The organism is Bacillus sp. FAU20 (assembly GCF_056033865.1).
Window position 1 is genome coordinate 185001 of the sequence record NZ_JBVYHY010000024.1, and the last position, 57671, is coordinate 242671.

Sequence of the window (57671 nt, forward strand, 5' to 3'; positions counted from 1 at the left end):
ATCTGGGAGGACCATCTCCCAAGGCTAAATACTCCCTAGTGATCGATAGTGAACCAGTACCGTGAGGGAAAGGTGAAAAGCACCCCGGAAGGGGAGTGAAAGAGATCCTGAAACCGTGTGCCTACAAATAGTCAGAGCCCGTTAACGGGTGATGGCGTGCCTTTTGTAGAATGAACCGGCGAGTTACGATCCCGTGCGAGGTTAAGCTGAAGAGGCGGAGCCGCAGCGAAAGCGAGTCTGAATAGGGCGTTTAGTACGTGGTCGTAGACCCGAAACCAGGTGATCTACCCATGTCCAGGGTGAAGTTCAGGTAACACTGAATGGAGGCCCGAACCCACGCACGTTGAAAAGTGCGGGGATGAGGTGTGGGTAGCGGAGAAATTCCAATCGAACCTGGAGATAGCTGGTTCTCCCCGAAATAGCTTTAGGGCTAGCCTTAAGTGTAAGAGTCTTGGAGGTAGAGCACTGATTGGACTAGGGGTCCTCATCGGATTACCGAATTCAGTCAAACTCCGAATGCCAATGACTTATCCTTAGGAGTCAGACTGCGAGTGATAAGATCCGTAGTCAAAAGGGAAACAGCCCAGACCGCCAGCTAAGGTCCCAAAGTGTGTATTAAGTGGAAAAGGATGTGGAGTTGCTTAGACAACTAGGATGTTGGCTTAGAAGCAGCCACCATTTAAAGAGTGCGTAATAGCTCACTAGTCGAGTGACTCTGCGCCGAAAATGTACCGGGGCTAAATACACCACCGAAGCTGCGGATTGATACCGAATGGTATCAGTGGTAGGGGAGCGTTCTAAGGACAGTGAAGTCAGACCGGAAGGACTGGTGGAGTGCTTAGAAGTGAGAATGCCGGTATGAGTAGCGAAAGACGGGTGAGAATCCCGTCCACCGAATGCCTAAGGTTTCCTGAGGAAGGCTCGTCCGCTCAGGGTTAGTCAGGACCTAAGCCGAGGCCGACAGGCGTAGGCGATGGACAACAGGTTGATATTCCTGTACCACCTCTTTATCGTTTGAGCAATGGAGGGACGCAGAAGGATAGAAGAAGCGTGCGATTGGTTGTGCACGTCCAAGCAGTTAGGCTGATAAGTAGGCAAATCCGCTTATCGTGAAGGCTGAGCTGTGATGGGAAAGCTCCTTATGGAGCGAAGTCTTTGATTCCCCGCTGCCAAGAAAAGCTTCTAGCGAGATAAAAGGTGCCTGTACCGCAAACCGACACAGGTAGGCGAGGAGAGAATCCTAAGGTGTGCGAGAGAACTCTGGTTAAGGAACTCGGCAAAATGACCCCGTAACTTCGGGAGAAGGGGTGCTTTCTTAACGGAAAGCCGCAGTGAATAGGCCCAAGCGACTGTTTAGCAAAAACACAGCTCTCTGCGAAGCCGTAAGGCGAAGTATAGGGGGTGACACCTGCCCGGTGCTGGAAGGTTAAGGAGAGGGGTTAGCGTAAGCGAAGCTCTGAACTGAAGCCCCAGTAAACGGCGGCCGTAACTATAACGGTCCTAAGGTAGCGAAATTCCTTGTCGGGTAAGTTCCGACCCGCACGAAAGGTGTAACGATTTGGGCACTGTCTCAACCAGAGACTCGGTGAAATTATAGTACCTGTGAAGATGCAGGTTACCCGCGACAGGACGGAAAGACCCCGTGGAGCTTTACTGTAGCCTGATATTGAATTTTGGTACAGTTTGTACAGGATAGGCGGGAGCCATTGAAACCGGAGCGCTAGCTTCGGTGGAGGCGCTGGTGGGATACCGCCCTGACTGTATTGAAATTCTAACCTACGGGTCTTATCGACCCGGGAGACAGTGTCAGGTGGGCAGTTTGACTGGGGCGGTCGCCTCCTAAAGTGTAACGGAGGCGCCCAAAGGTTCCCTCAGAATGGTTGGAAATCATTCGTAGAGTGCAAAGGCATAAGGGAGCTTGACTGCGAGACCTACAAGTCGAGCAGGGACGAAAGTCGGGCTTAGTGATCCGGTGGTTCCGCATGGAAGGGCCATCGCTCAACGGATAAAAGCTACCCCGGGGATAACAGGCTTATCTCCCCCAAGAGTCCACATCGACGGGGAGGTTTGGCACCTCGATGTCGGCTCATCGCATCCTGGGGCTGTAGTCGGTCCCAAGGGTTGGGCTGTTCGCCCATTAAAGCGGTACGCGAGCTGGGTTCAGAACGTCGTGAGACAGTTCGGTCCCTATCCGTCGTGGGCGTAGGAAATTTGAGAGGAGCTGTCCTTAGTACGAGAGGACCGGGATGGACGCACCGCTGGTGTACCAGTTGTTCTGCCAAGGGCATAGCTGGGTAGCTATGTGCGGAAGGGATAAGTGCTGAAAGCATCTAAGCATGAAGCCCCCCTCAAGATGAGATTTCCCATAGCGTAAGCTAGTAAGATCCCTGAAAGATGATCAGGTTGATAGGTTCGAGGTGGAAGCATGGTGACATGTGGAGCTGACGAATACTAATAGATCGAGGACTTAACCATATAATATGTAGCAATGTTATCTAGTTTTGAAAGAATATAAAAAACTTGTTGACTTTCAAAAGTAAATGAGTTATAATAATTCTTGTCTTAAATGAATACAGTCTGGTAATGATGGCAGAGAGGTCACACCCGTTCCCATACCGAACACGGAAGTTAAGCTCTCTAGCGCCGATGGTAGTTGGGACCTTGTCCCTGTGAGAGTAGGACGTTGCCAGGCAAATGGAGGATTAGCTCAGCTGGGAGAGCACCTGCCTTACAAGCAGGGGGTCGGCGGTTCGATCCCGTCATCCTCCACCATTTAGCCGACTTAGCTCAATTGGTAGAGCAACTGACTTGTAATCAGTAGGTTGGGGGTTCAAGTCCTCTAGTCGGCACCAGAAATCATGGCGGTTGTGGCGAAGTGGTTAACGCACCGGATTGTGGCTCCGGCATTCGTGGGTTCGATTCCCATCAGTCGCCCCATTTTTCTTAAATAAATTAATATGCGGGTGTGGCGGAATTGGCAGACGCACCAGACTTAGGATCTGGCGCCTTTGGCGTGGGGGTTCGACTCCCTTCACCCGCACTTTTAATTAAATAACTCATACATGTCTTGCGGAAGTAGTTCAGTGGTAGAATACAACCTTGCCAAGGTTGGGGTCGCGGGTTCGAATCCCGTCTTCCGCTCCAATTTTCAATATGACATGCCGGGGTGGCGGAACAGGCAGACGCACAGGACTTAAAATCCTGCGGTGGGTGACCACCGTGCGGGTTCGACCCCCGCCCTCGGCACCATATGCGCCCGTAGCTCAATTGGATAGAGCGTTTGACTACGGATCAAGAGGTTAGGGGTTCGACTCCTCTCGGGCGCGCTTTTATTAACGGGAAGTGGCTCAGCTTGGTAGAGCACCTGGTTTGGGACCAGGGGGTCGCAGGTTCAAATCCTGTCTTCCCGATATTCCAAAAAAACATGGGGCCTTAGCTCAGCTGGGAGAGCGCCTGCCTTGCACGCAGGAGGTCAGCGGTTCGATCCCGCTAGGCTCCACTTATCTTAAATATCATTTATGGCGGTGTAGCTCAGCTGGCTAGAGCGTACGGTTCATACCCGTGAGGTCGGGGGTTCGATCCCCTCCGCCGCTACCATAAAGGACCTTTAGCTCAGCTGGTTAGAGCAGACGGCTCATAACCGTCCGGTCGTAGGTTCGAGTCCTACAAGGTCCACCATTAGACGTATATATCTCGGAGGTATACCCAAGTTCGGCTGAAGGGATCGGTCTTGAAAACCGACAGGCGGCGAGAGTCGCGCGGGGGTTCGAATCCCTCTACCTCCTCCATTTTTTCTAAAGTAAATATTTTATCATCGCGGGGTGGAGCAGCACGGTAGCTCGTCGGGCTCATAACCCGAAGGTCGCAGGTTCAAATCCTGTCCCCGCAACCAAATGGTCCCGTGGTGTAGTGGTTAACATGCCTGCCTGTCACGCAGGAGATCGCCGGTTCGACCCCGGTCGGGACCGCCATTTTTACATAAAGGCTCGGTAGCTCAGTCGGTAGAGCAGAGGACTGAAAATCCTCGTGTCGGCGGTTCGATTCCGTCCCGAGCCACCATTTTGAAGTCGCAAGCCGACTTAGCTCAATTGGTAGAGCAACTGACTTGTAATCAGTAGGTTGGGGGTTCAAGTCCTCTAGTCGGCACCACTTTCAAAATGAGCCATTAGCTCAGTTGGTAGAGCATCTGACTTTTAATCAGAGGGTCGAAGGTTCGAGTCCTTCATGGCTCACCATTTACAATTTAATGCGGGTGTAGTTTAGTGGTAAAACAAGAGCCTTCCAAGCTCTGGTCGAGAGTTCGATTCTCTTCACCCGCTTTTCAATTATGGGCCTATAGCTCAGCTGGTTAGAGCGCACGCCTGATAAGCGTGAGGTCGATGGTTCGAGTCCATTTAGGCCCACCATAATTGTTCCGCAGTAGCTCAGTGGTAGAGCTATCGGCTGTTAACCGATCGGTCGTAGGTTCGAGTCCTACCTGCGGAGCCATATTTATAGAGAAGTACCCAAGTGGCTCAAGGGGCTCCCCTGCTAAGGGAGTAGATCGCGAACGCGGTGCGAGGGTTCGAATCCCTTCTTCTCTGCCAGAACTGGCCCGTTGGTCAAGTGGTTAAGACACCGCCCTTTCACGGCGGTAACACGGGTTCGAATCCCGTACGGGTCATACTAAAAGAGATAGCATAATCTGCTATCTCTTTTTTGTTGTGTAAAAGTGGACTTTGGATACTCTGCTTTTTTAGGCAATAGAAGAAATATGAAGTATGGGCTGTTGCAGTTGGGTATATAGAGCCGTAAATACAATAATGTTGTTTATTTGGCCTGTATGAATATGAAGGAACTATCTATCTAACAAATGATACCTCAAGTTGAACTTTTACCCCAGCTGTATGGCTGTAGCCTCCTACACTTGGAGAAACCGATGAAAATACATCCGGGAGCTACTGTGGAAAATAAATAATATATAGAAGAAGCTGCTTTCTCTCAATAGGTGTGACCTACTGAAGACAGCTTTTTTATGTTGTCATTATTGTCGAGTTTTGTCGGTAAGCCGATATATTGCAAAAATCGCTGATATAATTTGAGTTACGGTCGATAAATTTTAATAATCGCTGATATATTTGGAGTTACGGTCCATATATTCTAAAAATCGCCGATATAATTTCACTTACCGACAAAAACCACAAGAAAATCCCTTTCACAATCTAAAGAAAACGCCTCCATTGAAATGGATTCCACACCTATTCCAATAACTTTACATCATATGTGAAAAAGTTCACAAATAGGTCATAATTTGTGAAGTAATTCACAATAATACGTGCTACAATATGAATGTAAAGAAGTTAAACAACATTAAATTAGTATTTTAATTAATTACTTAAACAATCATAAAAAATAGATGTGAACAATAGAGAGGGGAAATTACCATGAAAAAAGGTATCAATCGTGTAGTATTAGTAGGAACAGGAGCTGTAGGTTGTAGTTATGCTTACTCAATGATCAACCAAGGTGTAGCTGAAGAATTCGTATTAGTAGATGTTAATGAAGCAAAAGCAGAAGGGGAAGCAATGGACTTAAGCCATGCGGTACCATTCTCTCCATCACCAACAAAAGTTTGGAGCGGTAGCTATGCAGATTGTAAAGATGCAGATTTAGTAGTTATCACTGCTGGATTACCACAAAAGCCAGGTGAAACTCGTTTAGACCTAGTTGAGAAAAATACAAAGATCTTTAAACAAATCGTTCGCGGTATTATGGATAGCGGATTCGATGGAATCTTCTTAATCGCAACTAACCCAGTTGATATTTTAACTTACGTAACTTGGAAAGAATCTGGTCTACCAAAAGAGCGCGTAATTGGTTCTGGTACTACTTTAGACTCTGCTCGTTTCCGTTACATGTTAGGTGACTACTTAAATGTAGATCCACGTAACGTTCATGCTTACATCGTTGGTGAACACGGTGACACTGAACTTCCAGTATGGAGCCATGCTACTATCGGTGTACAAAAACTAGAAACAATTTTAGCTAATAACGAACAGTACAAACAAGAAGACTTAGATAAAATCTTTGAAAATGTACGTGATGCAGCTTACCATATCATCGAGCGTAAAGGTGCAACTTACTACGGAATCGGTATGTCACTACTTCGTGTAACTAAAGCAATCTTAAACAACGAGAACAGCGTATTAACTGTATCTGCATACCTTGAAGGTCAATACGATGAGAAAGATGCTTACGTAGGTGTTCCAGCTGTAATTAACCGTGAAGGTGTACGTGAAATCGTAGAGCTTGAGTTAAATGAAGAAGAAAAAGCGAAATTCGCTCATTCTGTAAAAGTATTAAAAGAAACAATGGCACCAGTACTATAATAATTACTAAATAATTCAGAGGTGGGAAACTGCTTCTTACCTCTGAACTTATATAATTTAATATAAATTCCTTTTCCGGTTTCCCTTGTATATCCCCAATATACCCCTTTTGCTGGATAAGGGTCGTTTATAGAAAAAGAGCACTCTACTTTACGTAGAGTGCTCTTTATTATACCGCTATTTGCTGGGCAGTAAAACCTCGACTGATTAAAGTTTCACTTTATTATTTTTTAGGCATTAATCCTAATTTCTTTAAAATATCTGTCAGTGTACCGCTTTTTGATTTTTCAGCAGCTGTTTGTGATTTAGATGCATCTAGCTCTTTTTTCAAGAAGTTCTTTTCAACGAAGCGAATATCTTTTTCATCGACAATCCCATCTTTATTAAGGTCTCCGTCTTTTACAGTTAGTCCTTTTTTACCATAGTTGCTAGCGATAATTTCAGCATCTTTAATATCGATTACTTTATCAGCATTTACATCGCCGGCAAGGTTTTCGTCAGGTCTTGCATAATAATATTGGCCAAGCAGCTTACCGTCTTTTTCAGTACCAAGTTTCGTTGTTAGGCGGCTTGTTAAATGTCCTGGCACCTCTACATATAAGTTATAGTCGCGTTTATTAACTGGAAGTCCATTTAGTTTGAAGTATCCGTATTTATCTAGTGAGCCTTCAAACTTATGACGATAAGAATCAGTCGCATATACTTTTACGCCAAGCTTTGTATAATCGAACTTTTCATCTAAATAGCCACGTTCATTTAAGAATGCAACAGGTTTAATATTTCCTTCTACTAGTGAATTTAAGGACATAACTGAGAATGTTTGATCTTGAAGTACACGCATTCTATTTGGTTCTGATTCACCTTGTTTCCAGTAAACAAAAATTGGTGACTCTAATTGAGCGTTTGCTTCATAAAATTCATCATTTTCTACTTTGAAAGTTACATCAATGAACGGGAAATCACCATCTAATCCAGCAAAGTTTTTGTCATCGATAGCACCGCCAACTGTAACAGAACCTGCCTCTAGTTTCGGTTCATTTACTTTTGCGGTTACCCCTTTGTCGGAAAGTAGCTTTTCAAAAGCAGGATTAAATTTCGCATTTCAATAACATTGTGACAAAAAATATTGAGAAACATTTTTTATGACAGATTATTTTATTTTGATTTTGAGTGGAAAATAGCATGAAAAATAGGATAAACATAATAAAATAAAGGTTGAGAAAAAATAATTGGTAAAAATATAGAAGAATAATAAAGCGTTTTCAATGAATATTCGTCAAAATTCGATATTTTACACGGAAATGTGAAGAAAAACTAACATTTTTAAGAAAAAAACGAATGTTTTTTATAAATTAACAAGGATATTGCAGTTTTTCACAGAAATAGTTAAAGTATAAAAAATTCTGTCATCTAAGTGAGGTGAGCATATTGAGTGTAATAAATTGTGAAGAAGTGAAACGAGATGAGTTTCATACAGAAAAGTACTATGAAAGTTATAACATCTTTGGCGCACATGTTGTGACGGAAGATGAGATTCAAGGGGTACGATTTACAGTGTGGGCTCCTCATGCGAAAGCAATGAGTGTTGTTGGAGATTTTAATAAGTGGGATTATGAGCAACATAAGATGCTACAAGTGACAGAAGAAGGCATTTGGTCCTTATTTATACCGCATATTGAAGAAGGAGAAATATATAAATATGCGATTGAAACGTTGGCTGGTGACGTCATTTTAAAGGCAGATCCGTATGCTATATATGCAGAAGTAAGACCGAATACGGCATCTGTAGTTTTTGATATAAAAGGATATGAATGGAATGATAAAAACTGGAATCGTAAGAAAAAGAAAAAACCGATTTATAAAGAAGCGATGACAGTTTATGAATTACATTTTGGTTCTTGGAAAAAGAAAGAAGATGGAACACTATATTCTTACAGGGAAATGGCAGAAGAACTCATTCCGTATGTGGTGGAACATCAATTTACACATATTGAAATTATGCCGCTTGTTGAGCATCCATATGATCGTTCTTGGGGATATCAAGGAACGGGATATTATGCAGCGACGAGTAGATTTGGTACACCGCATGATTTAATGTATTTTGTCGACGAATGTCATAAATATGGAATCGGTGTCATTTTAGATTGGGTACCGGGGCATTTTTGTAAAGATGCTCACGGTTTATATTTGTTTGATGGCACACCGACCTATGAATATAAAGATAAAGATGTACAAGAAAATCTAGTATGGGGAACTGTCAATTTTGATTTAGGAAAGAGAGAGGTACGTAATTTCTTAATTTCAAATGCGTTATTTTGGATGAGATATTTCCATATTGATGGTTTCAGAGTAGATGCAGTTGCGAACATGTTGTACTGGAATAAAGAAGGACAAGAGCAAAGTAATGAGTACGCTGTGTCATTTTTACGGGAGTTAAATGAAGCAGTGTTTGCAGAGGATGAAGATTTTCTTATGACGGCAGAGGATTCAACAGCTTGGCCACTTGTAACAGCACCAACGTATGAAGGTGGGCTTGGATTCAATTACAAATGGAATATGGGCTGGATGAATGACGTGCTGAAATATATGGAGTGTGCGCCAGAGTACAGAAAATATATTCATGAGAAAATGACGTTCTCTTTACTATATGCTTACTCTGAAAACTTCATATTACCCCTTTCTCATGATGAAGTCGTTCATGGGAAAAAGTCGTTATTAAATAAAATGCCAGGTGATTACTGGGATAAGTTTGCTCAGCTTCGTTTATTATATGGATATTTCTTTACTCACCCAGGAAAGAAATTACTTTTCATGGGAGGAGAATTCGGGCAGTTTGATGAGTGGAAAGACCTTGAAGATTTAGATTGGAATTTACATGATTTTGAAATGCATCGTTATATGCATGATTACTTTAAAGAGCTCATAGCATTGTATAAGCGCTCAAAACCACTTTGGCAGCTTGATCATTCGCCTGAAGGTTTTCAGTGGATTGATGCTAATAATAACGAGCAAAGTATTTTCTCGTTTATCCGCCAAGGAGATAAACAAGAAGATGCGTTAGTTATCGTATGTAATTTTACGAAAGCTACATATGAAAACTATAAAGTAGGTGTACCAGATTTCGAGTATTATAACGAGATTTTAAACAGTGATGCACAGCAATATGGCGGGTCAGGGCAAGTAAATAAGAAACGTCTGAAAGCAATTCAAGAACCGTATCATAATCAAGTAGCACATGTAGAAATTACAATTCCACCATTTGGCGTATCCATATTACGACCAGTGAAGACGAGAAAGGGGAGCAAAAAACAAGATGGCTCAAAAACAAAAGTGCGTAGCAATGTTACTAGCAGGGGGAAAAGGTAGTCGATTAAGTGCATTAACAAAAAATTTAGCCAAGCCAGCTGTTCCATTTGGTGGTAAATATCGCATTATCGATTTTACGCTAAGTAACTGTGCGAATTCTGGTATTGAAACGGTTGGGATTTTAACGCAATATCAACCACTTGAACTTCATAATTATATCGGAATCGGCAATGCGTGGGATTTAGACCGAGTAAGCGGTGGAGTCACAGTGTTACCTCCTTATGCGGAGTCTTCAGGTGTGAAGTGGTACACAGGTACGGCAAGTGCCATTTATCAAAACTTAAACTATTTAAGTCAGTACGAACCAGAGTACGTTCTTATTTTATCGGGCGACCATATTTATAAAATGGATTACAGTAAAATGCTAGATTATCATATTGAGAAGGAAGCGGATGTTTCCATTTCTGTTATTGAAGTACCTTGGGATGAAGCGAGTCGCTTTGGCATTATGAATACAAATGAAGAAATGGAGATTGTTGAGTTTGAAGAGAAACCGCAATTTCCAAGAAGTAATCTTGCATCAATGGGAATCTATATTTTTAATTGGTCAATTTTGAAAGAGTATTTAGAGATGGATGCAAGAAATCCTGAATCTAGTAATGATTTCGGAAAAGATGTACTTCCGCTTTTATTAGATGAAGGGAAGAAGTTGATGGCGTATCCGTTTGAAGGATATTGGAAAGATGTTGGAACGGTTAAGAGCTTATGGGAAGCGAATATGGATTTACTGCGCGATGAAACATCACTGAATTTAAACGATCGTAATTGGCGTATTTATTCTGTAAATCCAAATGAGCCACCTCAATATATTGCAGAGCAGGCAAAAGTAGAAGAATCACTTATTAACGAAGGATGCGTCATTGAAGGGGACGTGAAGCATTCTGTATTATTCCAAGGGGTGACGGTAGAAGAAGGTAGTATGGTTATTGATTCTGTCGTTATGCCAGGAGCAAAGATTGGAAAAAATGTTGTGATTGAAAGAGCAATTGTTGGATCGGAAATGGTTATTGAAGATGGAACAATTATTCGTCCGGAAAAAAATGTTGACGATGTAGTACTCATTGCTGAAGGGAAATAGAAAAGGGGGATGAAATGAATGGGAGAAAAAATGTTAGGAATTATTAATGCAACGGGAAGTTTTCCTTCCTTAAAGAAAGTAACAGGGCATCGTTCACTAGCGGCGTTACCGTTTGGGGGCCGTTATCGACTCATTGATTTCATGCTTTCAAATATGGTGAATTCTAATATTCATAGTGTGGCAGTTTTTACAAGTCATAAAAACCGCTCGTTAATGGACCATGTTGGTTCAGGAAAGCAGTGGGATTTAGATAGAAAAAGAGACGGACTGTTTTTATTCCCACCAAATTGCCAATGTGACCAAGATGAATTTGGATCTTTTGCACATTTTAGAAGACATATTGATTATTTTCTAAGAGCTAGAGAAGAATACGTCGTTATTACGAATAGCCATCTCGTAACAGCATTGAATTTCCAGGCGGTGTTAGAGCGACATATACATACGGCAGCTGATATTACGGAAGTTTGCCATGAAGGGGTTTCGCTTCAAACATACGTGTTAAAGAAAAAATTATTGTTAGATTTATTTGAGTCATATAAAGATTTGGAGCAATATAGCTTATTCGATGTGGTGAGAGAAAAGCGCGGAAAATCACTGCATATTGCTACTTATGAGCATACAGGATATGTAGCGATTATTGATTCGATTGAAAGTTACTATAAACATAGCTTAGAAATTTTGCAACCTGCTATTTGGAAGCAAGTATTTAAGAAAGAAGCACCGATCTTTACGAAAGTAAAAGATGAACCACCAACTCGTTACTTAAAAGGTGCAGCCGTGAAAAATACAATGATTGCAAACGGCAGTATTATTGAAGGCGAAGTAGAAAATAGTGTTATCTCCCGTTCTGTTAAAATTGGAAAAGGTTCCATTGTTCGTAACAGTATTATTATGCAAAAGAGCCAAATTGGAGATAACTGTATAATAGACGGTGTTATTATTGATAAAGACGTGAAAATTGGTGACGGTGTTGTACTAAAAGGAAACGCTGATGAGCCATACGTTGTAGAAAAAGGAAGCGTTCAAAACAGTACGATTAATAGTTATTCTTAAAAGAATCAGTGGGGGTCTTCCTCCACTGATTAAAGTTTTAATTCAAATGAAAACTCGAAGGGAGGAAGCTGCAAGGGAAGTAGTATAAGCTTTTCGTGCAGTGGGACAACAAGTGAATATTTTATTTGCAGTATCAGAATGTGTACCATTTGTTAAATCGGGAGGCTTAGCTGATGTAGCAGGTGCGCTCCCAAAAGAGCTAAAAAAATTAGGGGTGGACGTTCGCATTATACTCCCGAATTATAGTCTTATTCCGCCAAAGTTAAGGGATGGATGTACGTTACATAAAGTAATTAATGTCCCGCTCGGGTGGAGAAATCAATATTGTGGAATTTTAAAAGGTGAGCAAGACGGAATTACGTATTACTTAATAGATAATGAATATTATTTTAAGAGAGATTCTCTGTATGGTCATTATGATGACGGAGAGCGTTTTTCTTATTTCTCAAAAGCGGTGTTAGAGTGTATTCCGCACCTTGATTTTGAAGTGGATGTTCTTCATAGCCACGATTGGCATACGGCTATGGTTAATTTCTTACTTCGTGAAAAGTATCAAGATAACCCGTTATATGAGCGTATTAAAACGGTATATACGATTCATAACTTGCAGTTCCAAGGTGTATTTCCTCCTGAAGTGATGTACGACTTGTTAGAGCTTGGTGATGAATATTTTCATAGTGAGCAGCTAGAGTTTTATGGAAACGTAAACTTTATGAAAGGCGGTATTATCGCTTCGGATCAAATTACAGCGGTGAGCCCGACGTATAAGGAAGAAATTCAATATGAATTTTTTGGTGAGAAGTTAGATGGATTACTGCGAAAATATAATGATAAGCTTAGCGGCATTGTAAATGGTATTGATACGAGCGTATATAATCCAGAAACGGATTCGTATATTAAGGCTCAGTATGATGCAGATTCATTATATGAAAAGAGTGAAAATAAACGCGCCTTGCAGCGTTATTTTGGTTTGCCAGAAAAAGAGGATACACCAATTATTTCAATGGTAACGAGATTAACGAAGCAAAAGGGGCTTGATTTAGTACGTACTGTATTCCGTGAAATAATGGAAGAAGATGTACAATGTATTATTTTAGGATCAGGTGATTCGGAATATGAGCAATTCTTTGAGTGGATGGCATATGAGTATCCGGAGAAGGTAAAAGTTTATATCGGATTTAATGAAGAATTAGCTCACCAAGTGTATGCGGGAAGCGATTTGTTTTTAATGCCATCACTGTTTGAACCGTGTGGACTTGGACAACTTATCGCATTAGCGTACGGTACAATTCCAATTGTAAGAGAAACAGGTGGATTAAACGATACGGTACATTCTTATGATGAAGAAACAGGCGAAGGAAATGGTTTCAGTTTCATGAACTTTAATGCACATGACATGCTGCATACGATTCAGCGTGCGATTGAATTCTATCACGATAAACCAGTGTGGGAGCAGCTTGTAAAACAAGCGATGACTGAAGATTATAGCTGGGAGCAATCGGCTCTTGCTTATAAGGAATTGTATAAAAGTCTCATGGAATAACATGTAGGTGGTGAAAAAATGTTTACTCATGTTGAAAGTTTTAAATCAACTTTTCTAGAAAAGTTAGAGACGATGTATGGTAAAAGTTTTAAAGATTCTACAACTCGTGATCAATATAATACGCTCGGCCATATGGTACGTGAGTATATGAATAGTCAATGGATTGCAACGAACGAGAGTTATCGATCCGGAGAGCAAAAGCAAATGTATTACTTGTCTATTGAGTTTTTGCTTGGACGTTTGCTTGGAAGTAACATCTTGAATTTAGGTATTCGAGATGTATGCGAGCAGGGGTTATCTGAACTAGGGATTTCGTTACAAGAGTTAGAAGAAGTGGAAGCAGATGCAGGCCTTGGTAATGGTGGGCTTGGACGCTTAGCAGCCTGTTTTCTCGATTCACTTGCCTCTTTAAACTTGCCAGGACACGGCTGTGGAATTCGTTATAAACATGGTTTGTTTGATCAGAAAATTGTTGATGGTTATCAAGTTGAATTTCCAGAACAGTGGCTTCTTCATGAAAACGTATGGGAAGTAAGAAGGCATGATCAAGCTGTAGAAGTAAGTTATTTTGGCAGTGTTGAACCGCTAGAAATTGACGGGCGTTTAGAGTTTAGGCATACAAATGCAGAAGTCATTATGGCCGTGCCATATGATGTGCCGGTAGTTGGCTATGAGACGAGTACTGTAAATACACTTAGACTTTGGAATGCTGAACCAGTTCCTTTCCCGCAAAACTGCAAAGATATTTTGAAATATAAGCGCGAAACAGAGGCTGTATCGGAGTTTTTATATCCAGATGATACGCATGATGAGGGAAAAATACTTCGTTTAAAACAACAGTATTTCCTCGTATCAGCAAGTTTGCAAAATATCGTTCGAATGCATAGAGAAAGATATGGTGACCTTCGTCAACTACATGAAAAAATTGCGATCCATATTAACGATACACATCCAGTTTTAGCAATTCCGGAACTGATGCGTATTTTACTAGACGAAGAAAAGTTAGCATGGGAAGAAGCTTGGCACATAACGACGCAGACGATTTCTTATACGAATCATACGACGTTATCAGAAGCGCTTGAAAAGTGGCCAATTCACATTTTTAAACCGTTATTACCGAGAATTTATATGATTATTGAAGAGATTAATGAACGTTTCTGTCATGAACTTTGGGAACAGTATCCGTATGAGTGGGATCGTATTGAAGCAATGGCGATTATTGCACATGACCTTGTGAAAATGGCTCATTTAGCAATTGTCGGTAGCCATAGCGTAAATGGTGTAGCGAAAATTCATACGGAAATATTAAAGCAGCGGGAAATGCGATTGTTTTATGAATTTTATCCAGATAAGTTTAATAATAAGACGAATGGAATTGCTCATAGGCGCTGGCTTATGAAAGCAAATCCACAGTTAACAAATCTCATTTCAGAGGCGATTGGAACAGAGTGGAAGAAAGAACCGATTAAGCTTCAAGAGCTACAATTAGTTCAATATGATGCGAGTTTCCAAGAGAAATTTGCAGAGGTAAAACAAGAGCGTAAAGAGATTTTAGCGGAGCGTATTCATAATACAATGGGGATTACCATTGATCCAAATTCTATTTTTGATGTGCAAGTGAAAAGATTACATGCTTATAAACGACAATTATTAAATGTTCTTCATATTTTATATTTGTATAACCGTTTGAAAGAGGATGCTAGTTTTACATTTTATCCGCGTACTTTTATTTTTGGAGCGAAAGCATCACCTGGCTATTATTACGCGAAAAAAATTATTAAATTAATAAATGAACTCGCAAGAAAAGTAAATAATGACCCGTATGTCAGTCAATATATGAAAGTTATCTTTCTAGAAAACTATCGAGTTTCTTTAGCGGAAGATATATTCCCGGCAGCGGATGTAAGTGAACAAATTTCAACGGCGAGTAAAGAAGCATCGGGAACAGGTAATATGAAATTTATGATGAATGGTGCGATTACACTCGGAACGCTAGACGGTGCTAACGTTGAAATAAAAGACCGGGTCGGTGATGATAACTGTTTCATTTTCGGTTTAACGGCCGAAGAAGTTCTTCATTACTATCAAAATGGTGGATATCGTGCAAGTGATTATTATCATCACAATGGGCACATTAAAAAGGTAGTAGATCAGTTAACGAATGGTTTCTTTGCACAGTCGGGAGCCGAATTTGAAGCAATTTACGATTCTCTCGTTATTCAAAATGATGAATATTTTGTTCTGCGAGATTTTGGTCCATATGCTGAAAGACAAGAAGCTGTCGGTAGAGCTTATGAGAACCGAACGAAGTGGCTAGAAATGTCGATTTTAAATATTGCACAGTCTGGTCATTTTGCGAGCGATCGAACGATTTTGCAGTACAGTAATGAAATTTGGGGTATTGGTAATACAGTTAAACAGTTTTAAAGAGGTTGCTATATTGGGAGATATATTATCGATTTACCAACAGAAATGGATATTAATAAATAAAACGTGCTTAATAAAATTAAGCTCGTTTTATTTATTTTGCTTAAGAAAGAAATGGAACAGTGGTATATATGATACCTGCCCCATCATACTCTCCTGTCGCAAAGTATGAAAATGTAAAGAAACCTGTAACCGTAAAAATTACAATAAGGAAAAATGCGAAGATAAATTTTAACATGTAAGGTCCCCTCATCCAAAAATAACTTCATAGATTATTATAGTATACGAATATTTTATTTCCAATTGTTTACTGGTTAAAAATGAGAAGTCAGACATGTTTTGTATGTTGTAATGGAATGATTATTTGTAATGGATTTTGTGTTTTTTGTAAATGTCATGTTGTGATGGACGTGTGCATACTCCCAATCATAATCATTAAAATTTATGTTTCGGGGAGGGAGAAGTGGGACGACATCGAATAAGTTGACGAAACGAAAGCTACTAGCTACTTGTAGTTTATAATAATTTCGAAAAGCGATATCTCCTACTTTTGGAGAAGCGAATGTATAAAGTCCATACTGTGCGAAGGCAGTATTTATACGTGCATCTAATATGTGTAATGTGGCAAGCGCGCCACCTAGACTATGCCCAGTAGCTAGCAGTTTTTTATGTGCTGGCAATGATACGAGCATATCCATAATAGAATCACGACAAGACTCATAAATAGAGAGAAAACCGTTATGGACATTTCCGCCATTTAAAGCATAAGGATAAGGTTTTTGATTGACGAGAGAATCAATAATCCAATCTGGATCTGTTTGAGTGCCTCTGAAGGCAACGATAATTGTATCCTCAGATTCTAATATAAATCCGAACCATTCTGTTGTTTGAATGGCCTTTCCTTGAAAACCTTGTACATATTGAAAACCATCTGGTATTTCGAAAATACCATTTTGTTTATATTGTTCATACGTTAACTCACAACAAGAAGCTAACAGTATGGCAGTTTCTTTATCAAAGGATAAAGGAGTACGCATTAAGGTAGCCCTCCTTAAGAAAAGGTATAGTTTAATATATGCGGTGAGGAACTTGATTCATTCTTTTGGAGGTGGGGAATAGCTTGTATCGCTTACCTAAATTAGTGGAGGAAATTATAATGTCAAAATAAAACAGTGCCTGATAAGGGCACTGTTTACTCTTTTTCATCTCAAGGAATCGACTTTTTTAGTTATTCTTAATGAACTGACGCATGCGTTAGTTGCATAAGTAAGAGGTTTGAAAAAATAGCCTGTATATATTTGAATGATGAATAACTTACCTATTTTCTTGTGTTTGTTTGCGTTACATACAGAAAAAATTCGGAAAATAAAACATATTATTTATCTGTTTGTTTTTGCTTCTTTTTCAAATACTCCGTACGCAATCTTTCAAGTTGCTGCTTTTTATCAAATTTGGCAGGCTTCTGTTTTTCATGAAACTTTGCCACAGCTACCTGACTTTTGGAATCCAATTGATATTTTCCCACTTTGTTCACCTACTTTTCTTGTCTCTAAAGAGAATCTATTCAACAAATATAATATACCTTATTTTCCTGAAGTAAACCTTATTACTTTATTTTAACTGCTTTTTCTCGTTTGTAGACGTAAATTAAAACACCCTTTCACTTCAATTACTGCAAGCAAGGGTGTTTTAATTTTATTATTTTATTAGTTGATTGCCATGCCCACATAAGGGCACAGTTTACTCTTTCCCATCTAATAAACGACCAAGTCCACCTAATACACTACCTTCACCGCTGCCTTGCGCTGCTGGGCTTGTCAGGCGTGCTGCTAAGCGGCTAAGTGTTAAGGACTGAATCCAAACTGTTCCAGGTCCTTCTAACGTTGCGAAGAATAAACCCTCACCGCCAAATAGAGCTGTTTTTACTTTTCCAACGAACTCGACGTCGTAGTTAACGTCTTTTGTCATGGCAACGAGACAGCCTGTATCGATGCGAAGTTTTTCACCAGGTTTTAGTTCACGCTTATATACAGTTCCGCCTGCATGCATGAAAGCAAGTCCATCACCTTCGAGTTTTTGCATGATGAAACCTTCACCGCCGAAGAAACCAGTTCCGATTTTTTTCGTAAACTCGATTCCGATAGAAACGCCTTTTGCTGCACAAAGAAATGCATCTTTTTGACAAACTACTTTTCCTTGATATTCTGTTAAATCTACAGGAATAATTTTACCTGGATAAGGGGCAGCAAATGATACGTGGCGCTTGCCGTGACCTGTATTTGTAAATACAGTCATAAACATGCTTTCACCTGTAACGAGACGCTTACCAGCGCCCATTAATTTTCCGAATAAACCTCCAGATGGGCCAGAACCATCACCGAAGATTGTTTCCATTTCTATGTAATCTTCCATCATCATCATTGCGCCAGCTTCTGCGATCACGCTTTCTTCTGGATCTAACTCAATTTCAACAAACTGCATATCATCGCCGTATAACTTATACTCGATTTCGTGTGCTCTCATTTTTTTTCACCTCGTATGTAATAGATACTTATATTGTACAGAATTTAACAGGATTAGAATACTTTAGTTTTGTTAATTTTTAAATAAAGTGGGAGTATCGAAACTGATTATCAGCTCCCACCAATTGAGCTGTCCGCAAATGGCGGGATAAAATATGAATATGGAAATTCAACATTATATTAAAATTATAAAAAAATGGTGGAATGAAAGTGTTCTCATTTGACGTTTTGGATATAGCGTGATATAGTGAAATCACTATTGAGCTACATAATGTGGTACGGAAATAAAGCACGTTGAATTAAAGGCTGTAAGCTTGTTATACATTCATGTCCTTTATATCCACCTTTTCATGTGGATTCATAGTTTCATTTTTATTTAGGAGGTACATGACATGCAAACAGGTAAAGTTAAATGGTTTAACAGCGAAAAAGGTTTCGGTTTCATCGAAGTTGAAGGTGGAGACGATGTATTCGTTCACTTCTCAGCTATCCAAGGTGACGGATTCAAAACTTTAGAAGAAGGTCAAGAAGTTTCTTTCGAAATCGTTGAAGGTAACCGTGGACCACAAGCTGCTAACGTTACAAAAAACTAATTAGCTAGCGATAAAAAGCATTCCGATTTTCGGAATGCTTTTTTTTATTCTTTGGAGCTCGACTCATTTGAAGATAATTCACCTTTGAAGGTACGTTCTTCAAAATCATCAAGCATTTGTTCATATTCTTCATGCTCTTCTGTAGCGAAAACTTGTGGGTTTTTCCCGTACATATCCGTACCGATAAAGTTTTCAAAATCCTCCACGTAGCCTACGTTTTCTTCACTATTCACGTACATGCCATTATAGTTTTTTGAATCTTGTCTTTCTAAATCGGACGGTGTTTCAGACGTTCCGTAATTTGCGACATCTTGCCACGCATCTTCCGCATCGTACTCAACAGAATGATCCTCATCATGCTTGTGAAAAGAAGGGGATAACACTTCTTCTTCAACTGGTCGTGTATTCATATTTAACTTATTTGTCGCGTGCTGGATGCATGTTGTAGCAGTCGGCATTGCTTCCAATCTTTCAAATGGAATTTCTTCGCCAGACACTTCGCAAATGCCGTACGTACCTGCTTCTATTTTTTGCAGGGCATGTTTCGTATCCGCTAGTTGTTTATGCCAAAGTTCAATAAGCCCGAAGTCTTTTTCACGCTCATATAGCTCTGTTGCCATATCAGCTGGATGATTATCGTAGCTAGATAATTCCCCAACGGAATCACGTTCAGATGCACGATCTTCATTTTCATGTGTTTGTATCGTTTGCTCTAGTTCTTGTTTTTGCTTTTCTAAAACGGATTTAAATTGATTTATTTGTTGTGGAGTTAACATAGTCGTCCACCTTCCTACAATTCAGTTTCTTTACATAGTATGAGCGTTGCGAGGAGGAATTATGAGCTGAAATTGGTATATGAAAAAGGAGCCGCATTAGCAGCTCCTTTTAAAGGAAATATCCAAGTAATAATCCGATTCCCATGAGGAGACCGAAGATTGTGTTTGTTTTTGCTGTTGCTATCATCGCAGGTACCATTTCCATTGGAATGCTTTTGCCGATAAAGCCTTTCGTCGCTTTAAATGCTTTCGGTGCACTTAAAAATACGATAAGCATCCATGGTGATACGATGCCCACGATAATTAAAGCAATTGTCCAAATATAGGAAACGATGAACATAGAAGCGAGTACACCAACGGCTCTTTCACGTCCAACGAGAATGGCTAACGTTTTACGACCGTTTTCTTTATCGCCATCTAAGTCACGGATGTTATTCGCTAGTAAAATGGCACCAATTAAAATGGAGCTTGGAATAGATAGTAAAATGACTTCCGATGTTACAGCCCCAGTTTGAATAAAGAATGAAATCCCGATAATAATGACACCCATAAATAATCCGGCTGTTAACTCTCCAAATGGTGTATACGCAATGGGAAGTGGGCCGCCTGTATAAAGGTAAGCAACGGCCATACAAACAAGACCGATTGCAGCAAGCCACCAGCTAGAATTCATACAAATATAAACACCTAATAGTATTGCGATGCCGAAAAATCCAAATGCTAAGTTAAGCACTGTTTTTGGCTGAATGCCATCGCGAACGATAGCGCCGCCGATACCGACTGAACCTTCGTGATCGAGCCCTCTTTTATAATCAAAGTATTCATTAAACATGTTTGTTGCTGCCTGAATGAGAAGACAAGCAAGAAGCATTATAAGGAAAAGAGGGAGATGTATTTGATTTATACCTCCGACCTGCATTGCATAGGCTGTTCCGATGAAAACAGGAACGAAAGCTGCTGTTAATGTATGGGGACGTAGTAAACTCCACCAAATGCGCCAGCCTGTTTGCTTACTTGGCTTTGGCGCCGTAGGAGAGGAATTCGTTTTGACGTTCATTTCCATGTTGAATCCTCCTTTGGTCACATATTGTACACAACTAAGTGTAGAAAAAGCATCATTTAGTGTCAACGTTTATTTTCTAGGAAGAGAAGGTGAATTTCTCAGAAATGCTAAACGTTGACAGGCCTTTCGTTTGAGGTGTATCTTAAAATCAAGCGTAATTATGACTATTTTTCGCCCATAGGGGGGAGACAATTGTGATTCAAACGAAACAAATAGGCTTGCAAGAAGTTCTAAGTGCGGCCATTAAGCGTGCAACTGATGAAAAAATATTGGTGAGCTTCGTAAAACAAATAGACTGGATGGATCCGCTTCTGTTTTATGCAGCAGGAAAAAGGATTGCATTCGAAAATAGATGTTATTTTGCAGACCCAGCTCAGCATGTAATATTTGCTGGAATTGGTTCTGTTTTCACTATAGCAACTGCTTCTCACAAACGCTTTCAAACTGCTCGTGACGAGTGGGATAAAGTAAAAGAGAAAGCATTTGTACAAAGGGAAAAATACGAATTTGGAACAGGTCCTCTTTTATTTGGCGGGTTTTCATTTGACCAAGAAAAAGAGAAAACAGATTTATGGAAAGAATTTGATGATACGACATTTTCACTACCAGCATTTTTATTAACTGTAAAAAATGAAAAAGCATGGTTAACAATGAATACATTCGTTTCAGCAACAGATTGTGCAGAAACTCTTTATAACGAAATTGTTTCTTTAGAAGAGAAAATTTTTGAGAAGAGTAAATGTGCACTACAAGGATCGAAATTAACAGTTACTTCTAAAGTAGAAGTGGATCCGAAAGGCTGGATGAAGGCTATTGAGAAAGTGCAAGATGAGATGAAGCAGGGAAACGTGCAGAAGGTTGTATTAGCGAGGGAGCTAAAAGTAGAGATGGATCATCATATTGATTCTGCGCTTGTTTTAGAAGCACTTCGCATTGGGCAACCGGATTGTTACGTATTTTCTTTTGATTATAAAGGAGCATGCTTCTTAGGAGCGACGCCAGAGAGATTAATTCGCAAAGAAGATGAGAAGTTTACTTCAATGTGTCTTGCTGGTTCAACTGGTCATGGTCAATCTATAGAAGAAAGTAAGCGAAATAGTGATGCGCTTCTTCATGATGAAAAGAATTTAGCTGAACACGGTTATGTTGTGAACATGATCAGGTCGGTATTAAATGAGCACTGCGAATACGTTAATATTCCAGAAAGTCCAGGTTTATTAACAACGAAAAATTTAATTCATTTATATACGCCTGTAGAGGCAAAAGGCGATGCGAGTCTTTTAACGATGGTAGAAGAATTACATCCAACACCAGCTCTTGGCGGGACACCTCGTTTAGAAGCGATGAAATTAATTCGTGATGTTGAATTGCTAGATAGAGGATTATATGGTGCACCGATTGGCTGGATAGATGATGAAGGAAATGGTGAATTTGCGGTTGCACTTCGCTGCGGATTATTAAATGGCGAGAAGGCATCCTTATTTGCCGGTTGCGGGATTGTAATTGATTCAGTACCGCAACTTGAATATGAAGAAACAAGTTTGAAGTTTAGACCGATGCTTGGTGCTTTGGAGGAATTAATGAAATGAACAATCATATAGAAGCATTATCATATTATTTAGGCGCGTTCGTGGATGAACTGACGCGTCTAAATGTATGTGATGTTGTCATTAGTCCAGGCTCACGGTCAACGCCGATTGCTCTACTAATGGAACAACACGAAGGAATGAACACATATTTACATGTAGATGAAAGATCTGCAGGATTTTTTGCGCTCGGTATCGCAAAAGCGAAAAAACGTCCGGTTGCATTATTATGTACGTCAGGAACGGCAGCAGCGAACTACTATCCAGCTGTATGTGAAGCTTTCCATTCACGAGTGCCGCTTATCGTCTTAACGGCAGATAGGCCGCATGAATTAAGAGATGTCGGTGCACCACAAGCGATGAATCAATTTAATTTATACGGTACTTTTGTGAAACAATTTACAGAGATGGCACTGCCAGAAGCAAGTGAAACGATGTATCATTATGCTCGTATGACGACGCAGCGCACGATAGCAAATGCTTGTTTAGCGCCGCAGGGTCCTGTTCATCTTAATTTTCCAGTTCGCGAGCCACTTATACCTGATTTCTCACTAGAAAGCTTATGGGATAAAGGACGTAGTGAATATACAGGAGTAGTTCAACAAGGAAACGCGGTGATGCCGAGTGAATATGTAGATTCTCTTGTAGGGCGCCTTTCACATATGGAAAAGGGGCTTATTATTTGTGGAGATGATAGTCATGCAGAAATCGCAATGTTTGCGGTAGAATTAGCTGAAAAAACTGGCTATCCTATATTAGCAGACCCACTTTCTAATATTCGTAGCGGGCACCACGATAAAACGATGGTAATTGACTGTTATGATACATTTTTACGAAATGAACAGTTAAAAGAAACATGGAAACCGGATGTTTTAATTCGCTTTGGTGGTATGCCTGTTTCTAAATCGTTAACGCAGTTCATAAAAAAACAAACGAAAGCAGTTCATATCGTTGTCGATGAATCAGGACAATGGAGAGACCCAGCTCTTGTTGCGACAGAAGTTGTGCAAGCAAGTGACATTGAATTCTGCAAGGCATTAATAGAAAAAATGCCAGTTATGAAAAAGAATGATTGGTTCCGAATGTGGCAACATATAAACGAAAAAACGAAGGAAACGCTTCGTGAAATGGAAACATATGAAACTGCATTTGAAGGAAAGGTTATTACAGATATTGTGCGCGTATTACCAGAAGACGCAACATTATTTGCGAGCAATAGTATGCCAATTCGTGATACAGACTCATTCTTCTTCACATCGGATAAAAACATCCATGTGATGGCAAACCGCGGTGTAAATGGTATTGATGGAATCATTTCGACAGCTCTAGGAGCGAGCGTTATTTGTGACCCACTTGTATTAGTGATTGGTGATTTATCATTTTATCACGATTTAAATGGACTGTTAGCAGCAAAATTACACGAATTAAATATAACGATTGTCGTTGTAAATAATGATGGTGGCGGTATTTTCTCATTCTTACCACAATATGAGAAAAAGGAACACTTCGAATCGTTATTTGGAACACCGATTGGGCTTGATTATGAACATGTTGTCAAAATGTATGGCGGTTCATTTAGTCGTGTAAATGGTTGGGAGCAATTCCGAGAAGAGGTACAAAAAGGAACAAGGGCGGAAGGTTTACACGTTGTAGAAATTTGTACGAACCGTGATGAAAACTTAACATTGCATCGTAAATTATGGGCAAAAACGCAGGACGTAATTACTGCATCGTTGCAAGGTGAATCAAAATGAACGTAACACTGCAAGGTGTATCGTATGAATATGAAGTAGTCGGAAGCGGGGAACCACTTCTACTTCTTCATGGTTTTACGGGAAGCATGGAAACGTGGCGTTCTTTCGTTCCTTCTTGGAGCGAGCAATTTCAAGTCATTTTAGTAGACATTGTTGGGCACGGAAAAACAGAAAGCCCTGAAGATGTGACGCATTATGATATTCGAAATGTAGCATTGCAAATGAAAGAACTACTAGATTATCTTCATATTGAAAAAGCGCACATACTCGGCTATTCAATGGGCGGTAGACTGGCAATTACGATGGCATGTCTATATCCAGAATATGTACATTCTCTTTTATTAGAAAATTGTACAGCTGGGCTTGAAAGGGAAGATGAGCGGGAAGAACGCTGTGAAAAAGATGAGCGACTTGCTCACAAAATTGAGCGAGAAGGCATCGAAAGTTTTGTAACAATGTGGGAAAATATTCCGCTATTTGAAAGGCAAAAAAGTTTAGAACAAAACGTACAAGAAGCAGTGCGAAAAGAAAGACTTGCTAACAATCCAAAAGGGCTCGCAAATAGCTTGCGCGGCATGGGAACAGGGGCTCAGCCTTCTTGGTGGAATGAGCTGCAAAACTTAAAAATGCCTGTTCTTTTAATGAACGGGGAGCATGATGAAAAGTTCTTTCGCATATTAAAAAACATCGAAAAATGCGTCTCTGACGCGAAATTTGTCAAAATTGATGGTGCTGGCCATGCAATTCATGTGGAACAACCGGAAAAGTTTGATACAATAGTAAAGGGATTTCTAAAAACTATGCAGTGATGCTTTTTTCAGTTAAGAATGAAGTTACACTTATAGAGGAGATCAGAAATATACAAGGAGGTAGTTGTAATGGCTATTGAATGGGTAAAAGAAGGCAATTACGAAGATATTATTTATTCAACATACAATGGTATCGCAAAGATTTCGATTAACCGCCCTGAAGTACATAACGCATTCCGTCCTAAAACGGTAATGGAGTTAATCGACGCTTTTGCACATGCTCGTGATGATGCAAATGTTGGCGTTATCATTTTAACAGGTGAAGGTGGACGTGCATTCTGTTCTGGCGGCGACCAAAAAGTTCGCGGTCATGGTGGATATGTAGGTGACGACCAAATCCCTCGTTTAAATGTATTAGATTTACAACGTCTAATTCGCGCAATTCCTAAACCAGTTATCGCAATGGTAGCAGGTTATGCAATCGGTGGAGGACACGTACTTCATATCGTATGTGATTTAACAATCGCTGCAGACAATGCTGTATTTGGACAAACAGGTCCTAAAGTAGGAAGCTTTGACGGTGGATACGGAGCTGGTTACTTAGCTCGTATGGTAGGACACAAGAAAGCTCGCGAAATTTGGTACCTATGCCGCCAATATAACGCACAAGAAGCGCTTGATATGGGCTTAGTAAACACAGTAGTACCATTAGAACAACTTGAAGCAGAAACAGTACAATGGGCAGAAGAAATTTTAGCAAACAGCCCAATGGCACTTCGCTTCCTAAAAGCTGCATTCAACGCAGACACAGACGGTCTAGCTGGTATTCAACAACTAGCTGGAGATGCAACGTTATTGTACTACACAACTGACGAAGCAAAAGAAGGTCGCGACGCATTCAAAGAAAAACGCAGTCCGGACTTCGGTCAATTCCCTCGTTTCCCGTGATCAAACCAAAAGCGGAGCCGACTGCTTAGCCCCGCTGGCTAAGGTTCTTTCGCACAGAAAGTGTTTTTTACTTTCTCGTGCGGAAGGTTCTTAGACGGAAGGGGCTAGGAGGCGCAGCTAGATGTAACCAAAAGCGAAAGTAGCTCGTTCAGAATGTGAGGGGGATGGAGCTTCTGACGTAGAGGCGCTTTTTGCCTCGTAGGAAGAAGTGAAGCCACCGAACATTCTAGCTGCTGTAGCTAGATGAAACCAAAAGCGGAAGCAGCTTGCTTAGAACAAGAGGGCGTTGGAACTCCTGACGAAGAGGCGCTTTTTGCCTCGTAGGAAGGCGTGAAACGACCGACTGTTCTAGCCGCTGTAACTAGATGAGATTAACCGGAAACAAAACAACTAAGAGACTTGATGTCATATCAAGTCTCTTTCTTTCATGAAAGGAGAATGAATGATGGAGACGATGCCAAATTGGTTAATGCAACGTGCATTTTTAACACCAGATCGCACTGCAATTGAAATAGAGGAAGAGAAAGTTACTTTTATGCAGCTGCATGAAAAAGTAGTATCTGTTTGTGAACACCTCACGCATGTTGGAGTGAAGCGTGGGCAAAAGGTGGCTGTTCTGATGAAAAATGGTATGGAGATGATTACAGTTATTCACGCCCTATCTTACGTAGGTGCAGTAGCTGTGCTTTTAAATACGCGTCTTTCAAGAGAAGAGCTACTTTGGCAAATGGATGATGCTGAAGTTATTTGTTTAGTGACGGATCAAGATTTTGAGGCTAAAGATATTCCTGTATATTCATTCGCCGAAGTGATGAATGGACCAAAAGAGGAAGCCTCTATACAAGAAGAGTTTTCTTTAGAAGAAGCGATGACAATTATTTATACGTCTGGGACGACAGGGAAACCGAAAGGCGTTATTTTAACGTACGGGAATCACTGGTCAAGCGCGGTTGGCTCTGCGCTTAACTTAGGCCTTCGTGATGACGATTGCTGGTTAGCTTGTATGCCGATGTTCCACGTTGGCGGGCTATCTCTTTTAATGAAAAATATTATGTATGGCATGCGCATTTTACTCGTTCCGAAATATGATGCTGATTTTATTCATAAAGCACTTCAAACGAGAGGCGTTACGATTATTTCTGTCGTTTCTAAAATGTTGACTGATTTATTAGAGAGACTTGGAGAAGGGGCATACCCATCTTCTTTAAGATGCATGTTACTTGGTGGAGGACCAGCGCCGAAACCACTATTAGAAACGTGTGTAGATAAAGGAATTCCTGTATATCAAACGTACGGTATGACAGAAACGTCTTCACAAATTTGTACGTTATCAGCTGATTACATGTTAACGAAAGTAGGATCAGCCGGAAAACCACTATTTCAGTGCCAACTCCGTATTGAAAAAGATGGCGTAGTAGTGTCGCCATTTGCGGAAGGTGAGATCGTAGTAAAAGGACCAAACGTAACAGGCGGTTATTTTAACCGCGAAGATGCGACGCGCGAAACAATTCAAAACGGATGGCTTCATACTGGTGACCTCGGTTATTTAGACGAAGAAGGATTTTTATACGTATTAGATCGACGCAGTGATTTAATTATTTCTGGCGGAGAGAATATATATCCGGCTCAAATTGAAGAAGTGTTGCTTTCTCATCCGATGGTTGCGGAAGCAGGTGTGGTCGGGATGACTGACGATAAATGGGGACAAGTACCGGCTGCTTTTGTTGTAAAAAATGGAGAAGTAACAGAAGAAGAAATTCTTCATTTTTGCGAGGAGAAATTAGCGAAATATAAAGTGCCGAAAAAAGCATGTTTCTTAGAGGAATTACCACGAAACGCTTCGAAAAAATTGTTAAGACGAGAGTTAAGACAATTAGTGGAGGAGATGTAGGTGGAAATAAAAAAAGCGACGCTACATATAACGGAAATGCCACTCGTAATCCCGTTTGCTGCAAGCTACGGGACGTATGAAAAGCGTGAAAGTATCGTCATTGAATTAGAAGATACGGACGGATACATTGGATTTGGCGAAGTCGTTGCGTTTTCTGAACCGTGGTACACGGAAGAAACAGTGAAGACAGCGCTACATGTACTTCAAGATTTTTTATTACCGGATTTATTAAAGGCGGAGATTTCTCATCCGAATGAAGTACCTGGTTTGTTCCAACATATAAAGAGAAACCGAATGGCAAAGGCCGGAATAGAGGGGGCTGTTTGGGATTTATATGCGAAGCGCCAAAAGAAATCGCTAGCGACAGTACTTGGCGGAACTAGTCATGAAATTGAAGTCGGCGTTGTAATTGGCCTTAATACGATTCCAGTTATGTTAAAACAAATCGAGAAGTATGCAGAAGAAGGATACGAGCGTTTTAAAGTGAAAATAAAGCCAGAGCATGATTACGAATTATTGAAAGAGATTCGAAAAGAGTTTCCGCATATCCCGCTAATGGCAGATGCAAATTCAGCATATACATTAGGGGATACGGAGAGGCTGAAACGACTAGATGAATTCCAATTAATGATGATTGAACAACCGTTAGCCGATTATGATTTTCTTGATCACGCGGAGTTGCAAAAGAAAATTGAAACGCCCATTTGTTTAGATGAAAGTATTCATAGTTTAGAAGATGCACGCGTTGCGATTACCCTTGGTAGCTGCCAAATTGTGAACATTAAACCAGGGCGAGTGGGCGGATTAACAGAATCGGTTCAAATCCATAATTATTGCATGGAGCATAACATATCAGTTTGGTGCGGCGGTATGGTAGAGATGGGGATTTCACGAGCGCAAAATGTTGCCCTTGCTTCACTGCCGAACTTTACGATTCCAGGTGATATATCTGCTTCTAGTAGGCACTGGGAGAGGGATATTATTTCGCCGGAAGTGATGCTTGAGAGCGGGAAAGTGATGGTGCCGCAAAGTGTTGAAGCTGAGTATGAAGTAGATCGCGGAAGGCTGGCGGAGATTACGAAGCAGCGGCTTGCTTTGGAGCGGTAAATTGAGTCTTTAAAATAGCGGGCGAATTTCGTCGTTAATTGTCGGTAAGTCGATATATTTCAATAATCGCTAATATAATTTGAGTTACGGTCGATATAATTTTATTTACTAAGGTTACTCCCGTGAGTAGCCTTTTCTTATTGTACAAATTGGATAGACTAGTTTACAATCGAGCGTATAAAGTGAAACTTTAATCAGTGGGGCATCCCCACTGATTATTAGTTGAACCAATCGGGCTTTTATGGGCAGTTGATCTTCCACCTAACTTCTTTGATTCACCCGAATTTTGAGGTGGGAGTCTTACTGCCCGCAAATAGCGGGGTAAAGGGGGAGTAAAATGAAGCGCATTTCAATTTTAATAGCGGATGATGAGGCAGAAATTGCTGATTTAATTGAGATACATTTAGAAAAAGAAGGGTACCACGTCGTGAAAGCAGCTGATGGAGAAGAGGCAATTCATGTTATTGAAACGCAGCCAATCGACTTAGTGGTTTTAGATATTATGATGCCGAAAATGGATGGGTATGAAGTGACGCGCCAAATTCGTGCGAAGCATCATATGCCAATCATTTTCTTAAGTGCGAAAACGTCTGATTTTGATAAGGTGACAGGTTTAGTATTAGGCGCAGATGATTATATGACGAAGCCTTTTACACCGATTGAATTAGTTGCACGTGTAAATGCACAATTACGCCGATTTCTTACGTTAAATCAGCCGAAAGTAGCGGAGAATAAATCAGCTTTAGAGGTAGGCGGAGTCGTTATTGATCCGGAGCGAAGAACGGTAAATGTGTACGGAGAACAAGTTGAATTAACACCGAAAGAGTTTGATATTTTATATTTATTAGCGAGCCATCCGAAGAAAGTGTACAATGTGGAAAATATTTTTCAGCAAGTATGGGCGGATGATTATTATGAAGGCGGAAATACAGTTATGGTACATATTCGTACATTGAGGAAAAAACTTGGAGAAGATAAAAGAAAGGACAAGTTAATAAAAACAGTGTGGGGAGTAGGGTATACTTTCAATGGCTAAAAAGATGAGAAGTTTTCGTTCGAAGATGGTTATGCTATTTGCGTTAAGTATGATATTTGCTGGTGGCGTAACGTATATCATTTATCAAGGGTTACGGATTTATTACAAATTAGTCGTTCGTTATGAGGATCCGTTAGCGCAAGTGCGGTTCATGATAAAACAAATTGGGGATGTTAATTTCTTTTTAATTCTTTTCATCCCGCTATCCATTATGTTTTTCTTCTTCCTTACTAAACCATACTTAAAATACTTTGATGAGATTTCAAGCGGGATTCATCATTTGGCGAACGGAGATTTTTCAAATGAAGTGCGCATTTCATCAAACGATGAGTTTGGAGATATCGCACATGAAATAAATGTTGCGAGTGAAAAGTTAAAAGAAGCGGTGGAAAGAGGAGATTTTGCTGAAAGTAGTAAAGATCAGCTCGTTGTGAATTTAGCTCATGATTTAAGAACACCGTTAACATCCGTGTTAGGATATTTAGATTTAATTCTTAAAGATGAAAATTTAACAAAAGAACAAATTAAACATTTCTCCACAATTGCATATACAAAATCGCAAAGACTGGAAAGTTTAATTGATGAGCTATTCGAAATTACACGTATGAATTATGGCATGCTAAAGCTGGATAAAAAGCCGATTGATATAAGTGAGTTGCTTATACAGCTAGAGGAGGAATTGTATCCGTTATTAGAAAAACATCATTTAGAAGCAAGATTGAATGTGGATCCTCATTTACCGATGCACGGTGATGGAAAATTGCTAGCTAGAGTATTTGAAAACTTGTTAACAAATGCCGTACGTTACGGATATGATGGGCAATTTGTTGATATGAATGGGTATGTTGATAATGGAGAAGTTGTCGTACAAATTATGAATTACGGAGATAGCATTCCGGAAGAAGATTTACCGTATCTTTTTGATATGTTTTATACAGGTGATAAAGCAAGGTCAGAGAACCGTGGCGGGACGGGACTTGGATTATTCATTGCTAAAAATATTGTCGAGCAGCATAACGGTACGATTTCTGCTGAAAGCAATGTAGTTAGAACGATATTTGAAGTACGATTGCCAAAAGACGAGAATGTAACAATTTAATAAAAATTTAAACTTTACCCCACTTTTTATTTTAATAGTTTTTTCTATTCTATACGTAAGTTACGTTAAGGAGGAAATAGAAATGAAAAAGTGGGTATTTATTTCTTTTTTTATAGCATGCACAGTATGTGTAGGCGTTTATATATCACCGTTATTTCAAAAGGAAATCGATGTTAAAATTGTCGGAAAAGATGAGCTAGTAAAGGCGGCAAACAACGAGAGGAAAGAGATTACGAAGGAACAAATTTATAAGGGCGATTTATTATTAGTTAACAGGGATTATCCAGTAAAAAAAGATAGTATTAGGTCTGATATTATAAATGTAAATCATAATAGTGAATTAGTGAGAGGCTATGTAATATTTGATAGAAATCTTCGTTTATCAAAGGATGTTGTGAAAAAGTTTTTGAACGTTGTCGATGCGGCTGGAAAAGAAAGTGTTAACCATTTTTTGATTAGTAGTGGCTATAGAGATTTCCAAGAGCAAAAACAGTTATATGAAAAAATGGGATCTGATTATGCACTTCCAGCAGGATACAGTGAACATAATTTAGGATTATCACTGGACATTGGGTCTACTCAAAAGAAAATGGAGAAAGCGCCTGAAGGAAAATGGATTGAAGAGAACGTATGGAAGCATGGCTTTATATTACGTTATCCGAAAAATAAAAGTAACATTACTGGAATTCAATATGAGCCATGGCATATCCGTTATGTCGGCCTACCTCATAGCGCAATTATGCAAAAAAAGAATTTCACACTAGAGGAATATTTAGAGTTCTTAAAAGAGGAAAAAGAGATTTCAACTGAAGTAGAAGGTAAGAAATATACTGTTTCTTATTATAAAGTTTCTGGGAATATGAAAGTGAATGTTCCAGCAAATAAGCAGTATGCAATTTCCGGGAACAATATGGATGGGGTTATTGTGACGGTTCAGGAATAGAGAAAAAGGCTGTGCCATTTGGGACAGCCTTTTCTTATATAAGAAAGGAATTGACGTTTCTTGTCTGTAAATCGATATTCCTTGTCGAATCGTTGATATAAATTCCTATACTATTAGCATTTTGAAGGAGCATCTTTTGATTTACTTTTAAACATTATAACGTTATATTTACTTCTTCCTTTTTTTATGTTACGCTAAACGTGTGAAAGAGACATAAAATGAAACTTTAATGTAAGCGCATTCTTATGGCTTCTTATAGAAAAGGGTGGAAGTACAATGACAGAACGATTCGTACTACGTAATGTGAAACGTGTGAACGGGGAAGAGATTGACATTGTAATTGAAAATAATAAAATCGCACAGGTGACGAAAGCTGGTGTTGGTGAGGGTGGAAAGGTTCTTGATTACTCTGGTACTTACGTATCGAGTGGTTGGATTGATTTGCATGTTCACGCTTTTCCAGAGTTTGATCCGTATGGCGATGAGGTTGATGAAATTGGCGTTAAGCAAGGGGTAACGACAATTGTTGATGCGGGTAGTTGCGGTGCTGATCGCATTGCAGATTTAGTAAAAAGTAGAGAGCAGGCAAAAACGAATTTATTTGCCTTTTTAAATATTTCTCGCATCGGTTTGAAACGAATTGATGAATTATCCAATATGGAATGGATCGATAAAGAGAAAGTAATAGAAGCAGTAGAAAATTATAAAGATGTAATCGTTGGGTTAAAAGCGAGAATGAGTAAAAGTGTCGTTTGTGATAGTGGAATTGAACCGCTTCATATAGCGCGCTCTTTATCTCGCGAAACATCATTACCGATTATGGTACATATCGGTTCAGCGCCTCCTCACATTGAGGAAGTTGTACCTCTTTTAGAAAAAGATGATGTCATTACACATTACTTAAACGGGAAAGAAAATAATTTATTTGATGAAGAAGGTAAACCGTTACCTGTATTACTAGATGCAGTGAATCGCGGTGTGCATTTAGATGTTGGACATGGTAATGCTAGTTTTTCATTTAAAGTAGCAGAGGCCGCAAAGCGTCACGATATTGCTTTTAATACAATTAGTACAGATATTTACCGGAAGAATCGCGTGCACGGTCCCGTGTATAGTATGGCTCACGTTCTTTCGAAATTCCTTTACTTAGGTTATCCGCTAGAAGAAGTAATTGACGCGGTTACGAAACATGCGGCAGAATGGCTGAAAAAACCAGAGTTTGGCCGCATTCAAGAAGGAGATATTGCAAACTTAACTTTATTTACGGTGAAAGATGAGAAGGTTACGTTAATAGATTCAGAAGGGGATCAGCGCATTGCTGAAAGAAGAATTGATACGAAAGGGGTTGTAATTAATGGGTCATTCATTGAATGCTAAGTACGGATTAAAAAGAGTGATTAATGCGAGTGGTAGAATGAGTATTTTAGGTGTATCTGCTCCGACAGATACAGTTATGGATGCGATGAAACATGGGGGACAAAATTATGTGGAAATTGCTGATTTAGTAGATAAAGCAGGAGACCATATTGCAAGAATTCTAGATTCAGAGGCAGCGGTCGTTGTGAATTCAGCATCGAGCGGAATTGCGCTTTCTATCGCTGGTATCGTTACTGAAGGAAATCGCCGTAAAAGTGAAAGACTTCATCAAGAGGTAATCGCGAAAAACGAAGTGATCATGTTAAAAGGTCATAACGTTCAATACGGTGCTCCAGTTGAAACGATGATTTATTTAGGCGGAGGAAAACTTGTAGAAGTTGGCTACGCAAATGAAGGGAAAGCAGAGCATATTGAAGATGCAATTGGTGAAAATACAGCAGCGATTCTATATGTGAAATCGCATCATGCCGTGCAAAAAAATATGATTTCTGTTGAAGAAGCATGGGAAGTCGCGCAAAGAAATAACGTACCACTTATCGTGGATGCGGCAGCTGAAGAAGATATTCAAAAATATGTGAAGTATGCAGACCTTGCCATTTATAGTGGTTCAAAGGCAATTGAAGGGCCTACTTCTGGTATTGTTGGCGGGAAACGAAAATATATTGAGTGGCTGAAAGTGCAATTATATTGCATTGGAAGAAGCATGAAAGTTGGGAAAGAAACAACTTTTGGTTTACTTCAAGCACTTGATGAGTACGGAGTAAAAGAAGATAAGAGTGAGCAAGAAAAAGAGTTATTACAAGTACTTATGCCGCTAAAAGAATTAAACGGTGTAAATGTAACAATCGTTCAAGATGAAGCGGGAAGAGCAATCTTTAGAGCACGTATTCATATTAACGAAAAAGAGTTAAATAAATCGGCAAAAGACGTTGTGACAGCATTACGCGAAGGAGAAATTGCAATCTACACACGTGATTACGGAGTAAGACAAGGATTCTTTGATATCGATCCACGTCCACTTCAAGGTGATGACATACATGTGATTGAAGAAAAATTGAGAGAAATTGTAGGGGGAAATTAAAATGACAAACATTCAAAAACGTTTTTATAAAGGCCGCGTAGCATTAAATGTATTAGCAAACAATATAGAAAATGCGAAAGATATTTTTGAAGCAGCAGAAGGTTATGTAGTAGTAGGCGTATTATCAAAAGATTATCCAACAGTAGAAGAAGCTGTTACAGCGATGAAAGCATACGGAAAAGAAATTGATGACGCTGTATCAATTGGACTCGGAGCTGGAGATAATCGCCAAGCAGCAGTTGTAGCTGAAATTGCGAAGTATTATCCTGGTAGTCATATTAACCAAGTGTTCCCTTCAGTTGGAGCGACACGTGCAAATCTTGGCGGAAAAGATAGCTGGATTAATAGTTTAGTATCACCAACAGGAAAAGTAGGGTACGTAAATATTTCTACTGGTCCAATTAGTGCAGCAGGGGAAGAAAAAGCAATCGTTCCAATTAAAACAGCGATCGCACTTGTACGTGATATGGGCGGAAATTCATTGAAATACTTCCCAATGAAAGGTTTAGCTCATGAAGAAGAATATCGCGCAGTTGCGAAAGCTTGTGCGGAAGAAGGATTTGCATTAGAGCCAACAGGCGGAATTGATAAGGAAAACTTTGAAACAATTGTACGTATTGCGCTTGAAGCAAACGTAGAGCAAGTTATCCCGCACGTGTACTCTTCTATTATTGATAAAGAAACTGGCAATACGAAAACAGAAGATGTTCGTGAATTATTAGCAGTCGTGAAGAAGTTAGTTGATCAATATGCGTAAGAAAATTGCAGCGTTCGGCGAAGTAATGATGCGCCTGCAAGTACCAGGATATGAATTGTTGTCGCAAGCAAACACATTAAATTACTCATTTTCTGGTACAGGTGTGAACGTGGCAGCAGCACTTTCTCATCTAGGGCATGAAGGGCTTCTTATTTCAACTTTACCGGAAAATTCGGTTGGGAATGCGGCATTATCTTACATTCAAAAGTTAGGTGTGCAAACCTCGCTTGTTTCAAGAGGCGGCAAATATGTCGGCATGTACTTTTTAGAAAATGGATTTGGTACACGTGCAAGCCGCGTTACATATTCAAATCGATTAGAAAGTAGCTTCAATACGGCATGTGAAGAAATGTATCAATTTGAAGAAATCGCAAAGGAAATTGATATCGTTCATTTTTGCGGCATTACACTTGCGATGAATGATACGGTGCGCCATCATATGAAATCTTTGGCGAAAGCAGTGAAAGAAAACGGAGGAACTGTCGTCTTTGATTGCAACTATCGTCCATCTCTTTGGGGAGAAGACGGGTATGAGCAGGCGAAACCACATTATGAAGAAATGCTGGATCTTGCTGATATCGTTATGATGAACGAAAAAGATGCGATGTTTGTTCTTGGAATGAAAACAGAAAAGACGGAGCGAGAGGCGCAACTTGTTGATCTTATTCCAAAGGCAGCTGAAACATATCATATCGCTACAATCGCTGGTACACATCGCTCTATTAATAGCGATAATACACACTCGCTTCGCGGATTTATATGTAAAGATGGTGCGTTCACTTTTGCAAAAACACTTACGTTTTCTGTATATGATAGAATAGGTGCTGGAGATGCTTATACGAGCGGGATTATTCATGGCGAGATAGAAGAGTTTGCACCAGAGAAAGCTGTTTCATTTGCGTCAGCAGCTGGAATGCTTGCACATACAATCGTCGGTGATACGCCAATGTCATCAGAGAAGGATATACTTCGGGCAATGACGACATCAGTAGGTGATGTAGAAAGGTAGTGGGTGTAACGGTGAACGTAACGAGAAAAAAAGGACCATTATATTTACAAATAAAAAATATTATTCGTGATCGAATATTGCATGGTGTATATGCGATTCATACAAATATTCCTTCCGAACCACAGTTAGAAGAAGAGTTCAAAGTGAGCAAAATTACAGTGCGAAATGCGATTAAAGAACTCGCTCAAGAAGGATATTTGGAAAAGAAAAGCGGTAAAGGAACGAAAGTCATCCGTAACACTTCTGCGACAAAGTTGTCAAAGGGAAAGAAATTTACTGAAGTGTTAGTGGAAGAAGGCTATAAAGTACAGAAGAAATTGCTAAAAGCAGAAATCGTTCAGAATGAAGAAGGAACAGTGCCATTTCAATTATTCGGTAAAGAGAGTTTTCGTATTGAACGTTTATATACGTTAAATGATGCACCGTATATTCATTATACGCACTATTTCTCAGCGAAAATGGCAAGTACAGATTTATCGGATTTTGATTTACAATCGCTTTACGATTTAGTCGAGGACCGAGGCATTCATTTAGAAAACTTCAGAGATGAATTCGCTGTTGGACTTGCGTCTAGTTTCGTTGCAGAAGCGTTAGGTGAAAAAGAGGGGACAGCGCTATTAAAACGTATGCGTTATTCTTACGATGAAGTTGGCGAAGTAATTGAATATAGCGAAGGCTACTACAATACAGAAATGCAGCATTATGTAGTGAATTATGACGTATAAAAAAGAGGGTATTTGCCCTCTTTTTTTATAAAGTAAGGGGAATGCGAGATGGATATATACTTATTAATCGTCACGTTACTTGCAATTGCGATTGTTATTTTAGGGGTATCATGGTGGAAATGGCATGCATTTATTAGTTTAACAGTTGCGAGTTTATTTTTAGCTATCATGTCTGGATTGAATTTAACGAAGATAGTGACTGCCTATGAATCTGGTGTTGGTAGTGTACTAGGGCATTTAGTTGGTATTTTAGCTCTCGGTACAATTTTAGGAAAAATGATGTCCGATTCAGGGGCCAGCATGCAAGTGGCAGATTTCTTTATTCGATTTTTCGGTGTGAAGAAACTACCGTGGGCTATGTTATTTGCAGGATTTGTTATAGGGATTCCAGTATTTTTTGAAGTGGGGATCGTCATTTTATTACCACTCGTTATTTCCATCCGAAAAACGACGAAGCAAAATATATTATTAATTGCGTTACCTGTCATTGCTGGATTATCTATTGTTCACGGGCTAGTGCCTCCGCATCCAGGTGCGATGACAGCAATCGGTATTTATAACGCGAACTTAGGAAAGGTACTTTTATATTCATTACTTATCGCGCTACCAGCAGCTATTATCGCAGGACCGATATTTGCAAAGTGGGTACATAAAAGGGTTATACCTGAAAATGAACCAGAGCTTATTCGAGTTACGACTGTCTCAACTGATTTACCGAGTCGTAAAGTTTCATTCTTTATTATTTTATTACCAGTTGTATTGATGATTTTATCAGTCGTTGCACCATATATTTCATTACCGAAAAAGATGACTGAATTTTTTGTATTTATAGGAAGCCCAGTAATTGCTTTACTTATTTCATGTTTCGCAGCATTTTATTTACTTGGGATAAGACAAGGAATTAATAAAAAGATGATTAAAAAATTAACGGATGAAAGTTTATTACCAGTCGGTTCCATTATTTTAATTATCGGTGCAGGCGGTGGATTTAAACAAATATTAATTGAAAGTGGCGTTGGAACAGCGATTGCGCAAATGGCAGAGCATATATCGTTATCACCAATTGTATTAGCTTTCATGGTAGCTGGATTAATTCGAATTGCAACAGGTTCAGCAACAGTAGCGTTAACGACAGCAGCGGGAATTGTTTCACCAGTTATTCAGCACATGTCTGGTGTGAATTTAGAATTGCTCGTTATAGCAACCGGTGCAGGTTCATTAATGTTTTCTCACGTAAATGATGCAGGGTTCTGGCTTGTAAAAGAATATTTAGGTTTGACAGTAAAAGAAACGTTTAAAACGTGGACGGTGCTGGAAACATTGTTATCATTTATTGCATTCGGTTTTGCTCTTTTGTTGAATATGTTTCTTTAAAGGATACCTGAATAGGTATCCTTTTTTAATAAAGTCCAATTCCTAAAACAAGCCCGTTTTTAGGTAAGCCAAGCTTCCTATTCGCCCTGAAAACATAATATAAATGGAATCCCCTCATTTAGAACAAGAGGAACTTGTTATGAATGATACTAAAGGAGGAATAGGGTAATGAGCGAAAAGTGTGAACACAGACATGATGATTGTAACCGCAGACATGGTTGCGGCGGCGGTTTTGCGCTTCTAATCGTATTGTTTATTTTATTAATCATCATCGGTGCTAGCTGCTTCGGCGGTGGCGGTTCTTGTGGTTATGGTGGTTACGGCGGTTATGCTGGCGGCTACGGTGGATATTGCTGCTAATTAAAAACTATTGAAAATGGCCTTGTGCGTATTGCACAAGGCCATTTTATTCATATTTTTATGTGTTGTGATAATTTATTAATATATAGAGATCGGATTAAGAAGAAGAAAATGATCTCAATAATCCCGAATAAAGTGAGTACGATACATGTCTCTTTCAGTAATGAGAAAGAAAACATGCTTTGTAAAAACTTAATGGCGAATATTGTATGAATACCAGCAACAATATAAGGAACGAAAAATAATATTCCTAATTGAATCGTTGCAGAACGAAACATTTCTGATTCTGTTAAGCCAAGTTTTGTAATCGTAATATACTTTTGTCTTTCAGTTGTTAAGTCGTTATACATACGGAAATATAAAACGCTAGCCGCACCGATAAAGAAGATAAAGCCAAGAAATGCCCAAATAAAGAATTGAGCAACTGCATTCCCTTTACCGTAAATGAGTTCATCCGTAGCTGTATATATGAAGAAAGGAACTTGAGCGTTCTCTTCTGTATGCTTTTCGTAGAACTTACGTGCATCGCCACTAATAACACGTAACATATTTTTTGTTGGAACGATTGCATTTTCCCAGTTTTCTACGAAGTAGTTATAGATTACAGTTGTTTCAATATGAGGAATCATATTATCAAATACATAATCTTGTACGACAGCTAAATGTGGGAATGCAAAGGATGGTTCTATTCCTTTATTAATAAACCCTTTAATATGAAATTCTTTTTTATTAGATCCAAGTGTAATCGTATTATGCTTTGCAAATGGATTAGATACGAGATTGAGAAGTTCTGGTGAGTGGCGAGAAATAATATACACTTCTGTAGAATCAATTGTTATTTCCGGCCTTTTCAATTGTTTAGCAATTGCGTTATAATCACTCATCTTCATAAGCATAATGTCTTCTTTTAAAGCTGTATCTTTTACTACTGTAAACTTATATTTTCTGTACTGAAAATTACTATTTGTAAGCTCAGTTTCAATTGCAGTAATATGCTTTTGTTCAAGGGAATTGTCACCTTCTGATGTATAAGTGAAGGGGACGGGATATCGTTCTAGTACCGATGCTGTTGTATTGTTATTAGCAGCGAATAAACCAATAATAATCGTAAATGCTAGTGCAGATAGCATAGAAACGATAAAGAGTACATTAATATTACTACGAGTCCGGTTAGCTAAATCTGAAATCCATAACATATTTATTTGCTTCATATAAAACTTTCTCCGCTTTTTCAAAATAAAGATAAAGAGAAGAAATGTTTGTGAAAAGAATAAATATGTTCCTACCACTACGAGCGGTAAAATAGATAGCATAATTAAGAATACAGATCCATTTTGTGCATTTTTTTCTGTTATATAGCCTTGCGGATAACCAGCGATATAATAGCATAGTGCTAAACAAATTAAAGCAAATAATGAAATGAGTATAGACGGTCTTTTTTCGCTTTTTTCCTTTTTACTATTTTTAATTAATCGAGTTGTTTTACGAGTACGAATAAACATCGGTGTAAACGTAGATACGATGAGAAATAAAATAATAAAAGTTATTGTCGTTACGATAATAGCTTCTGTTGGCCAATATAAATAGAGGCCTTTTGCGTTTGTTAATTTAGAAGTAACGAGTAAGAAAAAGTTAGAAAAAACAAGACCGCCTTGAATACCAGCAAAAATAGCGAGCATTCCAATAATCATATTTTCAGTAAACAAAAGACGTTTTAATTGTTTTTGAGATATACCGAGAACAGTTAAAACGCCGAATTGCTGCTTCCGAACATTTAAAAATGTTCCGATTGAATATAAGAGAAAGAAGAACGAGAACAAAACGATAACAAACTGTGCCATGCCGGCTAAGTTCATCAGTGGATCTTGTTCCTGTAATTTATTCATAATTTGTAAGCGTGGATGATACGCGTATACAGTAAATGAAAAGAAAACCATAATAGAAAAAGCACTACTTACAAAATAAGCGAAATATGCTTTAGAATTACGCGAGACATTTTTAAATGCGAATTGCCAAAATGTCATCCACGTCTTCCTCCTAATAATGCTAAAACATCTAATATTTCTTGATAAAATTTCTCACGGTACAATCCGCGGTGTAGTTCATTGTAAAGCTCTCCATCTTTAATGAAAATAACACGGTTACAATAACTTGCTGCAAACGGATCGTGCGTAACCATTAAAATCGTTGCATCTTCTTCTTTATTTAATTTCGTAAATAGCTCCATTACGTCAATTGCCGCTTTTGAATCTAAGTTTCCTGTCGGTTCATCGGCAAGTAGAAGTGAAGGATGATGAATAACAGCACGTGCTACTGCAGTACGCTGTGCTTGTCCTCCAGAAACTTCAAAAATACGCTTGTCCAAAATATGATCAATTCCAAGCTTTTTTGAAATGTTATCAAGCTTTTCATCCATTTCTTTTAATGGAACATTATCTAATGTTAAAGGTAGTACGATATTTTCACCGATTGTTAGTGTATCTAGTAAGTTAAAGTTTTGGAAAACAAATCCTAACTCTTGTCTTCGGAAAATAGCTAACTTCTCTCTACGAAATGTGTGCGGTTTTTTTCCGTTAATCACGACATCACCAGAAGTCGGAGAATCGATTGTAGAGATAACGTTTAAAAATGTAGATTTCCCGCTACCAGATGGTCCCATAATGGCAACGAATTCCCCTTTATCCACGTGTAAATTTATATTTTTTAAAGCAGTATGAGGGACTTTTCCCTCATATACTTTTGAGACGTTTTTTATGTGTAATACTTCTTCCATAGTAATCACCTTTCTACTTTTTAAAACTTAATGTGTTGTGATAATTTTTGCATATAAAAGGAACGAATTAAAAGGAAAAATAAAATTTCAACCGTTCCAAAAATCATAAGTACGACTGTAATCTCAGCGAAGAATGAGAGATGTAAAACTTCTTGTAGCATCTTTGTCGCAAACATCGTATGAATCGATGCCATAATGTATGGAACAAAGAAAAGAATCGCAAGTTGAATTGTAGCAGATCGTTTCATCTCAGCTTCTGTTAAACCGATTTTTGTAATCGTTACATACTTTTCTTGTTCATTTGTTAAATCTGTATACATCCTGAAGTAAAGGACACTGCCAGCACCAATAAAGAAAATAACACCTAAGAAAGTACCAATTAAGAAGAACGAAGCGACATTTTGTTTTGTTGTGTATAGAGAATCGCTCGCTTCACTTGCATGGAAAGGCTTGTGCTCTGCTTGAATGTTGTTCCCGTCGGTATTAATTTTGTCTATGAATAACGAGCCGATGTTATTAGCTTTTTCCCAGTCCTTAACTTTAAAGCTATATACACTCATCTGTTTTGAAACGGAGGATAATGCTTCTACATTTTCATCAGATAGTATGAGCAATTGGTATATTAAGCGATTTGGGAATGGGTTATAACTTTTATATTCTTTCACTTGTAGTTGTAAATTGTTTTGAGTAAGTGTAAGAGTATTTTTCTTGTCTTTATTATGAAGCGTTCCAATAACTTGATCATCTAAGTCTTTCATAAGAATATAAGATTCATTCTTATTTACTGTGAGCGTTTCCCAATTTAAAGCCTTAGCAAGTACATTATAGTCACTTTGTTTAATTGCATAATAGAGCTGCGAATTTTCTTCCGCTGAAGATACTTCATATATATCCGTTTTAAATTGTTTATAAGTAAATTGCTCTTCGTTAAACTTTTGTTTTAACCAATTTAAATGTTCATCTGCTAACGTATTTTCAGTATGTGATAAATATGTAAAAGGAAAAGGATTTTCTCTTACTGTATCGAACTTCATAAATTTACCAAAACCATATAAGAATGTAATCATAGTAAAAGCAAGTGTTGATAGCATCGCTACAATAAAGAGCATGTTAATGTTTGTCCGAATGCGCGCTGCTAAATCAGAAATCCAAAGCATATTAATTCGCTTCATATAAAATGTTCTTCGCGTTTTTAATATACGAATGAGTAAAAAACTAATTTGTGAAAAGAAAAAGTATGTTCCAGCTGCAATAAGCGATGGGATGACAAATATACTAGAGACGGCATATAAAAGCCCAATGATGTCACCTAGCGACATAAAATACAGCGGATTTGCGGCTAACGTATATCCACATATTAAACACATCGCACCAAATAGAGAGATAAGAACGGATGCTTTTCTTTCTTTTTGTTTTGTTCCTTCTTTTAAAAGACGTACGGCTTTTCTCGTACGAATGAGCATCGGTGTAAAAGATGATACGAGAATGAAGAGCCCAAGAAAGATGATGATAGTTAAAACGATAGCACTTGTAGGCCCATATAAATATAAACCAGGTACGTGTGTAATTTTGGCGGTAACTAACAAAAAGAACTGCGAGAAGACAAGTCCAAGTTGAACGCCGAAAAAGATGGAAAGAACACCAATTAGCATGTTTTCTAGAAATACGAGTCTCTTTAATTGTTTTTGAGATATGCCAAGTACTGTTAAAATCCCAAATTGCTTTTTTCGTACTTTTAAGAAGGTACCGATTGAATATAGTAAAAAGAAAAACGAAAAGAATACAATGACAACTTCTGAAATTGTCATTAATATGTTCAGAGCAACATTCACGTCTGTCATATGCAATTTAGGATGAAATAAATAAACTGCAAATGAGAAAAAAATTGCGATGGAAAACGCACTGCTTACAAAATAGGCGAAATAAGCTCTGGCGTTCCGCGTCACATTTTTAAAGGCAAACTGCCAAAATGTCATTCACCTAAACCTCCTATTAGAATGAGCATGAAAAAGGAAGGATGAGATCCCACCTTCTCATGTGATAACTTTTTTAATATGTTAACCATTCGTATACTGTGATAATTTTTGCATATAAAGTGAACGAATGAAGAAGAAAAAGATAATTTCAACGAATCCAAAAATAATAAGAACGGCTGAAACTTCTTTGAACAAAGATAGACCAATTACATCTTGTAGCATTTTCGTTGCAAACATTGTATGAATGGATGCCATAATGTACGGAACGAAAAATAAAATACTAAGTTGAATGGTTGAAGATCGTTTCATCTCTGTATCTGTTACACCAATTTTAGAAATCGTTATATATTTCTCATGTTCGTTCGTTAAGTCTGTATACATTCTAAAGTAAAGAACGCTACCAGCGCCAATGAAGAAAATAACTCCTAAAAATGTCCCGATTAGGAAGAATGCCGCACTGCCTGATGTTATTTTGTATAACGATCCTGCTGATTCAAAGGAACGAATAAGAGGCCCTTCATACTGGAATTTATTTCGATCTTTTTGCACTTTTTCTATAAAATTATCAGCAATTTCATATGTCTGTTCCCAGTTTTGAATTTTGTAATTGTATGCTGATATATGTTTTACGGTGTTAGGTAAGTTATTTACGATAATATCAGGCAACACTATCGTTTGATATGAAAAGTCAGATGGGATTGCGTTTACATGCTCATAGCCTTTTACTCGTAATTTCGTATTTGTATTAGAGAGTGTAATGTAATCTCTTTTGTAGCTTTGCTCAAATTCATTGAATATGGTGATATAAGATGTCCCTGTTAGCACATATGCTTCGTTATCATCCATAAATAGTTGTTTCATTCGTAAAGAATCTGCAAGTTTGTTATAGTCACTTTGCTTAATTGCGTATACGTCATTATAAATAGCTATATCTTTATCTTCTTTTAGTGGTGTTTCATATATATCAGCTTTTATTTTTTGATAAGGGAAATGCTCTTTTTGTAATTGTTGCTCAAGCCAATTTAAATGCTCTGTAACAAAAGGGTTCGCATCATAAGAAAAATAAGAAATTGGGAAAGGAGAAGTTCTATTAACCTCTAGCTTAATAAATTTTCCGAATCCATATAGAAACGTAATCATTGTGAAAGCGATAGTAGATAGCATCGCTACAATAAAAAGCATATTAATATTCGTTCGAATACGGCTCGCTAAATCCGAAATCCAAAGCATATTAATCCGTTTCATATAAAACTTCCTTTTTTTTCTTTAAAATATAAATAAGTAAGAAACTAATTTGTGAAAAGAAGAAATATGTTCCGACTGTAACAAGCGTTGGGATAACGAAAATACTTGAAACCATATATATAACACCGATTTGCGGGCTTACTGATACAAAATATTTAGGATTTCCAGCTAACGCATAACCACCAAATAAACAAATCGCACCAAATAATGAAACAAGTATGGATGGTTTTCTTTCTTTTTGTTTTCCACCATTTGTTTTTAAAAGGTGTACCGCTTTTTTTGTACGAATAAGCATTGGTGTGAATGCAGATACAGTGATAAAAAGACTAAGGAAAACAATAGTTGTTAAAATAAACGCTTTAGTAGGACCGTATAAATATATTCCTGGAATATGCGTAAGTTTGGCTGTTACTAATAAGAAAAATTGAGAAAAAACAACTCCAAACTGCATGCCGAAAAAGATAGATAAAACCCCGATTAACATATTCTCCATAAAAACAAGACGATGTAATTGTTTTCTCGATATTCCTAAAATGGTCAAAATACCAAATTGTTTTTTTCTAACTTTTAAAAAAGTACCAATGGAATATAGTAAAAAGAAGAAAGAGAAAAATACAATTACTACTTCTGAAAATATCATTAATCCTGAAATTTCAGAGGTCATGTCAAAGTTTTGTAATTTCGGATGGAATAAGTAAACAGCAAACGAAAAGAAAACAGCAATGGAAAAGGAACCACTTACAAAGTAAGCAAAATAAGCTCTTGAATTACGCGTTACATTTTTAAATGCAAATTGCCAAAATGTCATAAATTATACCTCCGGCTAGAAGATATAGAAGTAGTTGTATTGCAAAAAATGTATGAGAGTGAGTTCTCATACATTTCGCTTACATATGTTACGATCATGCTTCGGTCACCTTCTCCGTATGTTCTGCTTGATTATTTGCAGCGTTGTGGAAGATGATTTTAATCGTCGTTCCTTTACCAACTTCAGAATCTAGTTTGACAGAGTGACCTAAGTAATCACAAATTTTACTTACAATATAAAGTCCCATACCAGTAGATTCTCCGAATGCACGACCGTTTTTCCCAGTGTAAAACGGTTCAAATACTCTTCGAATATCTTCTTGTGGAATACCCACACCTTCATCACGAACTTCTAAAATAATATCTTTTCCGTTTCGGTAAGCAGATAAGAAAACTTTCTTTCCGCGTTCCCCAGAGTAACGAACAGCGTTTGTCATTAACTGATAGATGATAAATTTTAGCCATTTCGCATCAGAAGCAACTTTTAAATCCGAATGGACTTCTAAAACAGGGAAGACACCATTACGAATGAATAGTTCTTTTAATCCGTTAATATTTTTTGTTACTGTATCTTTTAATGAAATTGTCTCAACATGGAAATCTTCATGGAAGTTATTTAGCCTTGCCATATATAAAGCCATATCGAGTCCTTGATTTAATCGTTCTAATTCTTTTTTGAATTTCGGAATCAAATGCTCATCTTCCATTTCGAGCACCATAAGCTGCATAACGGATACAGGTGTCTTCATTTGATGTACCCAATGATTAATAAATAATTGATGTTCTTGTTGTTTTACTTCATACGATTGTAGTTCTTTTTGGAAGAGGCGGTACTGCGTACGCACGAGTTCATTGACACCGTGAGGCATCGGAGCAGTCGCTCTTTCAATAAACGCATCTTCCATCTTTTCTGGTTGCTCACTTAATCTATGGTACATTCTACGATTGCGAACGTAACGATAAGCGAGGAAACAAATAAATAAGTATAAACTTAAAACGACGAAGTAAAATTTATTGTTTTGAAATCCATCTACTGCATCATAAAGAACGAAGATGATACCGAAGTTTAATACGTACAGTAGGAAAAATGCAAAATGATCACGTAAAAATAGCTTCATGCTTATTCACTCCAAGTTGCGTTAAAACGATACCCAAGTCCACGTACTGTTTCAATAGAGTTCTCAATACCAAGTTCATTAAACTTTTTACGAAGACGCGTAATGTTTACGTTTAATGTATTTTCCTCAACAAAACTTTCGTCATCCCAAAGCGCAGCTAATAAATCTTCACGGCTCGCTGTACGAGGGAATTTAGATAATAACATTTCTGCTAAAATTGCCTCTTTCTTCGTTAAAAGAACTTGTTCAGATCCAAAATGAATTTCTGGACGTTCAGGGAATAGTTTTAAACCTTCTACTTCAACGATACGTTCAGAAATATTTGGTGCATAATCACCGTAAATACGGCGTAATTGTCCTTTAATTTTCGCCATTACAACATCGTAGTGGAACGGCTTTGTAATGTAATCATCCGCACCGCTTTCAATCGCCATAATTTGTTCCATCTCACCTGCACGAGCTGAAATGAAAATAATAGGACAAGTAGATTCATGACGAATTTGGCGGCACCAGTAGAACCCATCGAATTTTGGTAAGTTTACATCAAGTAAAACAAGATGTGGTTTCACTGCGTTAAACGATTCCATAATATCATCGAAATTCTCTGTAACAACAGCTTCATAGCCGTATTTTTGAATGTGAGATTGTAGTAATGATGAAATATTTGGATCGTCTTCAACGATTAAAATTTTATACATATGTATATTCCTCCTCAAAAAAACAATTGTAGCTATAGTGTATCATGTGTTTCAAGTCTTTTCATTATGTTGAAAGATAAGCTAGTAAACAGTATAGGTTAAAAATGAGAAAAGTAAAAAGTATTATAGGAATAATTCAATATATTTTCCTTTTAAATATATGAATGGATAAAAGTATTATATTTTTTTATGAAATTTGGAACTTTATTTTGCTTACCGTCCAATATATAGTGAGAACATCGTTAAGGAGGGGGCACTACTTGGCAAGTAATGAAGATATACATACCTGGATAGAACGCTTATTAAAAGGTGATGAGGAGGCTTTTGAATTTATATTTAACTTAACAAGTCAGAGAATCTATGAAACCGTCTTTGCTATAGTTAAAAATCGGCATGATACAAATGAAATCGTAAATGAAATCTACTTTCAACTTTGGAAATCTATTTCAACATATGATCAATCTAGACCGTTTCTATTTTGGTTGAATGGAATTGTTTACAAACAGATTAGTCAATGGAGAAAACACATATGGAAGAGGATGCGCTTATTTGAAAAACAACAACTAAGTGATGATCCTGTTGTAGAAGTTCCAGAAAAAGTATTATTAAGAAAAGAAGCAGAAGAGCTGCTTTCCTTTTTAACCTGCGTACTCTTTAGATTTTATTCAATATAGAGTAATTGGCGTAGGGTACAAAATAAAAAGGGGCGTATAGATAATTGACAATTAACTAAAATCATTTTAACATTTAGATAAATATCTAAATGTCTAATTAATGAGGGGAAGAAAGACATTGAATCAAGCATTCAAAGCATTAGCAGATCCAACAAGGCGAAAAATTTTAGATTTATTAAAAGAAGGCGATCTAACCGCAGGTGAGATTGCTGAACATTTCAATATGACAAAACCAAGTATTTCACACCACTTAAGCGCACTTAAAAATGCTGAACTTATTCAAGATGAAAAGAAAGGGCAATTCGTTGTGTACTCTTTAAACACAACGGTCTTTCAAGATTTGTTGACTTGGGTGTTTACATTTACGAATAAGGGGGAAGAGGGGAAATGAAAAAACATCTTTTTGCAATCTTATTAATTGTTATAACTTGTTTAGCTTGGGCGTTTGCTTGGCCGCATTTGCCGGATACAATTGCAACGCATTGGAGCGGCGGTAAGGTAGATGGATATTCGTCTAAATTTTACGGAATGATTTCTATGGTCGGAATTATGATTGCATTATATATATTTCTAAATGTGATACCAAAGATTGATCCAAGGAAAGCAAATTACGAGAAATTTTCTAAAGCCTTTATGATGATGAATAATGGGGTACTATTGCTACTATTTGTAGGAAATATAGATATTATTACAAGTGGATTAGGATATAACTTATTCATTAATCGGGTGCCTGAATTATTAGTTGGTGTTTTATTTTTAGTAATGGGTAATTATTTACCACAGTGTAAGCCAAACTTTTTTGTCGGGATGCGTAATCCATGGACGTTAAGTAATGAAGAAGTATGGCGGAAAACACATCGGTTTAGCGGAAAAGTATTTGTGGCGTTAGGAGTTATTATGATTATAAGTGTTTTCGCTCCGGCTTATTGGAGAACTTATATAATGCTTGGGATTATAGTAGTTGCTGTCATTATAACGAATTTATATTCTTACGTTTTGTATAAAAAAGAAATACAAATGTGAGTTATATTAGTCAAATTTTATATTTATAGTTTCTATGTGTTAAGAGATTTTAATACTCAGTGGGAATAATGAAAAGCTCAATGAGTAAATTTTTCGTTTTAAGGTCTGAAAATTCAATCGAAAAGGTGATTTGGAGGGATTTACATGCTAGAAATTATAAATTTTAGCAAGACATATAAAGACGGTAAGAAAGCAGTTGATCATTTGAATATTACTGTTAAAGCAGGGGATATCTTTGGATTTATTGGACATAACGGTGCGGGGAAAAGTACAACAATTAAGTCGTTAGTAGGAGTTATAGATTTTGAAGAGGGTGAAATTTTTGTTGATGGACATTCAGTAAAAAAGGATCCGATTGCATGTAAGAGAGTAATGGCGTATATTCCTGATAATCCAGATTTATATGAGCAATTAACAGGAATTCAATATTTGAACTTTGTTGCGGATGTGTTTAAAGTGCCTGCGAGGGATCGGGAAGAACAGATACAGAAGTATGGGGATGCTTTTGAGATTACACCGTACTTAGGGGATTTAATATCTTCTTATTCACACGGCATGAAACAAAAAGTAGCGATTATATCGGCGGTTTTACATAAACCGAAATTATTAGTTTTAGATGAACCTTTCGTTGGTCTTGATCCAAAGGCAGCAGTAGTATTGAAAGGTATTATGAAAGAGCTTTGTGAAAAAGGAAGTGCGATTTTCTTTTCTACGCACGTTTTAGATGTAGCTGAGAAGTTATGTAATAAAGTAGCGATGATTAATAGAGGGAAATTAGCACTTTCAGGAGAAGTAAATTCTTTAATAAAGGAAGGCTCATTGGAAGAGCTCTTTATGAAGGAGCTTGCTAATGAATACTAATAGTTTAGGTCTTTTGAAAATTCGGTTGATAACGCAGCTCGGTTTAAACACCTTTAAATACGAAAAAGATAAGAAAAAGAAGCAGAATAAGATTTTGCTGACAGCATCTATTGCTCTAGTTGGTGTCATGTTAATGTTATATTGCGGAGCTTCGGCATATGGGTTGGTAAAACTAGGAATGAGTGAAATTATTCCCGTCTATGCACTAGTTATTAGCAGTGTATTAACGTTGTTTTTCACTATATTTAAGGCAAATGGAGAAATTTTTGCTTTTAAGGATTACGACTTTTTAATGTCATTGCCGATTCGCGTAAGTACTGTTATTGCAAGTAGATTTTTGTATTTATACTTGCTGAATACAATCTTTTCAATCATAATCATGCTACCAATGGGAGTTGTGTATTGTATACATGAAAATCCATCAGTTTCTTTTTACTTTATGTGGTTCATCAGTATGTTTATCGCATCTTTAATCCCAACAACAATCGCAGCAATCTTTGGAGCTTCGATTACGGCAATCGCTTCTAAATTTAAAAATACGAATAAAATAACTACGATTTTAAGTTTTATAGTAATTATTACATTCGGTTCCTTTATGCTAAAAAACGGAAATGCTCAATATAGCCTTAATGATATGAACGGAATTGGTGCAATTGTTTCGGAGCAATTAACTAAAGTGTATCCATTAGCTAACATGTTTCAAAAAGCAATTGTTAATGCTGATATGGTAGCTTTCATCTTATTTGTGGGGATATCAGTGATTTGGTATTATCTTTTTGTAAAAATACTTTCGTTAAAATATAAGCAAATAAACACAGGGATCACCACTTATCATATGCTTTCAAATTATGAGATTAATAGCATGAAAAAAGAGAGTGTATTGGTCGCATTGTATAAAAAAGAGCTGACACGTTTCTTCTCTTCTACAGTGTATGTCATAAATAGTGGAATGGGAGTCGTGATGGCGCTAGCTTTCTCGCTAGCCATAGTTGTAGTAGGACCAAGCCAATTAATAGCGTATCCTGGAATTGAGCCCCTGTTGCAAAAGATTGCTCCATTTGCTATTGCAGCAGCGATTTCGATGACATGTACAACATGTGTGTCATTGTCTTTAGAAGGAAAAAATGTATGGATTATTAAATCATTGCCTATAGCGCCAAAGATGATTTATGATAGTAAAATTCTTATGAATCTTTCATTGAGTATACCTGCATCACTTATTAGTGCTGTATTACTGATAATCGGGTTAAAGCTAGATGTTTGGAGTTCTTTTTTCATCGTAATAACACCGATAATATATTCATTATTTTCAGCAGTATGGGGGATTTTCATTAATAATCGATTTGGTTATTATGATTGGGTATCAGAAACTCAAGTAGTAAAACAAAGTATAGGATCGTTTGTTGGTATGTTTGGTGGCTTAATTGTGGCGGTTATACCTGCCTTATTAATTGGTACTGCTACTATCTCGAACTACAGAGTATTTACTTTTGTAGTTATTATAGTGCTTACGATTATTACTATTTTCTTGTATAAGAACGAGTCGAGAAGAAGTATAAAATAAAGGAGCTACTTTTCCTTTAAAAAGGAAAAGTAGCTTCTTTATTTTGAAAAGGTTAGACTCTTATATTACTTTTTTAAAACAGGTACCCATATTTCACTTCTGAAATTCGGAGAGGATACGTCTTTACTTTCATTCCACAATATCTCCGGTCCTTCCGCTAGTTCATAGTTCGAAGAAGGGAACCATTCAGAATAAATACGTCCCCACACATTTTGTAATGCATCAGGAAATGGACCGACAGCTTCAAATATAGCCCATGTTGAAGCTGCGACTTCAAGTTGCGCGAATTGCTCTGGACAATCTTTCGTTGTGGCTACTCCAATATAGTGATCAAGTTCTCCTTTTTCCTCCATTCTCCCTTCAGAAAAATTAGTAGAGGCACTAATAATTCCAGTAGGTTCAATGTTTGAAAGGGACTTTAATGTTTGAATGGAGTCTGGGTTTAAACTCTTCCACATAGAAGCGATTTCTTCATTTACACCATTGAAAACGATTGGTACTCGTTTTGTAATACCTATAATTCGAAATGGCTCTTTTTCTTCAATTCGATAATTCATTTCATTTCCTCCTTGAATGGATAACTGGAAGGTCATTGGTGAATAAGCCTTCAAAGAATGGCTACTATTTCGGACCTCTGAAGGTGTTATACCGTGTAAGTTTTGAAATGCACGAGCGAATGAATCTGGTGAGTTGTAGCCATATTTTATAGCGACATCAATGACTTTTACATTGCTGTTTTTTAGTTCAAAGGCAGCGAGAGTAAGACGTCTACAGCGAATATAATCAGATAGTGATATGCCTGCTAAAAACGAAAACATTCTTTTAAAGTGATACTCAGAACAGAGAGCTAGCCTCGCAACTTCTTTAAAATCAATTTCATTCGTAAGGTTACCTTCAATATAGTGCATTGCAGCATTCATATTTTTAAGTGAATCCATATTATGACCTCCTCTGTACATAGAATAACAGGAACGAAATAACCCCATCCGACATTTCGTGCACAACTTTGTAGGTACATTTTTTACCTTACAAAATTGTAATGTTCCTGTAAGGAGAATGAATGGATGGTATGATATCCCAATGTTATAGTAGCAAAGTACTTTAATTCATTATGTTAACTTTTTGATGTCTTTACTTATGTGCCTTACATAACTGTCATGTTTGTGTAAGAAACATCGATAGTGGCAAGAGTAGAGAGTGTATATAGTTGAAAATAGAGAATAGAAGAAATGAGGGATGTCGAGATGAAAACAGTGTTAGAAGCAAAAAATATCGAAAAAGTGTATGACACGGGTGGTAATAAATTTGCAGCGTTAAAAGGTATTAACTTACAAGTAAAAGAAGGTGAATTTGTTGGAATTATGGGACCTTCTGGTTCTGGTAAGACGACTTTACTAAATGTTCTTTCTACAATTGATAATGCGACGAACGGTGAAATTTTAATTGATGGAAAAGATATTGTGAAGATGAATGATGATAAGTTAGCGTTATTCCGCCGCGATCATTTAGGTTTCATTTTCCAAGATTATAATTTATTAGATACGTTAACAGTGAAAGAGAATATCGCTTTACCACTTGCGTTATCAAAGGTGAAAGCGAGTGAGATTGATCGCCGCGTTCTTGAAATCTCAAAGAAATTCGGTATTGATCATATTTTAAGTCAGTTCCCATATCAAGTGTCGGGTGGACAGAAGCAACGTTGTGCAGCATCACGTGCAATCGTTACGAATCCAAGTATGATTTTCGGAGACGAGCCAACTGGAGCGCTTGATTCTAAATCTGCAACAGATTTACTTGAAAGTATGAAGTCATTAAATGAATATGATAACTCAACAATTTTAATGGTAACGCATGATGCATTTGCGGCGAGTTATTGTAAACGAGTTATTTTCATTAAAGATGGTGAACTATATAAAGAATTGCACCGCGGTGAATCAACGCGTAAACAGTTCTTCCAAAAAGTCGTTGACGTAATGTCTTCTATTTCTGGAGGTATGGCTGATGACCTTATCTAGCATTGCCCTCCGCAACATACAGCGGAACTTTAAAGACTACTTTGTATATTTTGCATCAATGATATTTAGTATTGTAATTTACTTTACATTTAAAGCACTACAATATAATTCACAAATGGAAAAAGCAGCAGAAGCTTCTAAAAAGATTAGTGGTGCATTTCAAGTTTCCAGTGTGATGCTTATCATTTTCGTAGCAGTGTTCATTATATATTCGAACGGATTCTTTACACGTAAACGTAAAAAAGAAGTTGGGCTATATTCTTTATTAGGTATTCGAAAAAGACAAATTGGTAAAATGCTCTTTTATGAAAATATGTTAATGGGATTAATGTCATTAGTAATCGGGATTGCAATCGGTAGTGTCCTTTCAAAATTATTCCTTGAGTTATTAGTAAATATGATGGGATTAAATTTAAACGTTCATTTTGAAGTACCAATGGCAGCAATTATTGATACAGCAATTATTTTCTTTGTGATTATTTTATATACATCACTCCAAGGATATCGTTTAATTTATCGCTTTAAGTTAATTGAACTTTTCCGCGCAGAACGTGAAGGAGAAGCAATGCCAAAAGGATCTGTTATTATGGCATTAATTTCAGTTGTCTTAATTGGTTCAGGTTATTTCTTAGCATTAATGTTCATGAAGGCCGTTAAATATGCAGACTTTATGGCAGTTGCACTTTATATTTTACTGGCGACAGTATTAGGTACGTACTTACTATTTATGTTCTTTACAGTATTCGTATTGAAACGTGCAAGAAATAATAAATCATCGTTTTATAACGGTATGAATATGGTAACGACGTCACAGCTACTATATCGTATTAAAGGAAATGCAAAGTCACTTGCGACAATTTCTATTTTAAGTGCGGTAACATTAACAGCGGTTGGTACGTCAGTTACGATGTATTACAACACATTTACACAATCAAAAGCAGCTATGCCATACAGTTATTCTTACGAGAAGAAAGATGCAGAGCTTGATAAGAAAGTAAATGCGATTTTTGCAGAAGAGAAGAAAGATCATCCGATCAAAGATCAAGTTGAAATTGAGACAGTTCCTGTAAAAGGGAAGTTTGAAGGAGAGAAAGTTGATTTCATTCTTAATATGAATTACACGATTTCAGAGAAATATCAATTTATGTCTCAATCTGAATTTAACAAGCTTGCTAAAAAAATTGAGGCAGAAACAGTGAATGTAACTGCTGGTGAAGCAATTATATATGATAGTTCGTATATTGAAGGGCATGAGTTTAGCCCTCAATATAAAGGGAATAAAGTAGTATTCCAAATTGGAAATGAAACGAAGAAATTAACGATTCAAGCCGCAAATGATAATGCAATTACAAACTTAGGTGAACTAGTTGTTGTCGTTTCCGATGAAATGTATGAACAAGCGAAACAAGCATTTGGAACACGTATTGTAAAAAATATTGATGTAAAAGATGAAAGAAACAGTAAAGTGTTAACGGAAAAATTAGCAAAAGTGATGCCAACTGGTGTATCAGAAATGGCACCACCATTTAGAGACTTCTATACTGGTTTCCATATGGGACTGGAAGCAACTGGACTAATGATGTTCATCGGACTATTCTTAGGTTTAGTCTTCCTATTAGCGACAGGATCAATCATTTACTTTAAGCAGCTTACAGAAGCAAGTGCTGACCGTGATCGTTACATTGTCCTTCATAAAGTCGGGGTTACAAAACAAGAAATGAAAAAAGCTATTGCAAAACAAGTAAGCTTTATCTTTGCAATTCCACTAGTAATCGGAATCCTGCACAGCTTGTTTGCATTAAAAGGTTTAGGGAACATACTACCATTTGAAATTATGATTCCGCTTCTAATTAGTATCGGAGTATACGGCGCTATTTATATTGGATATTACTTCTTAACAGTTCGTTCTTATTATAAGATCGTGAGTGCGAAGTAATAAAGGGACAGCTATCGTAATAGGGATAGCTGTTTTTTTATTCTTAATAAAATCTTAAGAAACTTCCTCAATTTTTATTAAGAAATGATAGTTATACTTAGAAACAAGTTAAAAACTATTGAACGAATGGGGAGAAGGTTACATGCAACTCATAACATTCTTACATGAATTTATTAAACATCCGAAACATACTGGTGCAATTGCGCCAAGTTCAAAAATATTAGCAAAGAAGATGGTAGATGTAATTGATTTTAATAGAGCGAAATGCATTGTAGAGTTAGGTCCTGGTACAGGAGTCTTTACGAAAGAAATTATGAAGAGAAAGAAGAAGGAAACAATATTTCTTCTTATTGAAATTAATGAAGTGTTTTGCAAAGAGCTAAAGAGAAAGTTTAAAGATGAGCAGAACGTCATAGTTGTACACGGTTCAGCTGAAAATATAAAGAAGTATATGGAAGAGTTCAATATAAAATGCATTGATTACATTTTATCAGGATTACCTTTCACTTCTTTACCAGAAGAAGTTTCAAAGCGCATTTTAAACAATGCGATGGAAGTGATACATGAGAATGGTGAATTCATTACATTTCAATATTCACTTGTGAAAAAAGGCTTTATAGAGCATTTCTTTCCTGAAATTACACTAGAAAAAGTATGGCTCAATTTTCCGCCAGCCTACGTCTTTAGTTGCAAAAAAGAACTAAGGAGAGCGTATGCATAATGGAATTACATGAATTATTATCCTATATCGAGCAGTACGGTTATTGGGCATTATTTTTCTGTTTATGGTTAGGTATTATCGGTATGCCAATTCCAGATGAAATGATTGTTATGAGCGGTGGTTTCGTATCTTCAGTAGGGATATTAAGTGTTGTTCCTTCATTTGTATTAACATATTTAGGTGTTGTATCAGGGCTTTCTTTAGGATATATATTAGGGAAGGTATTTGGCACGAAGGTACTCCATAAATTAATGAAAAAGAAAAAAGCGAAGTATTTGATAAAATCACAAGAAATGGTTGATAAATACGGACAGTACGCGTTAGTTACAAGCTATTTCATACCAGTTGTAAGACATATCGTGCCGTATTTAGTTGGAATGAATAACATGTCATTTAAGGCGTATGCTTTGTATTCTTATACGACAGGCTTTGTTTGGACACTCGTTTATTTCGTACTAGGTTCTTTATTTGGACAACATATTGAAAGAATTGTAGCAGTTGCGATAGAGTATGGTGTGTATTTTGGCGGGATTGTTTTTATAGTTACAGGTATTCTTTATTTATATAGACAAAAAAGAATCACATTGATGAGTAAATAGAAGTAAAGAAAGTTTCTTCCAGTATGAAGGATAAGATAGGATTATAAGTATAAAATTATCTTTACTTAATGGTAAAATATAGGTAAGTAGTTAAGAAAGGAAGAGCTTGCAGAGAATAAGGAAATATTCCCAATGTATTCGCACCTTGTAACTTTAGTTGGAGATGAAGAGGACGGTTATTATTCATGTGGAATGCAAGCATTTAATCTATCAGACGTTGTTTTAGACAGAGGAATAGATCCGGAAGTAGCTGTAGATTTATTAAATGATTTTAACCTACATAATATATTGGAAAAACCTAATTTGAAAGATGGAGATACAATTAGTTTCACAGAAGATGCTCCAGTGTATCTTTTATCTCATTATATAGATAATCGTTATGAACAAGAGGATCCATTTTATAATCCGTGTGGGGTATGGAAGTTAGAGAGTGCTTCGGCAAAGAAATCTATCTTTCAAAAATTGGGGAGTGTGCTAAAAGGATGGAAAAATACATAAAAGAACAGAGGAGTATATGTGATAAATATAAAGTAGAGTATGTAGAATCTCCGAATGACTTGAAATTAGGAATAGCGCAAAATGTGAAAGATGGTATCGCTCCGATTAATGGGTTACGAATGCCTATAGAAAACGGAACGACAGGTTGGTACATTTGGGCTGGTGAAGAAATGGGGACAGAAGAAGATTTCTTTCTTCCTTTACACGTTCAACATATTGATGAATGGGCACCTGAAATAAAGAAGTATTTAGGGTTACCACCTGGTTGGAGATTTTTAATTGATGGAGATTACGAAGATGTGTGGTATGATCCGAATTTGTTTGATGAAGATTTAGAAGAGGATGCAGATGAATGGGAAGAAAATATGCTACAAGAGTATGGATGGTACATGCATAGCATATTAGCAGAAGATATTGATGGCATCCATGCTAATTATCATACGCATGGTCTAAGAGATAACTTTAATCATCAAGATTTACAAATAGCATTAAATATGGATCCTGAAGTCGCGCATAGTGTTTTTTGTACCATAATAGAAGAAATAAAGGGCGGAAAAAAGTTTGAAAAAGGGATTGAG

Annotated in this window: 45 protein-coding genes, 22 tRNA genes, 2 rRNA genes and 4 pseudogenes (2 of these 73 cut by a window edge); 58 read left to right on the forward strand and 15 right to left on the reverse strand. The window is 37.7% G+C overall.

Going from position 1 to position 57671, the window contains the following annotated elements; all coding sequences use genetic code 11:
• The 24 genes from AC0OM3_RS21300 to AC0OM3_RS21415 all read left to right on the forward strand — a co-directional run.
• Positions 1–2475 (forward strand): 23S ribosomal RNA (locus AC0OM3_RS21300) (it extends 448 nt beyond the left edge of the window).
• A gap of 101 nt (positions 2476–2576) precedes the next feature.
• Positions 2577–2692 (forward strand): 5S ribosomal RNA (rrf, locus tag AC0OM3_RS21305).
• A 4-nt stretch (positions 2693–2696) separates the two neighbouring features.
• Positions 2697–2772, forward strand: a tRNA-Val gene (locus AC0OM3_RS21310).
• A gap of 4 nt (positions 2773–2776) precedes the next feature.
• Positions 2777–2852, forward strand: a tRNA-Thr gene (locus AC0OM3_RS21315).
• 9 nt (positions 2853–2861) lie between these two features.
• A tRNA-His gene (locus tag AC0OM3_RS21320) sits at positions 2862–2937 on the forward strand.
• A gap of 22 nt (positions 2938–2959) precedes the next feature.
• Positions 2960–3040 (forward strand) — tRNA-Leu (locus AC0OM3_RS21325).
• Between the two features lie 29 nt (positions 3041–3069).
• Positions 3070–3144 (forward strand) — tRNA-Gly (locus AC0OM3_RS21330).
• Between the two features lie 16 nt (positions 3145–3160).
• Positions 3161–3249: transfer RNA gene (locus AC0OM3_RS21335), tRNA-Leu, on the forward strand.
• Positions 3250–3252: 3 nt separating this feature from the next.
• Positions 3253–3326 (forward strand) — tRNA-Arg (locus AC0OM3_RS21340).
• 10 nt (positions 3327–3336) lie between these two features.
• Positions 3337–3410 (forward strand) — tRNA-Pro (locus tag AC0OM3_RS21345).
• Positions 3411–3426: 16 nt separating this feature from the next.
• Positions 3427–3499, forward strand: a tRNA-Ala gene (locus tag AC0OM3_RS21350).
• 21 nt (positions 3500–3520) lie between these two features.
• Positions 3521–3597, forward strand: a tRNA-Met gene (locus tag AC0OM3_RS21355).
• Positions 3598–3601: 4 nt separating this feature from the next.
• Positions 3602–3678 (forward strand) — tRNA-Ile (locus AC0OM3_RS21360).
• A gap of 17 nt (positions 3679–3695) precedes the next feature.
• Positions 3696–3788, forward strand: a tRNA-Ser gene (locus AC0OM3_RS21365).
• Positions 3789–3815: 27 nt separating this feature from the next.
• Positions 3816–3892 (forward strand) — tRNA-Met (locus tag AC0OM3_RS21370).
• A 3-nt stretch (positions 3893–3895) separates the two neighbouring features.
• A tRNA-Asp gene (locus AC0OM3_RS21375) sits at positions 3896–3971 on the forward strand.
• 12 nt (positions 3972–3983) lie between these two features.
• Positions 3984–4059 (forward strand) — tRNA-Phe (locus AC0OM3_RS21380).
• Between the two features lie 14 nt (positions 4060–4073).
• Positions 4074–4149: transfer RNA gene (locus AC0OM3_RS21385), tRNA-Thr, on the forward strand.
• Between the two features lie 10 nt (positions 4150–4159).
• A tRNA-Lys gene (locus AC0OM3_RS21390) sits at positions 4160–4235 on the forward strand.
• A gap of 13 nt (positions 4236–4248) precedes the next feature.
• Positions 4249–4319 (forward strand) — tRNA-Gly (locus AC0OM3_RS21395).
• 10 nt (positions 4320–4329) lie between these two features.
• Positions 4330–4406 (forward strand) — tRNA-Ile (locus tag AC0OM3_RS21400).
• Positions 4407–4413: 7 nt separating this feature from the next.
• Positions 4414–4488: transfer RNA gene (locus AC0OM3_RS21405), tRNA-Asn, on the forward strand.
• A gap of 7 nt (positions 4489–4495) precedes the next feature.
• Positions 4496–4586, forward strand: a tRNA-Ser gene (locus tag AC0OM3_RS21410).
• A gap of 5 nt (positions 4587–4591) precedes the next feature.
• A tRNA-Glu gene (locus AC0OM3_RS21415) sits at positions 4592–4663 on the forward strand.
• A gap of 97 nt (positions 4664–4760) precedes the next feature.
• Here AC0OM3_RS21415 and AC0OM3_RS21420 read toward each other — a convergent pair.
• Positions 4761–4937, reverse strand: a pseudogene (locus tag AC0OM3_RS21420) (IS4 family transposase); the annotation flags it as partial.
• Positions 4938–5423: 486 nt separating this feature from the next.
• Between AC0OM3_RS21420 and AC0OM3_RS21425 the strand changes: the two are divergent.
• Positions 5424–6368 (forward strand): L-lactate dehydrogenase, encoded by a 945-nt coding sequence (locus AC0OM3_RS21425; RefSeq protein WP_000715349.1) that lies wholly within the window; start codon positions 5424–5426, stop codon positions 6366–6368.
• 223 nt (positions 6369–6591) lie between these two features.
• Here AC0OM3_RS21425 and AC0OM3_RS21430 read toward each other — a convergent pair.
• Positions 6592–7470: pseudogene (locus AC0OM3_RS21430) on the reverse strand (S8 family serine peptidase); the annotation flags it as partial.
• 326 nt (positions 7471–7796) lie between these two features.
• Between AC0OM3_RS21430 and glgB the strand changes: the two are divergent.
• From glgB to glgP, 5 genes are all read left to right on the forward strand, one after another.
• Complete coding sequence (glgB, locus tag AC0OM3_RS21435) at positions 7797–9734, forward strand: 1,4-alpha-glucan branching protein GlgB (protein ID WP_474212969.1); 1938 nt, start codon at positions 7797–7799, stop codon at positions 9732–9734.
• Complete coding sequence (glgC, locus tag AC0OM3_RS21440) at positions 9682–10812, forward strand: glucose-1-phosphate adenylyltransferase (protein WP_000057616.1); 1131 nt, start codon at positions 9682–9684, stop codon at positions 10810–10812. The genes glgB and glgC overlap by 53 nt, the downstream gene beginning before the upstream one ends.
• Positions 10813–10830: 18 nt before the next feature.
• A complete protein-coding gene (gene glgD, locus AC0OM3_RS21445) occupies positions 10831–11865 on the forward strand; it encodes a glucose-1-phosphate adenylyltransferase subunit GlgD (protein ID WP_000504137.1) in 1035 nt (344 codons plus the stop codon).
• A gap of 112 nt (positions 11866–11977) precedes the next feature.
• Complete coding sequence (glgA, locus tag AC0OM3_RS21450; protein ID WP_089148401.1) at positions 11978–13408, forward strand: glycogen synthase GlgA; 1431 nt, start codon at positions 11978–11980, stop codon at positions 13406–13408.
• A gap of 18 nt (positions 13409–13426) precedes the next feature.
• On the forward strand, positions 13427–15835 hold the full coding sequence (glgP, locus tag AC0OM3_RS21455) for a glycogen phosphorylase (RefSeq protein WP_061884703.1): 2409 nt from the start codon (positions 13427–13429) through the stop codon (positions 15833–15835).
• 103 nt (positions 15836–15938) lie between these two features.
• Here glgP and AC0OM3_RS21460 read toward each other — a convergent pair whose 3' ends face one another.
• The 4 genes from AC0OM3_RS21460 to AC0OM3_RS21475 all read right to left on the reverse strand — a co-directional run bounded on the left by AC0OM3_RS21460 (position 15939) and on the right by AC0OM3_RS21475 (position 18358).
• Positions 15939–16073, reverse strand: a complete 135-nt coding sequence (locus AC0OM3_RS21460) for a hypothetical protein (protein ID WP_000911065.1) — start codon at positions 16071–16073, stop codon at positions 15939–15941.
• Between the two features lie 76 nt (positions 16074–16149).
• Positions 16150–16872, reverse strand: coding sequence for a lipase family protein (locus AC0OM3_RS21465; protein WP_089148177.1), 723 nt, complete (start codon positions 16870–16872; stop codon positions 16150–16152).
• A gap of 338 nt (positions 16873–17210) precedes the next feature.
• Positions 17211–17360: a hypothetical protein gene (locus AC0OM3_RS21470; RefSeq protein WP_000521643.1), complete on the reverse strand. Its 150-nt coding sequence runs from the start codon at positions 17358–17360 to the stop codon at positions 17211–17213.
• Between the two features lie 215 nt (positions 17361–17575).
• Positions 17576–18358 (reverse strand): TIGR00266 family protein, encoded by a 783-nt coding sequence (locus AC0OM3_RS21475; protein ID WP_001201258.1) that lies wholly within the window; start codon positions 18356–18358, stop codon positions 17576–17578.
• A 391-nt stretch (positions 18359–18749) separates the two neighbouring features.
• Here AC0OM3_RS21475 and cspD point away from each other — a divergent pair, with 391 nt between their 5' ends.
• Positions 18750–18950 carry a cold-shock protein CspD gene (gene cspD / locus AC0OM3_RS21480; RefSeq protein WP_001193054.1) on the forward strand — a complete coding sequence of 67 codons (201 nt, stop codon included), beginning with the start codon at positions 18750–18752 and terminating at the stop codon, positions 18948–18950.
• A 44-nt stretch (positions 18951–18994) separates the two neighbouring features.
• Here cspD and AC0OM3_RS21485 read toward each other — a convergent pair whose 3' ends face one another.
• Together AC0OM3_RS21485 and AC0OM3_RS21490 are read right to left on the reverse strand one after the other, a co-directional pair.
• Entirely contained in the window at positions 18995–19726 is a 732-nt protein-coding gene (locus AC0OM3_RS21485; protein ID WP_000957367.1) for a yteA family sporulation protein, read from the reverse strand.
• Positions 19727–19835: 109 nt separating this feature from the next.
• A complete protein-coding gene (locus AC0OM3_RS21490; protein ID WP_000425763.1) occupies positions 19836–20789 on the reverse strand; it encodes a 1,4-dihydroxy-2-naphthoate polyprenyltransferase in 954 nt (317 codons plus the stop codon).
• A gap of 194 nt (positions 20790–20983) precedes the next feature.
• Between AC0OM3_RS21490 and AC0OM3_RS21495 the strand changes: the two genes are divergently transcribed.
• From AC0OM3_RS21495 to AC0OM3_RS21570, 16 genes are all read left to right on the forward strand, one after another.
• Positions 20984–22378 carry an isochorismate synthase gene (locus AC0OM3_RS21495; protein ID WP_000616717.1) on the forward strand — a complete coding sequence of 465 codons (1395 nt, stop codon included), beginning with the start codon at positions 20984–20986 and terminating at the stop codon, positions 22376–22378.
• On the forward strand, positions 22375–24129 hold the full coding sequence (gene menD / locus AC0OM3_RS21500) for a 2-succinyl-5-enolpyruvyl-6-hydroxy-3-cyclohexene-1-carboxylic-acid synthase (protein WP_001059227.1): 1755 nt from the start codon (positions 22375–22377) through the stop codon (positions 24127–24129). Before AC0OM3_RS21495 ends, menD begins: the two co-directional genes overlap by 4 nt.
• Positions 24126–24938, forward strand: coding sequence for a 2-succinyl-6-hydroxy-2,4-cyclohexadiene-1-carboxylate synthase (gene menH / locus AC0OM3_RS21505; protein ID WP_001103374.1), 813 nt, complete (start codon positions 24126–24128; stop codon positions 24936–24938). The genes menD and menH overlap by 4 nt, the downstream gene beginning before the upstream one ends.
• A gap of 69 nt (positions 24939–25007) precedes the next feature.
• On the forward strand, positions 25008–25826 hold the full coding sequence (menB, locus tag AC0OM3_RS21510; RefSeq protein ID WP_000963875.1) for a 1,4-dihydroxy-2-naphthoyl-CoA synthase: 819 nt from the start codon (positions 25008–25010) through the stop codon (positions 25824–25826).
• A gap of 445 nt (positions 25827–26271) precedes the next feature.
• Positions 26272–27717, forward strand: a complete 1446-nt coding sequence (locus AC0OM3_RS21515; RefSeq protein ID WP_000449585.1) for an o-succinylbenzoate--CoA ligase — start codon at positions 26272–26274, stop codon at positions 27715–27717.
• Positions 27718–28824, forward strand: a complete 1107-nt coding sequence (menC, locus tag AC0OM3_RS21520) for an o-succinylbenzoate synthase (RefSeq protein ID WP_000403288.1) — start codon at positions 27718–27720, stop codon at positions 28822–28824.
• A gap of 337 nt (positions 28825–29161) precedes the next feature.
• Positions 29162–29860, forward strand: coding sequence for a response regulator transcription factor (locus tag AC0OM3_RS21525; RefSeq protein WP_000822498.1), 699 nt, complete (start codon positions 29162–29164; stop codon positions 29858–29860).
• Positions 29853–30959: a HAMP domain-containing sensor histidine kinase gene (locus AC0OM3_RS21530; protein WP_001085277.1), complete on the forward strand. Its 1107-nt coding sequence runs from the start codon at positions 29853–29855 to the stop codon at positions 30957–30959. Before AC0OM3_RS21525 ends, AC0OM3_RS21530 begins: the two co-directional genes overlap by 8 nt.
• A gap of 82 nt (positions 30960–31041) precedes the next feature.
• Positions 31042–31902, forward strand: coding sequence for a D-Ala-D-Ala carboxypeptidase VanY (locus AC0OM3_RS21535; protein ID WP_000759398.1), 861 nt, complete (start codon positions 31042–31044; stop codon positions 31900–31902).
• Positions 31903–32178: 276 nt separating this feature from the next.
• A complete protein-coding gene (locus tag AC0OM3_RS21540) occupies positions 32179–33279 on the forward strand; it encodes an amidohydrolase/deacetylase family metallohydrolase (RefSeq protein WP_474212980.1) in 1101 nt (366 codons plus the stop codon).
• The gene (locus AC0OM3_RS21545) at positions 33257–34360 is read left to right on the forward strand and encodes a DgaE family pyridoxal phosphate-dependent ammonia lyase (RefSeq protein ID WP_474212981.1); all 1104 of its coding nucleotides are present in this window, start codon (positions 33257–33259) and stop codon (positions 34358–34360) included. The genes AC0OM3_RS21540 and AC0OM3_RS21545 overlap by 23 nt, the downstream gene beginning before the upstream one ends.
• A gap of 1 nt (position 34361) precedes the next feature.
• Entirely contained in the window at positions 34362–35117 is a 756-nt protein-coding gene (gene dagF / locus AC0OM3_RS21550) for a 2-dehydro-3-deoxy-phosphogluconate aldolase (protein ID WP_000181922.1), read from the forward strand.
• Positions 35110–36126, forward strand: a complete 1017-nt coding sequence (locus tag AC0OM3_RS21555) for a sugar kinase (protein WP_061884700.1) — start codon at positions 35110–35112, stop codon at positions 36124–36126. The genes dagF and AC0OM3_RS21555 overlap by 8 nt, the downstream gene beginning before the upstream one ends.
• A complete protein-coding gene (locus AC0OM3_RS21560) occupies positions 36126–36851 on the forward strand; it encodes a GntR family transcriptional regulator (protein ID WP_061884699.1) in 726 nt (241 codons plus the stop codon). Before AC0OM3_RS21555 ends, AC0OM3_RS21560 begins: the two co-directional genes overlap by 1 nt.
• A 48-nt stretch (positions 36852–36899) precedes the next feature.
• Entirely contained in the window at positions 36900–38225 is a 1326-nt protein-coding gene (gene gntP / locus AC0OM3_RS21565) for a gluconate permease GntP (RefSeq protein ID WP_000356163.1), read from the forward strand.
• A 168-nt stretch (positions 38226–38393) separates the two neighbouring features.
• On the forward strand, positions 38394–38585 hold the full coding sequence (locus AC0OM3_RS21570; RefSeq protein ID WP_001290399.1) for a YjcZ family sporulation protein: 192 nt from the start codon (positions 38394–38396) through the stop codon (positions 38583–38585).
• A gap of 50 nt (positions 38586–38635) precedes the next feature.
• Here AC0OM3_RS21570 and AC0OM3_RS21575 read toward each other — a convergent pair whose 3' ends face one another.
• The 6 genes and pseudogenes from AC0OM3_RS21575 to AC0OM3_RS21600 form a co-directional block, all read right to left on the reverse strand.
• Positions 38636–40609, reverse strand: a complete 1974-nt coding sequence (locus AC0OM3_RS21575; protein WP_000144917.1) for an FtsX-like permease family protein — start codon at positions 40607–40609, stop codon at positions 38636–38638.
• Positions 40606–41358 (reverse strand): ABC transporter ATP-binding protein, encoded by a 753-nt coding sequence (locus AC0OM3_RS21580; RefSeq protein WP_000393250.1) that lies wholly within the window; start codon positions 41356–41358, stop codon positions 40606–40608. The genes AC0OM3_RS21575 and AC0OM3_RS21580 overlap by 4 nt, the downstream gene beginning before the upstream one ends.
• Before the next feature lie 20 nt (positions 41359–41378).
• Positions 41379–43334, reverse strand: coding sequence for an ABC transporter permease (locus AC0OM3_RS21585; protein ID WP_000144979.1), 1956 nt, complete (start codon positions 43332–43334; stop codon positions 41379–41381).
• 81 nt (positions 43335–43415) lie between these two features.
• Positions 43416–45387: pseudogene (locus tag AC0OM3_RS21590) on the reverse strand (FtsX-like permease family protein).
• A gap of 94 nt (positions 45388–45481) precedes the next feature.
• Positions 45482–46504, reverse strand: coding sequence for a sensor histidine kinase (locus AC0OM3_RS21595; RefSeq protein ID WP_000765341.1), 1023 nt, complete (start codon positions 46502–46504; stop codon positions 45482–45484).
• A 2-nt stretch (positions 46505–46506) separates the two neighbouring features.
• Positions 46507–47202, reverse strand: coding sequence for a response regulator transcription factor (locus AC0OM3_RS21600; protein ID WP_042980567.1), 696 nt, complete (start codon positions 47200–47202; stop codon positions 46507–46509).
• Between the two features lie 260 nt (positions 47203–47462).
• Between AC0OM3_RS21600 and AC0OM3_RS21605 the strand changes: the two genes are divergently transcribed.
• The 5 genes from AC0OM3_RS21605 (at position 47463) to AC0OM3_RS21625 (ending at position 51324) form a co-directional block, all read left to right on the forward strand.
• The gene (locus AC0OM3_RS21605) at positions 47463–47876 is read left to right on the forward strand and encodes a sigma factor (protein ID WP_000157862.1); all 414 of its coding nucleotides are present in this window, start codon (positions 47463–47465) and stop codon (positions 47874–47876) included.
• Between the two features lie 118 nt (positions 47877–47994).
• Positions 47995–48267, forward strand: coding sequence for an autorepressor SdpR family transcription factor (locus AC0OM3_RS21610; protein WP_001070531.1), 273 nt, complete (start codon positions 47995–47997; stop codon positions 48265–48267).
• Positions 48264–48899 (forward strand): SdpI family protein, encoded by a 636-nt coding sequence (locus tag AC0OM3_RS21615; protein ID WP_000716348.1) that lies wholly within the window; start codon positions 48264–48266, stop codon positions 48897–48899. The genes AC0OM3_RS21610 and AC0OM3_RS21615 overlap by 4 nt, the downstream gene beginning before the upstream one ends.
• A 144-nt stretch (positions 48900–49043) precedes the next feature.
• The gene (locus AC0OM3_RS21620; RefSeq protein WP_000889756.1) at positions 49044–49760 is read left to right on the forward strand and encodes an ABC transporter ATP-binding protein; all 717 of its coding nucleotides are present in this window, start codon (positions 49044–49046) and stop codon (positions 49758–49760) included.
• Positions 49750–51324: a hypothetical protein gene (locus tag AC0OM3_RS21625; protein ID WP_001095682.1), complete on the forward strand. Its 1575-nt coding sequence runs from the start codon at positions 49750–49752 to the stop codon at positions 51322–51324. The genes AC0OM3_RS21620 and AC0OM3_RS21625 overlap by 11 nt, the downstream gene beginning before the upstream one ends.
• Positions 51325–51389: 65 nt before the next feature.
• Here AC0OM3_RS21625 and AC0OM3_RS21630 read toward each other — a convergent pair whose 3' ends face one another.
• On the reverse strand, positions 51390–52262 hold the full coding sequence (locus tag AC0OM3_RS21630) for an AraC family transcriptional regulator (protein ID WP_000377679.1): 873 nt from the start codon (positions 52260–52262) through the stop codon (positions 51390–51392).
• Between the two features lie 306 nt (positions 52263–52568).
• Between AC0OM3_RS21630 and AC0OM3_RS21635 the strand changes: the two genes are divergently transcribed.
• The 6 genes and pseudogenes from AC0OM3_RS21635 to AC0OM3_RS21660 form a co-directional block, all read left to right on the forward strand.
• On the forward strand, positions 52569–53339 hold the full coding sequence (locus AC0OM3_RS21635) for an ABC transporter ATP-binding protein (RefSeq protein ID WP_000859656.1): 771 nt from the start codon (positions 52569–52571) through the stop codon (positions 53337–53339).
• Positions 53326–55275, forward strand: a complete 1950-nt coding sequence (locus AC0OM3_RS21640) for an ABC transporter permease (protein ID WP_000176158.1) — start codon at positions 53326–53328, stop codon at positions 55273–55275. Before AC0OM3_RS21635 ends, AC0OM3_RS21640 begins: the two co-directional genes overlap by 14 nt.
• 142 nt (positions 55276–55417) lie before the next feature.
• Entirely contained in the window at positions 55418–55996 is a 579-nt protein-coding gene (locus AC0OM3_RS21645; RefSeq protein ID WP_001176073.1) for a class I SAM-dependent methyltransferase, read from the forward strand.
• On the forward strand, positions 55996–56595 hold the full coding sequence (locus tag AC0OM3_RS21650; protein ID WP_000418939.1) for a DedA family protein: 600 nt from the start codon (positions 55996–55998) through the stop codon (positions 56593–56595). Before AC0OM3_RS21645 ends, AC0OM3_RS21650 begins: the two co-directional genes overlap by 1 nt.
• 99 nt (positions 56596–56694) lie before the next feature.
• Positions 56695–57093: pseudogene (locus AC0OM3_RS21655) on the forward strand (DUF4261 domain-containing protein); the annotation flags it as partial.
• A protein-coding gene (locus AC0OM3_RS21660) for a DUF4262 domain-containing protein (protein ID WP_474212992.1) crosses the window boundary here: on the forward strand, positions 57078–57671 show its 5' portion. 165 nt of this gene lie beyond the right edge of the window; 594 of the gene's 759 nt are visible here — the first part of the coding sequence; its start codon is at positions 57078–57080; its stop codon lies off the right edge, out of view. The pseudogene AC0OM3_RS21655 and the gene AC0OM3_RS21660, both read left to right, overlap by 16 nt.

Bases quoted from the DNA above. Each gene is read 5' to 3' on its own strand.
- AC0OM3_RS21525 (WP_000822498.1), top strand. From the start codon at position 29,162: ATGAAGCGCATTTCAATTTTAATAGCGGATGATGAGGCAGAAATTGCT.
- AC0OM3_RS21425 (WP_000715349.1), top strand. From the start codon at position 5,424: ATGAAAAAAGGTATCAATCGTGTAGTATTAGTAGGAACAGGAGCTGTA.
- AC0OM3_RS21485 (WP_000957367.1), bottom strand. From the start codon at position 19,726: ATGTTAACTCCACAACAAATAAATCAATTTAAATCCGTTTTAGAAAAG.
- glgC (WP_000057616.1), top strand. From the start codon at position 9,682: ATGGCTCAAAAACAAAAGTGCGTAGCAATGTTACTAGCAGGGGGAAAA.
- glgP (WP_061884703.1), top strand. From the start codon at position 13,427: ATGTTTACTCATGTTGAAAGTTTTAAATCAACTTTTCTAGAAAAGTTA.
- AC0OM3_RS21570 (WP_001290399.1), top strand. From the start codon at position 38,394: ATGAGCGAAAAGTGTGAACACAGACATGATGATTGTAACCGCAGACAT.
- AC0OM3_RS21645 (WP_001176073.1), top strand. From the start codon at position 55,418: ATGCAACTCATAACATTCTTACATGAATTTATTAAACATCCGAAACAT.
- AC0OM3_RS21540 (WP_474212980.1), top strand. From the start codon at position 32,179: ATGACAGAACGATTCGTACTACGTAATGTGAAACGTGTGAACGGGGAA.
- AC0OM3_RS21555 (WP_061884700.1), top strand. From the start codon at position 35,110: ATGCGTAAGAAAATTGCAGCGTTCGGCGAAGTAATGATGCGCCTGCAA.
- AC0OM3_RS21620 (WP_000889756.1), top strand. From the start codon at position 49,044: ATGCTAGAAATTATAAATTTTAGCAAGACATATAAAGACGGTAAGAAA.
- menH (WP_001103374.1), top strand. From the start codon at position 24,126: ATGAACGTAACACTGCAAGGTGTATCGTATGAATATGAAGTAGTCGGA.
- menB (WP_000963875.1), top strand. From the start codon at position 25,008: ATGGCTATTGAATGGGTAAAAGAAGGCAATTACGAAGATATTATTTAT.
- AC0OM3_RS21460 (WP_000911065.1), bottom strand. From the start codon at position 16,073: ATGTTAAAATTTATCTTCGCATTTTTCCTTATTGTAATTTTTACGGTT.
- dagF (WP_000181922.1), top strand. From the start codon at position 34,362: ATGACAAACATTCAAAAACGTTTTTATAAAGGCCGCGTAGCATTAAAT.
- AC0OM3_RS21535 (WP_000759398.1), top strand. From the start codon at position 31,042: ATGAAAAAGTGGGTATTTATTTCTTTTTTTATAGCATGCACAGTATGT.
- AC0OM3_RS21625 (WP_001095682.1), top strand. From the start codon at position 49,750: ATGAATACTAATAGTTTAGGTCTTTTGAAAATTCGGTTGATAACGCAG.
- AC0OM3_RS21545 (WP_474212981.1), top strand. From the start codon at position 33,257: ATGGGTCATTCATTGAATGCTAAGTACGGATTAAAAAGAGTGATTAAT.
- AC0OM3_RS21575 (WP_000144917.1), bottom strand. From the start codon at position 40,609: ATGACATTTTGGCAATTCGCATTTAAAAATGTCTCGCGTAATTCTAAA.
- glgD (WP_000504137.1), top strand. From the start codon at position 10,831: ATGGGAGAAAAAATGTTAGGAATTATTAATGCAACGGGAAGTTTTCCT.
- cspD (WP_001193054.1), top strand. From the start codon at position 18,750: ATGCAAACAGGTAAAGTTAAATGGTTTAACAGCGAAAAAGGTTTCGGT.
- AC0OM3_RS21600 (WP_042980567.1), bottom strand. From the start codon at position 47,202: ATGTATAAAATTTTAATCGTTGAAGACGATCCAAATATTTCATCATTA.
- AC0OM3_RS21475 (WP_001201258.1), bottom strand. From the start codon at position 18,358: ATGAGAGCACACGAAATCGAGTATAAGTTATACGGCGATGATATGCAG.
- AC0OM3_RS21650 (WP_000418939.1), top strand. From the start codon at position 55,996: ATGGAATTACATGAATTATTATCCTATATCGAGCAGTACGGTTATTGG.
- gntP (WP_000356163.1), top strand. From the start codon at position 36,900: ATGGATATATACTTATTAATCGTCACGTTACTTGCAATTGCGATTGTT.
- AC0OM3_RS21630 (WP_000377679.1), bottom strand. From the start codon at position 52,262: ATGGATTCACTTAAAAATATGAATGCTGCAATGCACTATATTGAAGGT.
- AC0OM3_RS21615 (WP_000716348.1), top strand. From the start codon at position 48,264: ATGAAAAAACATCTTTTTGCAATCTTATTAATTGTTATAACTTGTTTA.
- AC0OM3_RS21490 (WP_000425763.1), bottom strand. From the start codon at position 20,789: ATGGAAATGAACGTCAAAACGAATTCCTCTCCTACGGCGCCAAAGCCA.
- AC0OM3_RS21635 (WP_000859656.1), top strand. From the start codon at position 52,569: ATGAAAACAGTGTTAGAAGCAAAAAATATCGAAAAAGTGTATGACACG.
- AC0OM3_RS21640 (WP_000176158.1), top strand. From the start codon at position 53,326: ATGACCTTATCTAGCATTGCCCTCCGCAACATACAGCGGAACTTTAAA.
- AC0OM3_RS21515 (WP_000449585.1), top strand. From the start codon at position 26,272: ATGGAGACGATGCCAAATTGGTTAATGCAACGTGCATTTTTAACACCA.
- AC0OM3_RS21595 (WP_000765341.1), bottom strand. From the start codon at position 46,504: ATGAAGCTATTTTTACGTGATCATTTTGCATTTTTCCTACTGTACGTA.
- AC0OM3_RS21465 (WP_089148177.1), bottom strand. From the start codon at position 16,872: ATGCGTACTCCTTTATCCTTTGATAAAGAAACTGCCATACTGTTAGCT.
- menD (WP_001059227.1), top strand. From the start codon at position 22,375: ATGAACAATCATATAGAAGCATTATCATATTATTTAGGCGCGTTCGTG.
- AC0OM3_RS21585 (WP_000144979.1), bottom strand. From the start codon at position 43,334: ATGACATTTTGGCAGTTTGCCTTTAAAAATGTGACGCGGAACGCCAGA.
- AC0OM3_RS21530 (WP_001085277.1), top strand. From the start codon at position 29,853: ATGGCTAAAAAGATGAGAAGTTTTCGTTCGAAGATGGTTATGCTATTT.
- AC0OM3_RS21580 (WP_000393250.1), bottom strand. From the start codon at position 41,358: ATGGAAGAAGTATTACACATAAAAAACGTCTCAAAAGTATATGAGGGA.